A 45,739-nucleotide genomic window follows, 5' to 3' on the forward strand; every position below is an offset into this window, starting at 1 on the left:
TAGCCCTGGCGCTGCAGCAGCGCGATCAGGCTTTCGCGCCCGATCGACATGCCCGGTTGCAGCGCGCGGACGCTTTCGCGGATGCGGAACGGGGTCTGCACGCGTTGCAGCACGGCGTTGATCGTGGTGACCAGCAGCTGCGGCGCGCGCGGCTTGGCTTGAAGCCGGTAAAGCGCCGCCAGCCGCCGCGCGCTGACCGACAGGGCCGGGCTGGCGCGGTCATAGGGCAGGCAGTCCCACGCGGGGAAGGCCAGCACATCCAGTTCCGGCGCGAAGAAGGCGGCGCTGTCGACAATCGCCTGCATCGCGGCTTCGTCCGGCGCGATGAACGCCGCCCGCCCGCCGCGCGCTCCCGCATGGGCGGCGCGGGCCAGATCGGCCAGCACCAGCGGCTGCGCGCCGCGCGCGACGGAGGACAGGGTCAGCGGGGCTTTCGCCGCCAGGATTTTCGACAGGTCAGGCATCACACACGCAACGGCAAGCGCCCCGCGTGCCGAATCAGGGCAAGCGGGGGGCGGGAAAGGAAGCGCAGGCCTTAGCGCCTGGCGGCGGCCCTGTCAGCGCGGGATGTCGACGTAGTCGAGCTTGCGGAACGCATCCATCAGCGCGCCGCGATACTCCTCGGGCACGTCCAGCGTGCCCAGCGCCCAGCCCAGGATGTCGACGTCTTCCTCGTCCAGCAGGCGTTCGAACCAGTCGATCTGGCTTTCGTCCCAAGCGGCGTGGAACTTGTCGAAAAAGCAGCCGATCATGTAGTCCGCCTCGCGCGTGCCGCGATGCCAGGCGCGGAACTTCAAGCGGCGGAGGCGGTTTTCATGCGGGCTGTCGGGCTGGTCCATGGCATCGCCGCTAGGCTGCGGCGATGCCTCTGGCAAGCTCAATGCTTCTCGCGCAGCGCGGCCAGGATGTCAGCCGGCTGGCGGCCAACCAGGTCCTTGGCGCATTCGCGGATCACCGCTCGCTCGGTCATCTTGTGATAGTGCTTGCGCGCTTCGCCCAGGCTGCGCGGACTGGCGATCACCACCAGCTGTTCGATCTTGTGGCCCAGCACCTGCGCGTTCAGCCATTCGACCGCCGCGCCGACATGGGCATCCTCGGCCACCAGATGATCGGCATGGTTGCCGTGCGAGGAATGGTGGCTGACCCCGGAATGGTTCCGGCTGTCGAGCGTCGGTGCGGGCAGCGCGGCCAGTTCCGGCCCGGCTTCGTCCCCGGCATTGCGGTAAAGTTCGAACTTCTGGCCGTCGATCAGGGCAATCACGGCTCCGTGTGGCAACAGCATCGTGCACTCCTTTTCCCAATTGAGCGGAGTGAGCGCCCGGTTGCCGCGAAAATCCATGCGCTCGGTCAAATCGTGCGGCGGATTGCCCCCTTTTACCGACCGGACGCATCGGGCATGAGGCATGGTATGCGTCCCGACCGGCTCAACCCCCTGTTCGCCGCCGCCGACAGCCTGAAAGGCGTCGGCGCCGGGCTGGCGCGCCCGCTGGAAAAGCTGGGGCTGACCCGGATCAGGGACTTCGCCTATCACCTGCCCGACCGGTTCGTGCAGCGCCGCGCGGTGGAAAACCTGGACGAGGCGAGCGTGGGCGAAAACGTGGTCGTGGCGCTGACCCCGGTTGAGCATCGCGCCTCGTCCGGGCGCGGGCCGTTCCGGGTGGTGGCGACTGACAGCGCGGGCAATGTCTGCACGCTGACCTATTTCGGGCGCGCGTCCTACACCGCGAAGAAGCAGCTGCCGCTGGGCGAGCCGCGCTGGGTGGCCGGCCGGCTCGACCAGTATGGCCAGATGCTCCAGATCGTGCACCCGGATCACGTGACTGACAGCAGCGGCGCGGCGCTGGGACAACTGGTTGAGCCAATCTATCCGCTGTCCGAAGGGCTGACCCAGGGCCGCATGGGCGCGCTGGTCCACCAGGCGCTGGAGCATGTCGAGCCTTTGCCCGAATGGATCGAGCCGGCCTTGCTGGACCGGATGCAGTGGCCCGCCTGGCGCGATGCGCTGCTGCTGGCGCACCAGGGCGAACACCCCGCCGCGCGCGACCGGCTGGCCTATGACGAGCTGCTCGCCAACAGCCTGGCCTTGCTGCTGGTCAAGCAGAGCAACCGCAGCCGGGTGGGTACGCCGCTGGTCGGCGATGGATCGCGCCGCGCGCGTCTGCAACTGCCGTTCCCGCTGACCGGCGCGCAGCGCCGCGCGATTGCCGAGATCGAGGGCGACCTGACGCAAAGCGCGCCGATGCTGCGGCTGCTGCAGGGCGATGTCGGATCCGGCAAGACGGTGGTGGCGCTGGAAGCGATGCTGATCGCGGTGGAAGCGGGCGCGCAGGCCGCGCTGCTCGCCCCGACCGAGATCCTCGCCCGGCAGCACTACGAAACGCTGAAGCGCATGGCCGCCGGCACCGGGGTCGAAATCGCCCTGCTGACCGGCCGCGACAAGGGCCGCGCGCGCGAGGCTGTGCTGATGGGGCTGCTCGATGGCAGCATCGACATGGTGATCGGCACCCACGCGATCTTTCAGGATACGGTGACTTACAAGCACCTGGCCTTGGTGGTGATCGACGAACAGCACCGCTTCGGAGTGGGTCAGCGCCTGCTGCTGACCCAGAAGGGCCGCCGCACGCCGCATTGCCTGGCGATGACCGCCACCCCGATCCCGCGTACGCTGACCTTGGCGCAGTATGGCGAAATGGACGTCAGCAAGCTGGACGAGATGCCGCCGGGCCGCCAACCGATCGACACTCGCGTGGTCGCGGTGGAGCGGGTCGAGGATGTGATCGGCGCGATTGCCCGGCACATCGAAACCGGGCAGCAGGTCTATTGGGTCTGCCCGATGGTGCGCGAACAGGAATCCGCGGATCTGGCTGCGGCCGAAGCGCGCTTTGCCGAACTGCGCGAACGCTTTGGTGACCGGGTGGTGCTGGTCCACGGGCAATTGCGGCCTGAGGTCAAGGACGCGGCGATGGAACGCTTTGCGCGCGGCGAGGCGGCGCTTCTGGTGGCGACCACGGTGATCGAAGTCGGCGTGGATGTGCCCAATGCCACCCTGATGGTGATCGAGCAGGCCGAACGCTTCGGCTTGGCGCAATTGCACCAGCTGCGCGGCCGGGTGGGGCGGGGGGCGGCCAAGAGCACCTGCCTGCTGCTGCGCGGGGCCATGCTGTCGGAAACCGCGCGCGAGCGGCTGGCCCTGATGCGCGAAACGCAGGACGGCTTCCGCCTGGCCGAGGAGGACCTGCGCCTGCGCGGCGGGGGGGAACTGCTGGGCACGCGGCAATCGGGCGATACGCCGTTCCGCGTGGCGCAGCTGGACCAGCTCCAGCGCCTGTTGCCGGTCGCCCATGATGACGCGCGCCTGCTGGTGGAGCGCGACGGCGGGCTGACCGGCGAACGCGGCGAGGCCGCGCGGCTGCTGCTCTATCTGTTCGAACGCGACTGGGGCGTGCAGCTGCTGCGCGGCGGCTGAACGCTCAGGCTGGCGCGTCCTTCCAGGCGTAGAGCAGCCGCCCCGGACCCAGCCTGGTCAGCAATGGCAGCAGATCGGCCTGCGATACGGCAAAGCAACCCTGGCTGCGTCCGATCCGGCCCTGCGCCTGCGCCATGGCGGGCGAGACATAGTCCGCCGCGTGGATCACGATGTTGCGGGCCAGCGCGGCGTTGTTTTCCGCATCCAGCCCGATCAGCCGGCGCGAGCGGCCGTGCTTGCCGATATAGGCGTCGCTGGTCAGGTAGGCCCCCCGGCTCGACGCTTCGCTGCCGTGGCGGTTGGAAAACCGCTCGGGCCAGCCGACATTGGCCGGGTCCGAGCCGCGACCGTGCGAGACCAGCATGGTGTCGATCACCCGCCCGCCGGCCACATCGACCAGTTGCATGCGGGGCAGGCGGGAATGGGCGGCAAAGTTAACGATGCCGATCACGTCTCGGTTGGCGATGCGGGCGGCGTGATGGTCAAGCGCAGCCAGGGCCTGCGGCAGCAGGGCCGGAGCCTCGCCGCAGTTCGGCGCCGCGAAAACGCGCGGTGCGGCGACGAGGCCGGCAGTGCTTGCAACCATCGCGCCGAGCATCTGGCGCCGGTTGATTGTCATAAAGGGGCAAATCCCGAAGTTCTTTGCTGGTGATTTGGGAAAGCGGTGGCAGATTACAACGGATCAACGGGAGGATCGGATGAAACGTGGCCTGCTTGCGCTGAGTGTCTGGCTGCTGGCCAGTGCGCAGGTGCCGCCGCCTGCGCCGGCGTGGAACGCTGCGGCGCTGGCGCGATTGCGGCACTGGGTGGATGCAGCCCCCGAGGACGCCTTGCCGCGCCCGGATACCGCTGCGCTCGACTGGGCGGCGGCCAGCGGCAATGCCGCCGCGATCGACCAGGCCGCCGATACGCTGGCCTTGCGGCTGGCGCGGATGCACCTGCTCGGCACCGGGGCGCGGACCGGGTGGAAGATCGTGGATAGCGATACGGCGATCGATCTGCCCGCCGTGCTGCGTCAGGCACTGGCCGCCGGCACGCTCGAACCGTTCCTGGCGGGACTGCGCCCGCAGCACCCCGATTACACCGCGCTGCGCGCCGCCTATGCGGTAGAGCGCGATCCGGCGCGGCGGGCGGATCTGGCCCGCAACATGGAACGCTGGCGCTGGATGCCGCACCGGCTGGCGGACGACTATGTGCTGGTCAACGCCGCCAGCTTCGAAGCGCGGCTGTGGCGCGGCGGGCGGCAGGCCGGGGTCTGGCCGGTGATCGTCGGCAAGACCCGCACACCCACGCCGGTGTTTGCGGCCACCATTACCGGCGTCACGCTCAACCCGTGGTGGGATGTGCCGGGCAGTATCGTGCGCGAAAGCGTTGGCGCGCTGATGCGGCGCAGCCCCGCCACGGCGCGGGCGCGCGGCTATGTGTGGAGCGGGGGGCGGATCCGCCAGCGCCCCGGGCCGGGCAATTCACTGGGGCAGATGAAGCTGGTGATGCCGAATCCTTACGGCGTTTACCTGCACGACACGCCAAACCGCGACCTGTTCGGCCGCGAGGTGCGCGCGTTCAGCCACGGCTGTGTGCGGGTGGGCGACGCGCTAGGGCTGGCCGCGGCGGTGCTGGACGGGGTGCGGACCCGGGCACAGATCGACGCGCTGGTGGCGGCGGGCGACACGGTCAGCATCGATGCGGCGCGGTCGATGCCGGTCTACATCACCTATTTCACCGCCGGGCTGCGCGGCGATGGCAGCTTCGCGCATTTCCCGGACATCTATCGCCGCGACGCCAAGGTTCTGGCCCTCGCCCCTGGTGGGGGCGAGGCCTGCGCCATCTGACAATGCTGCGTGAAAAGAGTGAATTGGTCGGGGAAAGAGGATTCGAACCTCCGGCCCCTGCCTCCCGAAGACAGTGCTCTACCAGGCTGAGCTATTCCCCGACCGATCCAGAACCCCCGAAAGGGCTCAAGGCAGGAGCGCGCCTATAGAGAGCGATTCCCGGGGTGGCAAGCGGGCAATCGCATGTTTATCGTTTGAACATGCCTATCCCCGCGAATCCGAACCCTTCCGCCGCCGATCACTGGGAATGGCAGTACCTTCACCTGATGCGCCGCATCTGGGAGCAGGGGGACGAACGGATCGACCGCACCGGGATCGGCACGCGCTCGGTGTTCGGGACCGAGCTGCGGTTTGACCTGTCGGGCGGGGCGATGCCGCTGCTGTCGACCAAACGGGTCTACTGGAAGACCGCGAGCCGCGAATTCCTGTGGTTCCTGACCGGCGATACCAACATCCGCGAGCTGTGCCGCCAGGGCGTGGAAATCTGGACCGACTGGCCGCTCGACCGGTATCGCCGCGAAACCGGCGACCAGATCGAACGGGCGGACTTCTCGAAGCGAATCGCCGAGGATGCCGAATTTGCCGCGCGCTGGGGCGATCTGGGCCCGGTCTATGGCAAGCAATGGGTCAACTGGCCGGTGTTCGAACCGGCGGGCGAAGGACTGTTCCGCCAGCGCGCGCAGGGCATCAACCAGGTCGCCGAGGTGGTGAAGTCGCTGCGCGAAAACCCCGGCAGTCGCCGCCACATCGTCGAAGGGTGGAACGTGGCCGAGCTTGACCGCATGGCCCTGCCGCCCTGCCACAAGAGCTATCAGTTTCACGTCAGCGCCGGAAACCGCCTGTCCTGCGTGCTTTACCAGCGCAGCTGCGACGTGGCGCTGGGGCTGCCGTTCAACCTGTGGGGCGCGGCGCTGTTCACGCGGATGCTGGCACAGCAGTGCGACATGGAACCGGGCGAACTGGTGTGGATGGGGGGCGATACGCACCTTTACCTCAACCATGCTGACCTGGTCGAAGCCCAGCTGGCGCGGGTGCCCAAGGGCAGCGCAACAATGCGGATTATGCGGCGGCCCGAATCGATCTTTGATTACCGGATCGAGGACTTCGAAGTGCCGGACTATGCGCCGCAGGGACATCTTGCGGCGCCGGTCGCGGTTTAGTTGACGATGTAACCAGTTTGAAATAATATGTCGCTCGACTAAAATTTGCTTCCACGGACGCATGGGGCGTCCGGCAAGCGGGAGAGCGCGATCATGGGCCAGGGGCCTGATGCTGGCGGCGATCGGCGCGGCAATCTGCCGCCGCTGTCGCTGCATGTTCCCGAACCGCCGTTCCGGCCGGGCGATCCGGTGGACTATTCGTTCCTCGACATTCCGCCCGCCGGCGCTGCGCCGCGCCCGGACGAGAGCTGCGATCCGCATGAGACCGCGCCGCTGTGCACCGGCATGATCCGTGTGCTGGATGAAGATTACCGCGCGGTCGGGCCGTGGGATCCGCGGCTCGATCCCGAAACGCTGCGGCGAATGCTGCGCGTCATGGCGCTGACCCGCGCGTTCGACGACCGGATGTATCGCGGCCAGCGCCAGGGCAAGACCAGCTTCTACATGAAGTGCACCGGCGAGGAGGCCACCAGCGTCGCGTCCGCCTTTGCACTCGATAACGATGACATGGTGTTTCCCAGCTATCGCCAGCAGGGCATCCTGATCGCGCGCGGCTATCCGATCCAGGAAATGATCAACCAGATCTATTCCAACCGGGCGGACAAGCTGAAGGGCCGCCAGTTGCCGATCATGTATTCCAGCCGCGAACACAACTTCTTCACGATCAGTGGCAACCTGGCGACGCAGTATCCGCAGGCGGTTGGCTGGGCCATGGCCAGCGCGATTCGCGGCGATACCCGCATCGCCAGCGCCTGGATCGGCGAGGGTTCCAGCGCGGAGGGCGATGCCCACGCCGCCTTCACCTTTGCAACGGTGTTCAATGCGCCGGTGGTGCTCAACATCGTCAACAACCAGTGGGCGATTTCCAGCTTTTCGGGCTTCGCCGGGGCCGAGCGGGCAACCTTCGCCAGCCGCGCCACGGGCTATGGCATCGCCGGGCTGCGGGTCGACGGCAACGATGCGCTGGCGGTCTATGCCGCCGCGCGCTGGGCCGCCAACCGCGCCCGGGCGAACAAGGGCCCGACCCTGATCGAACACTTCACCTACCGCGCCGAAGGGCATTCGACCTCGGACGATCCCAGCCAGTACCGCAGCGCGCAGGAGCGCGAGGAATGGCCGCTGGGCGATCCGATCATGCGGCTGAAGCGCCACCTGGTCGCCATGGGTGAATGGTCGGTCGAAGCGCACCGGGCGATGGACGCGGAGCTGGTCGAACAGGTCAAGGCGGCGACCAAGGAAGCCGAAAAGAACGGCGTGCTGGGCCACGGGCTGCACCACCCGTTCCACACGATGTTCGAGGACGTGTTCGAGGAGCTGCCCTGGAACCTGCGCGAGCAGGCCGACCAGGCGATGCGCGAACGCCGGATCAAGTGGCCGGACTGGAAGGAAGCATGAGCGAGCAGCTGGAAGAAGGCCCGGTGACCCTGGCCGAAGCGCCCGTCCGCCGCCTCAACATGATCGAGGCGATCAACGAAGCGCTCGACATCATGATGGAGCGCGACGACACCGTGGTCGCGTTTGGCGAGGACGTCGGCTATTTCGGCGGAGTGTTCCGCGCCACGGCGGGCCTGCAGAAGAAATACGGCAAGGCGCGCGTGTTCGACACGCCGATCAACGAATGCGCGATCATCGGCGCGGCGGTGGGCATGGCCGCCTATGGCCTGCGCCCGGTGCCGGAAATCCAGTTCGCCGACTATATCTATCCGGGCTACGACCAGCTCGTCTCGGAAGCGGCGCGGCTGCGCTATCGTTCGGCCGGGGAATTCACCGCGCCGATCACCGTGCGCTCGCCGTTCGGCGGCGGGATCTTCGGCGGGCAGACCCACAGCCAGAGCCCGGAAGCGCTGTTCACTCACGTTGCCGGGCTGAAAGTGGTGATCCCCAGCACGCCGCATGACGCCAAGGGGCTGTTGATCGCCGCGATCGAGGACAACGATCCGGTGATCTTCTTCGAACCCAAGCGGATCTACAACGGCCCGTTCGGCGGCTATTATGACAAGCCGGTCGAACCCTGGGCCAGGCATCCGGCCTCGGAAGTGCCCGAGGGCTATTACTCGATTCCCTTGGGCAAGGCGAAAGTGGTGCGCGAGGGCGAGGCGCTGACCGTGCTGGCCTATGGCACGATGATTCACGTCGCCAGCGCCGTTTGCGCCGAAAAGGGCGTGGACGCCGAAATCATCGACCTGCGCACGCTGGTCCCGCTGGATATCGAGACTGTGCAGAGGTCGGTGGAAAAGACCGGCAAATGCCTGATCGTCCACGAAGCGACCCGCACCGGTGGCTACGGCGCGGAGCTGAGCGCGCTGGTGCAGGAACACTGCTTCTATCACCTCGAACGGCCGATCGAACGCGTCACCGGGTTCGACACGCCCTATCCCCATAGCCTCGAATGGGCCTATTTCCCCGGCCCGGTCCGCATTGGCGAGGCGATCGACCGCTTGCTGAAAGACTAGGAAATGACCTCGTCATTGCGAGCGTAGCGAAGCAATCCAGGGGCGCGTTACGCCGTCCTGGATTGCTTCGTCGCTACGCTCCTCGCAATGACGAACATGAGGAAACGACATGGGCCGTTACACATTCAACCTCCCCGACATTGGCGAAGGCATTGCCGAGGCCGAGATCGTCGCCTGGCACGTCAAGGTGGGCGACCGGGTCGAGGAAGACGACAAGCTGGCCGACGTCATGACCGACAAGGCCACGGTCGAAATGGAAAGCCCGGTGGCCGGGACCGTGATCGAAGTGGCCGGCGCGGAAGGTGACATGATCGCGATCGGTTCCGCCCTGGTGGTGATCGAGACTGAGGGGGAAGGGGAGGCAGAACCGGCCGCGACGCCGGCAGCGCCGGTTGCCCCCGCGCCGCCGCCTGCGCCCGAACCGCAGCCCGCGCCGGCTCCCAAGCCCGCTCAGCCTGAGCCTGTGGTCGTCCAAGCGCCCGCTCCGCAGGCCAAGGTTCTCGCCAGCCCGGCGGTGCGCGCCCGGGCGAAGGATCTCGGTATCGACCTCGCCCAGGTTCGTGCTGCCGAAGACGGCCGCGTGCGTCACGCCGATCTGGATGCGTTCCTGGCCTATAACGGGGCGTACCGCGCGCCGGGCGGCAGCCGCGCGGACGAAGTGATCAAGGTAATGGGTCTGCGCCGCCGCATTGCCGAGAACATGGCCGCGTCCAAGCGCCACATCCCGCACTTCTCCTATGTCGAGGAATGCGACGTCACCGCGCTGGAAGCGATGCGTGGGCAATTGAACGAAGGCCGCGCTGATCGCCCGCGCCTGACCATGCTGCCGCTGCTGATCGCCGCGATCTGCAAGACCCTGCCGCAGTTCCCGATGCTGAATGCGCGCTATGACGATGAAGCCAACGTGGTCACCCGCTACGGCGCGGTCCATCTCGGCATGGCGACGCAGACGCCCGGCGGGCTGATGGTCCCGGTGATTCGCGACGCGCAGGACCGCAACGTCTGGCAACTGGCGAACGAGATCGCCCGGCTGGCCGAAGCCGCGCGCAATGGCACCGCGAAAAGCGAGGAATTGTCCGGCTCGACCCTGACGATCACGTCACTGGGGCCGCTGGGCGGGGTGGCGACCACTCCGGTGATCAACCGCCCCGAAGTGGCGATCATCGGCCCCAACCGGATCGTCGAACGCCCGATGTTCGTGCCCGATGGCATGGGCGGCGAGCGGATCGAAAAGCGCAAGCTGATGAACGTGTCGATCAGCTGCGATCACCGCGTGGTCGATGGCTGGGATGCGGCCAGCTTCGTCCAGGCGCTGAAGCGCCTGATCGAAACGCCGGTGCTGCTGCTGGATAACTGAACCTAGCGCACGATCCCGCTGTAGGTGATCGAACCCGCGCCGCGTGCGGCATGGCCGGGATCGACGCGCCAGCGCACGTGGGTGACGTCTTCGGGCGTGGCCAGCCGCTGGCCCACGCGCAGCGCGCCCAGCTTGCCCCAGATGCGCCCGCCGTCCACGCTCACTTCCTCGTCGCCATTGGCGCTGCCCTGGAACGCGACCGAGCGGGGCAGGGGATTGGTGACAACGAATCCGCCCTGGCCGCCCATCCGGGTCCAGTTGACCACATAGACCAGCCGGTCCCCCCGGCTGAGTCGCGCCGCCGGCTCCAGCATCCGGCCCGATTGCGGCGCGCCCCGTTCCACGAATACGGCGCTGTCGAGCGCGACCAGCGGATTGGCCACGGCGGGCGCAGCAAACGGTGTGCAGCAGGCAAGAATCGCAAGCGTGCGGCGGATGGTCACAGGTATCGGCCCCCTTGTTCGTCCGCGCGGCCGCGGACTGTGCGCGGCAAGGTGTCGCAAATCCCGGCAAAAGAATGGTTAATGCTGACTTGCGGGCCTTTGGGAATTCGCCCCGGCCGCCCCGGCAAGTGCGGTCGGAAGCGCACTGATGCGGCGCTTGTGAAAACCTTTTTGGCATCTGTGCGAAGGGGTGTTGACACCCCGCGCGCGCTGCCCTAGTGGCGCGTCTCCCAAGTGGCTGCGCGGGTGTAGCTCAGTTGGTTAGAGTGTCGGCCTGTCACGCCGAAGGTCGCGGGTTCGAGCCCCGTCACTCGCGCCACTTGGGAATTTTTCCAACAATTTGAAACACAACCACGTGGCGCTGCCGCGCGGGTGTGGTGTTGTCCCGGCGCCGCCGCACCGGGACCAGCCTCAGAATGCCTTGCTGAACGTCACGTCCTCGCTGCCTGCCGGGATCGACACCATCATCCCGTCCTGCGCCAGCTTGAGCGGGCCGCGGTAAGCCTTGGTCGCATCGCCCAGGAACAGCGGTTCAATCAGCCGCGCGGGCGGGGCGGGGACCAGGTGGTAGAGCACCAGCGCCTTCGCCCCGGCTTCATTGGCGGCGCGCGCGGCGTCTTCGGGGCTGGCGTGATAGCCTTGAATGTCGCCCATGATCTTTGCCGCGTCGCCGCGCCCGCGTTCAGCCAGCTTGGCCCCCAGCGCGGCGATCATGCGCTTGTTCAGCGCTTCGTGCAGCAACAGGTCGGTGTCTTTGGCCGCCTTGACCAGCGCCGGGGCATAGACCGTATCGCCCGAAAGGGTGACCGACCGGCCCTTGTAGTCCACGCGGTAACCGAAGGCAGGCTTGATCGGATCGTGAATCACCCGGATCGCGGTGATCCTGACGCCGCCCTGGTCGTAAACCGTCTGGCTGTCGGTCCCGTCGGGCAGGGCAATCACCTGGGCCGTGCCGCCAAACCCGCCGGGGCGCGCCACTTGCGGGCCGTGGTGGGCAATGCGGAAGCCCTTGTCGATGTCATACAGCTGGGTTTCGGCGGCGATCACCTTGTCGGTGCCATCGGGGCCATAGACCGGCAGCGGCGCGCCGCGCGATCCGCCGATCCACGCCTGGAGCAGCAGTTCGCCCAGTCCGTCGATGTGGTCGGAATGAAGGTGGGTCAGGAACCCGGCCTGGATCCGCTCCATCGGAAAGCCCATCCGCATCAGCTTGCGAATCGAACCCGATCCGGCGTCGAACACGAAGGCCTGCTTGCCCGCCAGCACGCCGATGCACGGTCCGGCGCGCGCCGCATCGGGCATGGGCGAACCGCTGCCGCAAACGTAGACGTTGATGCCGTCAGGCAGGCTGGCGGATTGGTCAACACCCACCGAAGTGTCCAGCGCGCGCTGGAACGCACGTTCAGCCAGCCAGCCGCGCCCCAGCAGCAAAACCGCGCCAATCGCCAGCACCAGTCCGGCCAGCCCCCACAGCAGCTTGCGCTTCATTCAGTTCTCTCCCGCCTTGTTCTTGCGGCGGAAGCTAACCCGGCTTGGGCGTCAGCGCCAGCGTCCCGTTTCCATCCAGATCAGGAAGCGGCGCAGCGGCAGCAGCCAGACCACGCCCAGCACAATATAGACCGGCAATTGCCCCAGCGCGGGCCAATCGGCGATCAGCGGAGCGAGGTAGCGGGCGATCAGCCCGCCATAGACCAGCAGTGCCGCCAGCAGCGCCAGCACGCCCAGCGGGATCCGCACGGTTGGTTCAGTTCGCATCACAGCGGTCCATACAGGCGGGTCGGAGTGACCACAGCGTTGAGCATCATGTCATGGCGTTCCAGCGGCAATTCATCAACCAGCTGGCAATCCCAGGCCAGGCCAATGCGCAAAGTGGCGGGATGATCGGCCAGCCAGCGGTCGTAATGCCCGCCGCCATAACCAATCCGAGCGCCTTCGGCGGTAAAGCCCAGCAGCGGCACGAAAGCCACCTGCGGCTCCAGCAGCGGCGCATCTGCGGCGGGCTGCATCGCCTTGAACGGATCGCGCTCCAGCAGGTCCTCGATGAACGGGTTGGTCCATTCGCGAAAGGCCATCGGCGCCGCGCGGTCCGCGAACCAGGGCAGGGCAATGTGGTGGCCCTGCTCGAAGAACCAGCGGCCATAGTGGCAGGCCGGCGCTTCGCCCGGCATTTCGTGATAGATCGAGATCACCGAGCCCGGCGGGACCAGGCTGACCAGCGCGCCCGGCGGGCGGCGGAACAGCAGGCCCAGCTGCGCGCCGGGAATCGCGGCGACATGGTCGCGTCGGCGCCGAGCCAGATCGCGGCGCAGGCCAGGCTTGTCGGTCATGCGCGCGGCTCCGCGATAAAAGGGAAAAGATCGGGTGACGGGACCACCATGGGCCGTTGCCGGGAAATCCTCTGACGCGTTCACGTCAGGTGGGGACCATATGTGCCGGACCTCTATGCGAAATAGCGGCCCGACCAGGGACAGCCCCCATGGATTTGCTTATAGCCTCAGGGATTTTCATGCGGTTCGTACCGGGCAGTACCCGTCACCGCCTTATCTAGTCGTCTGCGGCTCAGCTCTCAAGGGTGGTGGCGATTTTTTCCAGCCGGGTGGCCAATGCTTCCAGCGCCGGGGCGTGGGCATCGGGGTTGGCCGCCTGCGCTTTGGCACGCGTTTCGTGCAATTCGTCGGCCAGCAACAGCGCGGCGAACAACAGCTGGCGAACCTCGCCCTGGGCGCTGCTGCCCATATCGTCGACTTTGCCCGCGATGATCGCGCCCAGCGCGCGGACGTGGTCTTCCTCGCCCTCGGCGCAGGCCACGGTATAATCGCGTCCGCCGATCCTCAGGGCTACGTTGCTCATCGCGCGGTTACCCCTGTGCCGTTTCGATCAGCAGGTCGAGCTGCTGCAAACCGTCGTTCACCGCTTCGCGCAGCTTGTGGTGGCGCGCTTGCAGCCGCGCCAGGTCGGCCGCGCTGCGGCGGTGGCCAGCCGCATTGCCCGCCGCCGCTTCAAGCCGGGCCAGCGCCGCCTCGATCCGGGCCAGGGCCTGGGTGGTTCGATCCCCGTTCATGACCCTTCGGCTAGCGCAAAGTCCGCGCCGCGCAAAGGGCGGGGCGGGGCTTTTCCCACGATCAGGGTCATTTGTGGCAAAGTCTGTGCCCCCACGCGCTTGACGGGGGGGCATGCCTCCGCAAAGGAACCCCTGCGCCGAATCGCCGCCGCATTTCGGCCTTTTCACGGAGCCTGCCAGACCATGAGCCTTGATCCCGCCCGCCTCGCGCCCATGGCCAATGCCATCCGCGCACTTTCGATGGATGCGGTTCAGGCGGCCAACAGCGGGCATCCCGGCATGCCGATGGGCATGGCCGATGTGGCGACCGTGCTGTTCAGCCAGTTCCTGAAATTCGATCCCGCCGCGCCGAAATGGCCGGATCGTGACCGCTTCGTGCTGTCGGCCGGGCATGGCTCGATGCTGATCTACTCGCTGCTGCACCTCACCGGCTATGACAAGCCGACGATGGATGACATCCGCAATTTCCGCCAGCTGCACTCGGTCTGCGCCGGTCACCCCGAAAATGCCGAGCTGCCGGGTGTGGAATGCACCACGGGTCCGCTGGGGCAGGGGCTGGCGATGGCGGTGGGCATGGCGATTGCCGAACGCCACCTCAACGCGCGCTTCGGCAACGATCTGGTCGATCACAAGACCTGGGTGATCGCTGGCGATGGCTGCCTGATGGAAGGGATCAACCACGAAGCCGTGGGCCTGGCCGGCACGTTCAAACTGGGCGGCCTCAACGTGCTGTGGGACGATAACAATATCACGATCGACGGCGATACTTCGCTTTCGACCTGCGAGGATGTCCTGGCCCGCTACCAGGCCAGCGGCTGGCACACCACCAGCTGCGACGGGCATGACTTTGCCGACATCGCCCGCGCCCTGGCCGAAGCCGAAGCCGATCCGCGCCCCTCGCTGGTCGCCTGCAAGACCGTGATCGGCAAGGGCGCGCCCAACAAGCAGGGCAGCCACAACGTCCACGGCAGCCCGCTGGGCGCCGATGAAGTGGCCGCCACGCGCGCCGCGCTCGGCTGGACCGCCGCGCCGTTCGAAGTGCCGGCCGAGATCCTGGCCGACTGGCGCTCGCTGGGCGCCAGGGGCGACGCCGCTCGCGCCGCATGGGAAGCGCGCCTCGCCGCGTCGTCTGCCAAGGCCGAATTCGAAGCCGGGCAGCAGGGCCTGGCCGGCCGCGCGATTCCGGCGATCGAAGCCTATATCGACGAGCTGCTGGCCAATCCGCAGAAGGTCGCGACCCGCAAGGCGTCGGAAATGGCGCTTGGCCCGCTGACCGAGCAGCTGCCCCAGCTGGTTGGCGGCAGCGCGGACCTTACGGGCTCGAACCTGACCAAGACCAAGGCGACGACCACCTTCAGCGCCGCTGACTATGCCGGACGCCACATCCATTATGGCATCCGCGAATTCGGCATGGCCGCCGCGATGAACGGCATGGCGCTGCACGGCGGCGTGGTGCCCTATGGCGGGACCTTCCTGGTGTTCGCCGACTATTGCCGCAACGCGATCCGCATGTCGGCGCTGCAGCATGCGCAGGTGGTCTATGTCCTGACCCACGATTCGATCGGCCTTGGCGAAGACGGGCCGACCCACCAGCCGGTCGAACATGTGATGACCCTGCGTGCGATCCCGAACCTGCTGGTGTTCCGCCCGGCCGACGTGATCGAAACCGCGGAATGCTGGGCGCTGGCGCTTGAAGCTGAAGGCATGCCCTCGGCCCTCGCGCTGTCGCGCCAGAACCTGCCGCAGCTGCGCACCCAGGGCGGGATGCTCAGCGCCAAGGGCGGCTACCGCCTCAAGGCGGCGGACGGCGCGCGTCAGGTTGTGCTGGTGGCAACCGGCTCGGAAGTCGAAGTGGCCATGGCCACCGCCGCCGCGCTGGAAGCGGACGGGATCGGCGCCGATGTCGTCTCGATGCCCTGCACCGAATTGTTCGATGCACAGGACGCGGCCTACCGCTCCGATGTGCTGCCGGCGGGCGTGCTCAAGGTCTCGATCGAGGCGGGCATCACGCTGGGCTGGCAGAAGTATGTCGGCGATGGCCTGACCATCGGCATCGACAGCTTCGGCGCTTCGGCCCCGGCTGACCAGCTTTACAAGTATTTCGGCCTCACCGCAGAGGCGATTGTTCCCCAAATCAAGGCCAAGCTGGGCCTCTAAGCAGGAGATTTGCACATGGCGATCAAGGTTGCGATCAACGGTTTCGGACGTATCGGACGCAATGTCGCCCGCGCCATCCTGGAGCGGACCGACCATGACATCGAACTGGTCTCGATCAACGATCTGGCTTCGCCCCAGGCGAACGCCATGCTGTTCCAGCGTGACAGCGTCCACGGTCCGTTCAGCGGCTCGGTCGAAGTCGATGGCAACGACCTGGTGATCAACGGCAAGCGCATCCACGTGACTGCCGAGCGCGATCCCGCCAACCTGCCGCACGGCGCGCAGGGCATCGACATCGTGCTGGAATGCACCGGCTTCTTCACTGACCGCGCGTCGTGCGAAAAGCACCTCGCCGCCGGCGCCAAGAAGGTCCTGATCTCGGCCCCGGGCAAGAACGTCGACCTGACGGTCGTGTTCGGCGTCAACCATGACAAGCTCGAAGCGGCGCACACCATCGTCTCGAACGCTTCGTGCACCACCAACTGCCTGGCGCCGTTCGCCAAGGTGCTGAACGATGCCATCGGCATCGAACGCGGCCTGATGACCACGGTTCACGCCTATACCAACGACCAGAAGATTCTTGACCAGATCCACGAAGATCCGCGCCGCGCCCGCGCTGCTGCGATGTCGATGATCCCGACCACCACCGGCGCCGCCCGCGCCGTGGGTGAAGTGCTGCCGGAACTGAAGGGCAAGCTGGACGGCTCGGCCATCCGCGTGCCGACCCCGAACGTCTCGGTCGTCGACCTGACCTTCCAGCCCAAGCGCGACACGACCAAGGAAGAAGTCAACGCGCTGCTCAAGGCCGCGTCGGAAGGCGCGCTCAAGGGCGTGCTGGGCTTCTCGGACGAACCGCTGGTCTCGATCGACTACAACCACTGCCCGAACAGCAGCACCATCGACAGCCTCGAAACCGCGGTAATCGACGGCAAGCTGGTGCGCGTGCTGAGCTGGTACGACAACGAATGGGGCTTCTCCAACCGCATGGTCGACACGGCCGGCGCGATGGGCAAGCTGCTGTAAGGACGGGAAAGATGACGAAGTTCCGCACGCTCGATGATCTCGGAGACCTGACCGGCAAGGTCGCGCTGGTGCGCGTCGACCTGAACCTGCCGATGCAGGACGGGGCAGTGACCGACGATACGCGCGTGCGGGCTTCGGCCCCGACGATTCTCGAACTCAGTCAGAAGGGCGCGAAAGTGCTGCTGCTGGCCCACTTCGGCCGGCCCAAGGGCGAACGCGTTTCGACCATGTCGGTGTCGATGACGCTCGATGCGGTCCAGGCCGTGCTGGGCAAGGAAGTGATGTTCGTCCCCGAAGTGGCGGGCGACGTGGTCAAGCAGGCCGTGGGCATCCTCCAGCCGGGCGACATCGCCATGCTGGAAAACACCCGCTTCTGGAAGGGTGAGGAAAAGAACGACGCGGAACTCGCCAAGGCGATTGCCGCCAATGGCGATATCTACGTCAACGATGCCTTCTCTGCTGCGCACCGCGCGCACGCCAGCACCGAGGGCCTGGCGCACCTGTTGCCGGCCTATGCTGGCCGCTCGATGCAGGCCGAGCTTGAAGCGCTCGACAGGGCGCTTGGCACCCCGGTGAAGCCGGTGGCGGCCGTGGTTGGCGGGGCCAAGGTTTCCTCGAAGCTGGACGTGCTGACCCATCTGGTCACCCAGGTCGATCACCTGATCATCGGTGGCGGCATGGCCAACACGTTCTTGGCTGCGCGCGGCGTGAATGTCGGAAAGTCGTTGTGCGAGCATGACTTGGCGCCGACTGCCGAGAAAATCCTTGAAACGGCGGAGCAGTCCGGCTGCACCGTGCACCTGCCCTACGATGTCGTGGTGGCCAAGGAATTCGCGGCCAATCCCGCGTCTTTGCGCACCTGCAACGTCCATGAAGTGGCGGCGGACGAAATGATCCTCGACGTTGGCCCCCAGGCGGTCGAAGCGCTGGCCGACGTGCTCAAGACCTGCCGCACGCTGGTCTGGAACGGCCCGCTCGGCGCCTTCGAAACCCAGCCGTTCGATCATGCCACGGTCGCGCTCGCGCGCAGCGCCGCCGCCCTGACGGCGGAAGGCGCGCTGATCTCGGTCGCGGGCGGGGGCGATACGGTCGCCGCGCTCAACCATGCTGGTGTGGCGGACGATTTCTCTTATATTTCAACTGCTGGCGGCGCTTTCCTCGAATGGATGGAAGGCAAGGAACTGCCCGGCGTGAAGGCTCTCGAACTCTGATTGGCTAGCAAGGTTGCCATTGGCGGCCTTGCTCGTTATCGGCCTCGATCACATACGTATGCAATGACAGGGACGGACACCATGAACACTGCTGAAATGACCGCCAAGATGGCTGCCGGCAACGGCTTTATCGCCGCGCTCGACCAGTCGGGCGGCTCGACCCCCAAGGCGCTGGCCGGTTACGGGATCGAAGCGGGCGCCTGGTCGAACGACGAGGAAATGTTCGGCCTGATCCACGAAATGCGCGCCCGGATCATCCGTTCGAAGGCGTTCGACGGCAGCAAGGTGATCGGCGCGATCCTGTTCGAGCGCACCATGGAGGGCACGGTCGATGGCGTGCCCACCCCGCAGGCGCTGATCGCCAAGGGCGTGGTGCCTTTCATCAAGATCGACAAGGGCCTGGAAGACGAAGTCAACGGCGTGCAGCTGATGAAGCCGATGCCGGAACTTGACGCGCTGCTGGTCCGTTCGAAGACGCTGGGCGTCTATGGCACCAAGGAACGTTCGGTGATCAATTCGGCCAATGCCGAAGGCATCGCGGCGGTCGTCGCGCAGCAGTTCGAAGTGGGCCGCCAGGTCCTCTCGCACGGCATGATGCCGATGCTGGAGCCGGAAATTAACATCAAGAGCGAAACCCGCGCCGAATGCGACCAGATCATGCTGGCCGAAATCCTCAAGAACCTGGAAAGCATGGACCAGCAGGTCATGCTGAAGCTGTCGCTGCCGGTGGTGCCGGGCACCTTCGATCCGCTGACCAGCCACCCCAAGGTGCTGCGCGTGGTTGCGCTGTCGGGCGGTTACAAGCGCCCCGAAGCCTGCGTGGAACTCAGCAAGAACAAGGGCATCATCGCCAGCTTCAGCCGCGCGCTGCTGGAAGACCTGCGCGCGCAGATGAGCGACGATGAATTCGACGCCTCGCTCGCCGAAGCGATCGACGCGATTTACAAGGGTTCGACCCAGAAGATCTGATCGTCCCCGCGCGATCGTCACTCAAAGGGGCGGTGCCGCAAGGCGCCGCCCCTTTTGCTTGGCCTGGCGCCAGAACGCTTGGCGCGGGCGGGCCGGGGCGATAGGGAGGCTGTCATGTCCGATTGCCAACTCTACCTGATTTCGCCGCTCGACGTTGGCGGCGCTTTCCCCGACCGGCTGGCCCGCGCGCTCGATGCCGGGCCGGTCGCCGCGTTCCAGCTGCGCGTCAAGGACGTCAGCGAGCACGAGGCGGCGCGCCTGGCCGAACCGCTGCAAAAGCTGTGCGCCGCGCGCGACGTGGCGTTCATCGTCAACGATTCGATCAGCCTTGCGAAGCGCCTCGGCGCGGACGGGGTCCATCTGGGCCAGGAGGATGGCGAGGTTGAGGACGCGCGCAAGCGCCTGGGTCGCGACGCGCAGATCGGCGTGACCTGCCACAACAGCCGCCACCTGGCGATGGAAGCGGGCGAGGCGGGGGCGGACTATGTCGCCTTTGGCGCCTTCTTCCCGACCACGACCAAGCAAACCGAACATCGCGCCGAACCGGACCTGCTGACCTGGTGGCAGGACCTCATGGAAATCCCCTGCGTCGCGATTGGCGGGATCACGCGGGAGAATTGCGCGCCGCTGGTCAGGGCCGGGGCGGACTTCCTCGCGGTCTCGGGCGCGGTGTGGAATGGTGACGAGGCGGCGGCAGTGCGCGCCTTGCACACCGCGATCGCCGGGGCATAAGCCGCCCGGCCCTGGTTCACCTGGCCGCGGCATTGTGCGAACAAGTTGCGATCGACCGGGTGAATCAGGGGAGTAACCGATGGGCCGGACCGAACTGACCCTGCGCGGAATCGTGCTGGGCGCCGTGCTGACCGTGCTGTTCACGGCAGCCAACGTCTATCTCGGCCTCAAGATCGGGCTGACCTTCGCCACCTCAATCCCGGCGGCGGTAATTTCGATGGCGGTGCTCAAGGCCTTTTCCGGCACCACCATCCAGGAAAACAACATCGTCCAGACCATCGCCAGTTCGGCGGGGACGCTTTCGGCGATCATCTTTGTCCTGCCGGGGCTGGTGATGATCGGCTGGTGGCAGGGCTTTCCCTACTGGCAGTCGGTCGCGGTGATCGCGGTCGGCGGCATCCTGGGCGTGATGTATTCGGTCCCGCTGCGCCGCGCGCTGGTGACGGGATCGGACCTGCCCTATCCCGAAGGCGTTGCGGCAGCCGAAGTGCTGAAAGTCGGCGCAGGCGTCGGCGGGGCGGAGGAGAACCGCAAGGGCCTCGCCGCGATCGTCCTTGGCACCATGCTGTCGGCTGGCTACACCCTGCTCGCCAAGATGAAGCTGGTGGCCGAGGAGGCCGGCACCGCCGTCAAGCTGGGCAGCGGCGCGACCGCCTTTTCAACCAGTTTCTCGCTGGCGCTGATCGGTGTCGGGCACCTGGTCGGCATGGCAGTGGGCGCGGCGATGCTGGTTGGCCTTGCCGTCGGCTGGCTGGTGCTGCTGCCGCAGTTTACGGTTGGCGGTCCGCCGGCCGGAACCGAACTCGCTGATTTCGTCTCCGCCACGTTCCGCAGCCAGGTTCGCTTTGTCGGCGCGGGCACGATCGGCGTTGCCGCGATCTGGACGCTGCTGAAAATGATCGGGCCAATCTCGCGCGGCATTGCCGGGGCGCTGCGCGCGGCGCAGGTGCGCAAGCAAGGGCAAGGTGATAGCCTGGACATCACCGAACGCGACCTGCCGATTGGGGTGATCGGTGGCTCGATCCTGCTGGCGATGGTCCCCATCGGGCTGCTGCTGCTGGGCTTTGCCCGCGGCGGCCCGATCGAGGCGCACCTTGGCACCACCATCGCCCTGTCGATTGGCTACGTGCTGCTGGCGGGCGTGGTGATCGCTTCGGTCTGCGGTTACATGGCTGGGCTGATCGGGGCATCGAACAGCCCGATTTCCGGAGTTGGCATCCTGGCCAGCCTGGGCATCGCGCTGGTCCTGGCCATGCTGTTCGGCCAGGGCGGCGATCCCGCTGCGACCAGGGCGCTGGTCGCCTTTGCGTTGTTCGTCACGGCCATCGTGTTTGGCGTGGCGACCATTTCCAACGACAACCTCCAGGACCTCAAGACCGGGCAACTGGTCGGCGCGACGCCGTGGAAGCAGCAGGTCGCGCTGGTGCTGGGGGTGGTGTTCGGCGCGCTGGTGATCCCGCCGGTGCTGGGCCTGCTCAACGCCACGTTCGGCTTCCAGGGCGCGCCCGGCGCGGGTGAGAACGCGCTGGCCGCGCCGCAGGCCGCGCTGATCACCGCGATCGCGCAGGGCGTGCTGGGCGGCAACCTTGACTGGAACCTGATCGGCCTTGGCGCGGCCATCGGTGCGGGCGTGATCGCCATTGATGAGGCGCTGCGCCGCTCGGGCCGGGGCAGCCTGCCGCCGCTGGCGGTGGGCATGGGCATCTACCTGCCGATGGGGCTGACCCTGCTGATCCCGCTCGGCGCGATCTGCGGCCACCTGTACGACAAGTGGGCTGCGCGCCAAGCCGACCCGGCCTTTGCCGAACGCATGGGCGTGCTGGCGGCGACCGGGTTGATCGTGGGCGAAAGCCTGTTCGGCGTGGCCTTTGCCGGGATTGCGGCCGCCACCGGCAATGCCGAGGCGCTGGCCGTGGTCGAGGAGAACGCCTGGGCCGCGCCGCTAGGCATGGCGGTGTTCGCGCTGGCGGTGGGCGGGCTCTATGCCCGCACACGGCGAGCGGCGGCCTCGACCTAAGGGCGGTCTACTTGTTGTTGACCACCCGGCGCACGCAGCGCAGCCGTCCGGGCTGCCCATCCGCGCCGATTTCGCGCAGGAAATTGGCGGACAGGCGGGTGAAATTGTGTCCCTGGCGGGGGCCGCTGGTGAACACCACCCGATCGCCGGTCAGCAGATAGGTGCCGCGCACGCCTTCAGCGGTATAGCTGGACGAATTGATCACGGTGAAATCGCGGTGCGGTTGGCGCAGCCCGGCCGGTCCCGTGGCATCGCCGGGCAATTCGCAGACATAGGTGCCCTGCTGCAAGGTATCGATCGGCCCTCCCGGGGTGGCCAGGGCAGGTCCGGCGGCCAGCACGGCCAGGGCGATGAAGCGCTTTGTCATGGTGGTCCCCTTGCAGGGTGCGCGCTTAGCAGGAACTGAACGCGCGCGCCACAGCGCTTGCCGGATCGGCGCTGAGGCGCTAAGGGCCCGCCTTTCCGATTACGGTCGGCTCTTTCTCAACCTCGAAGGCATCCCCATGGCGAAGATCAGCGGCGTGGACATCCGTCCCGGCAACATCCTGGAATACGAAAAGGGCATCTGGAAGGTCGCCAAGACCCAGCACACCCAGCCGGGCAAGGGCGGCGCCTTCATGCAGGTCGAGATGAAGAACCTGATCGACGGCCGCAAGACCAACGTCCGCTTCCGCAGCGCCGACACGGTCGAAAAGGTCCGGCTCGACACAAAGGACTTCCAGTTCCTTTACGTCGAAGGCGACGACCTGGTGTTCATGGACGTCGAAACCTACGACCAGATCACGCTGCCCAAGGACCTGCTGGGCGGGGCCGACGCCTTCCTGCAGGACGGCATGACCGTGCTGCTCGAAATGTATGACGAACGCCCGATTTCGGTGCAGCTGCCTGAACAGGTCGAAGCCACCATCGTCGAAGCCGACGCCGTGGTGAAGGGGCAGACCGCCTCGTCCAGCTACAAGCCCGCGATCCTCGACAATGGCGTGCGCGTGATGGTGCCGCCGCACATTGAAAGCGGTACGCGCATCGTCGTCGACGTGTACGAACGCACTTACGTCCGCAAGGCTGATTGAGGACCTGACATGGCAGTCCTGTCCGGCTTGATCCGTGTGATGGAAAAGGCCGCCCGCAAGGCGGGTGGCCGCCTGCGCCGCGACTTTGGCGAGGTCGAGCACCTCCAGGTCAGCCGCAAGGGGCCGGCCGACTTCGTGTCGAAGGCCGACCAGCACGCCGAACGCACCCTGTGGGACGAGCTGCGCGCCGCGCGGCCGGACTGGGGCTTTCTGATGGAGGAAGCCGGGGAGATCGAAGGGGCGCCGGGCAAGCCGCGCTTCATTGTCGATCCGCTCGACGGGACCAGCAACTTCCTTCACGGCATCCCGCACTTCGCGATTTCGATCGCGGTGCAGGAACCCAAGCTGGATGGTTCGGGCTGGGGCGAAGTGACCGCCGCGCTGGTTTACCAGCCGGTCACCGACGAAAGCTTCTGGGCCGAAAAGACCCGCGGCGCCTGGCTGCATGACCGCCGCCTGCGCGTGTCCTCGCGACGCCATCTCGATGAAAGCCTGATCGCCACCGGCATCCCCTTTGCCGGGCGCGGCGACAGCGTGGAATGGACACGGATCTATGGGGCTCTGGCCCCCAGCGTGGCGGGCATCCGCCGCTTCGGCGCGGCCTCGCTCGATCTCGCCTGGGTTGCCGCGGGCCGCTACGAAGGCTTCTGGGAAAGCGGCCTGGCGCCGTGGGATACGGCCGCCGGCTGCCTGCTGGTGCGCGAAGCGGGCGGGTTCGTGACCGACTGGCGCGGCATTTCGCAGCCGGTCTGCGATGCCCAGGTGCTGGCCGGCAACGATGCGCTGCATTCGCGCCTGCACAAGGCGCTGGTCGGCGCGCTCAAGAAGTAACCGCCGCCAATCGGCGGGCGCGTTAGCCGAATCTTAGGCATGCCCGGCAATACTTGGCGCACCACCGCCGCATTGCCGAGGCTTGCCGATGTCCGCCCTGCTGCTTGCCCAGACGCTTGCCACGATTGCGCTTCCGGCCGCGCCGTTGCTGGACCTGCCCGATCATGGCTACGAGTTGCCGGCCGCGCCGCCGCGCGTGCCGCCGGCTGAGCGCAGCCGCGACGAGGCGCTGCCCCGGCTCGATCCCGGGCGTTTCCCGGTCGGTTTCGTCCCGCCCTCGAAAAGCTGGGGCGAGGAGGGCGGTCCGGTGCTCGAAGTCGCCGCCCTCGGGGCCGGGCGCAAGGGCACGCCCAAGGTGGTGCACATGTCGCTTGGCTGGGATTTCTGAACCCGGTGCTTGAACACGGCGGACGGGCGGTCTAAGCGGCTCTTCCGCGCGGGATTGCCCCTGTGGTGGAATGGTAGACGCGACCGACTCAAAATCGGTTGGAGAGATCCGTGCCAGTTCGAGTCTGGCCAGGGGCACCAAGCCGATTGCGGCGCGGCGACAAGCGGCCTAGCCTGCCGCGCATGACCAAGCCCCTGATCCGCATCGCCGCCGCGCTTGCCGCGCTGACCGCCGCCCCCGCCATGGCCCGCGATGGGCTGGCCGACCAGATCCAGGGCGACCTGCCCGGCCTGATGACGATCTACCGCGACCTGCACCAGAACCCGGAGCTGAGCTTTCAGGAAGTGCGCTCGGCCAGGATCATGGCCGATGCCGCGCGGAAAGCCGGGTTTGATGTGACCGAAGGCGTCGGCAAGACCGGCGTGGTCGCGGTGCTGCGCAACGGCGCCGGACCGACGGTGCTGATCCGCGCCGACATGGACGGCCTGCCGGTGGTCGAGCAGACCGGCCTGGCTTTTGCCTCCAAGGCGCGCGGGACTTCCACCGCCGGGGTGGAAAGCGGGATCATGCATGCCTGCGGGCACGATACCCACATGACCGCCTGGATCGAGGTGGCCCGCCTGATGGCCGCGCACAAGGACCGCTGGCAGGGTACCCTGGTGATGATCGGCCAACCGGCCGAGGAGATAAATCAGGGCGCTTTGGCAATGCTTAAGGACGGATTGTTCACGCGCTTTCCCAAGCCTGATCATGCCCTGGCCTTCCATGACACGGCGGACCTCGCCTCGGGCGTGATCGGGGTGCGCCCCGGCTTTGCCCTGGCCAATGTCGACAGCGTCGACGTGACGGTAAAGGGGCTGGGCGGGCACGGCGCCTATCCGCAGACCACCCGCGATCCGATCGTGCTGGCCAGCGCCATCGTCATGCGGCTGCAAACCCTGGTCAGCCGCGAATCGAGCCCGTTCGATCCTTCGGTGGTGACGGTCGGCGCGTTCCACGGCGGGGCAAAGCACAACATCATTCCCGATGAAGTGAAGCTGCAGCTGACCGTCCGGTCCTATTCCGACGAATCGCGCAAGCTGCTGCTCGACGGGATCAAGCGGATCGCGATGGGCGAGGCGCTCGCCTCGGGCATGCCGCAGGACCGGATGCCGGAAGTCACCGTCGATCCGGTTCCCGCCAAGGCGACCTGGAACACGCCGGCCTTTACCGAACGGATGGGCACGTTCTTCCGTGCCCGGTTCGGCGCGGCGCGCGTCGCCGATGTGCCCCCGGCGATGGCGGGCGAGGATTTCGGCGAATTCGCCCGCGCCGATGGCAATCGCATCAATTCGCTGATTTTCTGGGTTGGCGGCCGCCCGGCCGAGGTGATCGAGAGCGCCAAGCGCGATGGCAAGCTGCTCCACGGCCTCCACAGCCCGTTCTGGGCGCCCGAGGCGGACAAGGTGATCGCCAGCGCCAGTGAAGCGCTGACTGCGGCGGCGATGGAACTGATGCCGCGCAAGTGACTTTCCGTTTTTGCGAATAATTCGCAGGAATTTGATCGATTTTGCCGATTATCGCTCGCGGAATTTCCGCATGGCCTTGGCTGCAGGCGGGGCGCATCTAAGCATGGTCGGATTCACCCCAACCAGGAGAGATACAATGGGACTCAAGGGCTCCAAGACCGAAGAAAACCTGAAGGCTGCTTTCGCTGGTGAAAGCCAGGCCAACCGCCGTTACCTGTACTTCGCACAGAAGGCCGATATCGAAGGCCACAACGACGTTGCAGCCGTGTTCCGCTCGACCGCGGAAGGCGAAACCGGCCACGCTCACGGCCACCTCGAATACCTCGAAGAATGCGGCGATCCGGCCACCGGCGAACCGATCGGTGACACTGTCGCGAACCTGAAGGCGTCGATCGCCGGCGAAACCCACGAATACACCGACATGTATCCGGGCATGGCCAAGACCGCGCGCGACGAAGGCTTCGACGAAATCGCCGACTGGTTCGAAACCCTGGCCAAGGCTGAAAAGAGCCACGCCGGCAAGTTCCAGAAGACGCTCGACGCCCTGCTCGCCGACGCGTAACCGATTGAGGGCGACTGTTGCGATTTAGCCGTAACAGTCGCCCTTAATGTATTGAAAATTCAGATAATCAAGGGAATCAGCAATGGAAGGCAGCCTGGAAGCACCCGTGCGCCACCCGATCCCGTGGCAGGATGAATCGTGGTACGACGAAGCCGCGCTCGAAGCCGAGCTGCGCCGCGTCTATGACATCTGCCATGGCTGCCGCCGCTGCTTCAACCTGTGCGACAGCTTCCCGATCCTGTTCGACGCGATTGACGAGGCGCCGAACGAGGAAGTGGACGATCTGACCCCGGCCCAGCTGGCCAAGGTCGTGGACGCCTGCACCCTGTGCGACATGTGCTTTATGACGAAGTGCCCCTATGTCCCGCCGCACAGCTTCGATCTCGATTTCCCGCACCTGATGCTGCGCCACCGCGCGGTCCAGCACCGCAAGGGGCAGACCTCGTTCGCCGACCAGCAGCTTTCGGAAATGGACCGCAACGGACGGCTCGGTTCGATGGCGGCGGGGCTGGCCAACTGGGCGACCAAGGAAGGCAACGGCCTGACCCGGCCGCTGATGGAAAAGGTCGCCGGGATTGACCGGCGCGCGCATCTGCCGCCGTTCATGGACGTACCGCTGACCAACCAGGCCAACGGTATCATCCCCGCGCCGAACCCCGATGGCCCCGCTTTCGGCAAGAAAGTGGCAATTTACGCCGGTTGTCACGATAATTTCAACGACGGCACTCCGGGCCTCGCACTTGTAAAGGTTTTGACTCACAATGGCGTGCGCGTGCGGATCGAACATCCCGATTGCTGCGCCATGCCCAAGTTCGAAAATGGCGACTTGCCCGCCGTGGCGAGCGCGGCGCAGCGGATTTCCGCGCATTTCGCCCCGCTGGTCGAACAGGGCTGGGACGTGGTCCCGCTGACCACCAGCTGCGCGCTGATGCTGAAGTTCGAATGGCCGCTGATCGAGCAGGGCAATGCCGCGGTCGACCTGCTGAGCAAGCACACCTTCGACGTGGCGGAATATGTGGTCGCGCTGAACAAGGAGACTGGGCTGGCCCCGATCCCGGACCTGCCGGCCTCGATCGCGGTCCATTTCGCCTGCCACGCCCGCGCCCAGAACATGGGGCCAAAGGCGATGGAAATGCTCCGCCTGATCCCCCAGGCCAAGCCCGCGCTGACCGAGCGTTGCTCCGGACACGGCGGCAAGTGGGGGATTTTCAAGGAGAATTTCGACCGCGCGGTCAAGGTTGGCAAGCCTGCCGCGCGCAACCTGGTCAAGGGCGATCCGGACCTGATCGTCAGCGAATGCCCGCTGGCTGGCCCGCACCTCAAGCAGGTGATCGCGGCCAATGGCGGGCAGCCGCCCGAACGCATCGGCCACCCGATCGAGATTCTCGCCAAGGCTTACGGCCTGTAAATAAATTCACTCAATCAAACAGACTTGTAAGGATTGTTGCAAATGCCTCGCGACCAGCGCAGCATCACCGCTGCCGACATCCTGCCGCTTGACCAGTACGAGCTGATCCGTGCCGACAAGAAGCAGGAAGCCATCGAACGCAAGAAGCTGACCCGCTTGGCGGTGGGGCCGCACGCGACCGTCCTGTTCGAGAACTGGGATTCGATGTGGCTGCAGATCCAGGAAATGCTGCGCATCGAAAAGGGTGGGGACGAACAGCTGACGGACGAGCTGGCCGCCTATGACCCGATGGTCCCCAAGGGCAGCGAATTGACCGCGACCGTGCTGTTCGAAATCGGCGATGCCGACCGGCGCGACGCGTTCCTGCGCACGATCGGCGGGGTGGAAAACCACGTCGCGATCCAGCTGGGGGAACATGTGATCCGCGCCCGCCCGGAAGGCGACACCGAACGCACCCGCGAAAGCGACAACAAGGCCAGCGCGGTGCATTTCTTCCACTTCGATTTCACCCCGGCGGCGATCGCGGCGTGGAAAAGCGGCGAAGGCACCGCGATGGTGCTGATCGATCATCCGAATTATGGTCATGCCGCCGTGATTGGCGCGGATAGCCGGGCCTTCCTGGCGCGGGAATGCTTCTGAGCCCTATTGTTCGTCGGCCTCTGAGCCGCCGGTACGCTCGCGCGCCGCGGCCTTGATCTCCTCGATCTGCCTGGCGTCAGGGCGGTACATGTAACCCGCCTTGCCTTTTTCCTTGGCGCGAGCCGCATCGCCCTGCGGACCGGTCAGGTCGGTCGCAACCTGGCCTTTCACGGTCACGCTGGCGCCCGGTACGCTGGGCAGGTTCTTGGGCAGCGCGGGGCCATTGTTCGGCACGAAGACGGTTTTCTGGGGCGAAGCCGGGGCTCCGCCGGAATCCATCGCCACTTCGCCGCCGCTTTCGCCGCCAGCATCGCTGCCCCAGCCGCCCATCTGGGTCTTGACCTTCATGCTGCTGGCCACTTTGCGCGTGCCCAGGCGTTCGGCCTCGCTGGCCAGCAGCTGGTTGCGCGCCTCGCGGGCCTCGACTTCGGCCTCCATTTGCGCCGCTTCGCCATTGGCGAACAGCGCAACCAGCCCGGTGACCACGATGGTCACTCCGGCGAACTGCTTCAGCAGCTTTGGTGAAAGCGGCAATTGGGGGGCGGGCCTGCGCATGGCCGGTTACTTAGCCCGGCAAGGTTAACCAGCGCGTTTTGCGCTATGGTTAGCGGGTGGTTGACGACCGCCGGGACAAAAGGGGTGTCCCGACGGCCGTCAATTTCTCCTCCCCAGGAGTTGGGTGGCTCAGGCGTAGCAGCCGAGGCGATGGTAAAGCGCGCTGATCCGCGCGAGTTCGTCGGGCTCCTCGGTGGCGCGGGCATGGCTGGCCAGCGCGGCACGGAGCAAGGTGAAATCCTGGTTCGACAGCAGCGCGCGGGCCCGGCCCGGCTGGCGCATTTCGGTCTGGGTGGCCGTTTCCATGGGCGTTTCCTTTCACTCGCTTCGATTCGGAGCCGGTGCTCCGTCTGGAACCCGGTATATCTGTCATCGGCTCGATCTCGTATGAAAAATTACAACAAATCTTGTCCATATGCGGCAAAAATGGCCATCAGACTTGTCAAAATGTAAATATTGTGACATGTTGCCGGAATGAGCGAACCCAGCATCCTGGCCGGCCCGGCGATCCGCCGCTTGCGGCGGCGCGAGCAGATGACCCAATCCGCCATGGCGGCACGGCTGGGCATTTCGCCCAGCTATCTCAACCTGATCGAGCGCAACCAGCGTCCCTTGTCGGCCCGGCTGGTGGTGCTGTTGGCCGAACAGTTCGATTTCGATCCGCGCAGCCTGCGCCAGGACGAGGCGGTGGGCGGGGTCGATGGGCTGCGCCGCCGCCTGGCCGATGAACGCTTTGCCGATCTGGCCATCGACCGCGACGAAATTGCCGAATGGCTGGCCGCCGCGCCCCAGGCCGCGCTGGCCTTTGCCCGGCTGTTCGATGCCAGCGGCAAAGACGTGGCCGCGGTGCAGAACGATCCGATGGACCTGGTGCGCCGCGAGGTTGAGCGCTGGCGCAACCATTTTGCCGACCTGGACGCTGCCGCCGAAGCCCTGGCCGACGAATTGCGGCTGTCGAGCGGGGAAATCGGGTCGGCGCTGGCCGAACGGCTGCGCCAGAACCACCAGCTGTCCGTGCGGGTGCTGCCCGCTGACGTCATGCCGGATGCACTGCGCCGGCTGGACCTGCACGCGCGGCAGTTGCAGCTGTCCGAACTGCTCGACACGCCCAGCCGCAATTTCCAGATCGCGGTGCAGCTGGCCCTGCTGGAGCAGCGCGATGCGATCGCCGCCATTGCCAATGGGGCGCAATTTGCCGACCGCGCGGCCTGGCGGCTGTTCCGCCGCCACCTGGCGCATTACTTCGCCGCCGCCCTGCTGATGCCCTATGGCCGGTTCATGCGCGCCTGCGAGGCGACCGGCTATGACCTGGCGGTGCTACAACGCCGCTTTGGCGTGACGTTCGAACAGCTGGCCCACCGGCTGACCACGCTGCAACGCGTCGGCCAGCGCGGGCTGCCATTCTTCATGGCGCGGATCGACCGGGCCGGGCAGTTTTCCAAACGCTTTGCCGGGGCCAGCGGCTCGCCGCTGATCGAGGATGTGGCGAGCTGCCCGCTGTGGATTGCTCATCAAGCCTTCGAGTATTACGGTAGAATTGTTCACCAAATCACGGAATACAAGGATAAATCAGGAAACGATTCCCTGTGGCTCACCCTGGCCCGCACGGTCGAGGGGAGCGCGGCCCTGGGCGAGCAGGCGCCGCATTATGTCGTCATCCTGGGGCTGGAAGCGCGGCTGGCGGGGCAATTGGCCCAGTGCCGCGGCATGGTGCTGGACCGGACCAGGGCGGTGCGAACCGGCCCTGGCTGCGCGCTGTGCCACCGGGCCGATTGCCTGCAACGCTCGCTGCCGCCGCGCGGCGCGGCGCTGCAATTCGACGAGCGCACCCGCGGCCTGACGCCGTTCGACTTCGGAGGCTGACGGAGCGTAGCGATTGCAGGCATTTAACCATATCCTGTAAAATTTACCGACATTTCACCTCTGCCGGTTAGGGCAGGCCTTCGCATCGTCAAGGAAGGCCGCCGCGCAGCACCATGATCCGGCTGTTCAAACATTACATCCCGCACGCGGTGATCCTGCTGGGGCTGATCGACTTTGCCCTGCTGATCTTCGCAGGGGATTTCGCCTGGCGGCTGCGCCTGGCGCAGATCGGGTCGCTGCCGGGATCGACGCTGGACCGGATCGGCCAGCTGGCGGGCTATGCGGCGATCATTCTCACCGCGATGATCGCGGTGGGGGTCTATGGGTCTGATGCGCTGCGCTCGATGCGCTTTGCCACGGCGCGGCTGCTGGTGGCGGTGTCGCTGGGGATCATCGGCCTGTCGTTTGTCGACTTCGTGATCGGTGGACAGAACTTCTGGCGCTCGACCCTGGCCTACGCGATGATCGCCTCGGTCGTGCTGCTGGTGCTGAACCGGCTGATCGTGGGCGGGGTGCTGGGCGCCTCGGCCTTTCGCCGCCGGGTGCTGGTGCTGGGCGCGGGGCTGCGCGCCGACCGGCTGCGCAAGCTGTCGGAACGCCCGGAAAGCGGCTTTGTCATCGTCGGCTACATCGCGATGACCGAAAGCGTGCCGGTGGTGGAAGAAGCGATCAACCGCGCCGCGATCCACAACCTGACCCGCTATGTCGAGAACCTGGGGGTCAGCGAAGTGGTGCTGGCGCTGGAGGAACGGCGCAACGCGCTGCCGCTGCCCGACCTGCTGCGGATCAAGACCACCGGGGTCCACGTCAACGATTTCTCCAGCTTCATCGAACGCGAGACGGGGCGGGTCGATCTCGACACGGTCAATCCCAGCTGGCTGATCTTTTCCGACGGGTTTTCATCGGGCCGGGCGATTTCCAGCGTGGCCAAGCGCCTGTTCGACATTTTTGCCAGCGCGCTGCTGCTGAGCATCGCCGCGCCGGTGATCCTGCTGTTCGCGCTGCTCATCAAGCTGGAGAGCAAGGGCCCGGCGTTCTACCGCCAGGTCCGCGTCGGGCTGTACAACCAGCCGTTTGACGTCATCAAGCTGCGCTCGATGCGCCAGGATGCCGAAGCGGCCGGCGCGCAGTGGGCGCAGAAGGACGACCCGCGTGTCACCCGACTGGGCAAGTTCATCCGCAAAGTGCGAATTGACGAGCTGCCGCAGTGCTGGAGCGTGCTGAAAGGCGAGATGAGCTTTGTCGGCCCGCGCCCGGAGCGCCCGGAATTCGTCGCCGATCTCGAACAGAAGCTGCCTTATTACGCCGAACGCCACATGGTGAAGCCGGGGATCACCGGCTGGGCGCAGATCAACTATCCCTATGGTGCCTCGATCGAGGATTCGCGCCACAAGCTCGAATACGACCTCTACTATGCCAAGAATTATACGCCGTTCCTGGACCTGCTGATCCTGCTGCAGACCCTGCGCGTGGTGCTGTGGCACGAGGGGGCGCGCTGAGGTGAGCGCGGCTTCCGCCTGGCTGCCGGGGCTGGCGGCGCTGGTCTGGGGGACCGGCGCCTTTGCCTGTGCGGTGGTCGCGGTCTGGCTGGCCACTCGCCGGGAATGCTATGGCAAGCTGTGCCCCAGCCTGATCCTGGCGCTGGTCGCCACGGGCGTCTGGGCGCTGGTCGGCACCTTGGCCGGGCCGACCTCGCTGGCCGAAGCTCTGGCCGAATCGGTCCGCAACCTGGCCTGGCTGGTCGCGCTTTACGGGCTGTTCGCGCTGGATGGGCGGCTGCGCTCGGTTCATCCGGTCCGGCCGATGCTGGGCGCGCTGGCCTTCGTCTCGCTGGTCCAGGGCACTTCGCAAGTCTTGCTGGTGGTGCTGCACCCCCGGCGTGAACTGGTCGAAGTTTCGTTCCACACGCTGGTGCTGCTGCGGCTGCTGATTGCCACGGGCGGGCTGGTGCTGGTCCACAACCTCCACGTCGGCGCATCGCGCCAGGCCCGGCTGCTGGTGCGCTGGCCGGCGGCGGCGCTGCTGGTGCAGTGGGGCTTCGACCTCAACTACTTCACCATTTCCTACCTGGCCGGGGCCGGCCCGGTGACGCTTTCGGCGCTGCGCGGCCTGCCCGCGCTGCTGGCCGCGCTGCTGCTGGCGATGGGCGCGCGGCGGGGGAGTGAGGAACTGCACCTGCGCCCTTCGCGCGCGGTCACGTTCCAGTCGATCTCGCTGATGCTGATCGGTGGCTATCTGCTGGCGATGGTCGGGATCGCGCAGTGGCTGTCGTTCTGGGGCGGGGACTTTGCCGCATCGCTCCAGATGGGCTTTGTCGTGCTCGCATCGCTGCTCGCGCTGGTGATCCTGCCATCGCCGCGCATCCGGGGCTGGCTGCGGGTCACCGTGGCCAAGCACCTGTTCCAGCATCGTTATGACTACCGCGTCGAATGGCTGCGCTTTACCCGCACCATCGCGCAGGGCCGGACCAGTCCGGTATCGCTGCAGGAACGCATGATCCGCGCGGTGGCTGATATTACCGACAGTCCGGCCGGGATGCTGCTGAGCGAAGGCGAGGGCGGCCGCTTCGAACTCGCCGCGCGCTGGCAGTGGCCGACTGCCGATGTGCCCGCCGAAGCCCTGCCGCGCGAGGCTGTGGGCCTGTTCGAGCAGCGCAGCTACATTGCCGATCTTGACGAGCTGCGCGGGGGCGACAAGCCCGACGAGGCGGAGGCGGCAGACCTGATGCCGGACTGGGTCATGGCCGAGCCGCGCGCCTGGGCGATCGTGCCTCTGCTCCATTTCGAGCATCTGGTCGGCGTGGTCGTGCTGGCCCGCCCGCCGCACGTGCGCCGGCTGGACTGGGAGGATTTCGACCTGCTGCGCGTGGCCGGACAGCAGCTCGCCAGCTACCTGGCCGAACAGGCCGGGCAGGCGGCGCTGGCCGAAGCTGGGCGGTTCGACGATTTCAACCGCCGGATGGCTTTCGTGATGCACGACATCAAGAACCTGGCCAGCCAGCTCAGCCTGCTGTCGCGCAATGCCGAGTTGCACGCCGAAAATCCCGAATTCCGCGCCGACATGCTGATCACGCTGCGCAATTCCACCGACAAGCTCAACGCGCTGATTGCCCGCCTGTCGCGCTATGGCCACACCCAGATGGAAGCGCTGGAACCGGTCCAGGCCGATCAGGTCGCCGCCGCCGTGGTGGCACAGTTCCGCGCCCGCCACCGGGTCGAACTGGTCGAGGCCGAACCCTGCCGCATCGCCGCGCGGCGCGACACGCTGGAACAGGTGCTGACCCACCTGATCCAGAACGCGATCGACGCCAGCCCGGCTGATGCACCCGTGTTCGTGCGGACCGCCGCCAGCCGCCTGCACGGCGAGATCGAGGTGCTGGACAGCGGCACCGGGATGAGCCCCGAATTCGTCCGCAGCCGCCTGTTCAAGCCGTTCGACAGTTCCAAGCCGGGCGGCTTCGGGATTGGCGCCTACGAAGCGCGCGAACTGGTCAAGGCGATGGGCGGGCGGCTCGACGTGGAAAGCCGCGAAGGGCTCGGCTCGCGCTTCATCATCCGCCTGCCCTTGGCGGATACCGCCGAAATGATCGAACACCTCAACGCCGCAGGCAAGAAAGTCGCATGATGTCGGATAGCAAGCCCAAACTCCTGATTGTCGAGGACGACGCGGGGCTGCAGGCACAGCTGAAGTGGGCCTACCCCGATTTCGACGTGGTGATCGCGGGCGACCGCGCCAGCGCGCTGGCCGCGCTGCGCAGCGAGGAACCGGCCGTGGTCACGCTCGACCTGGGCCTGCCGCCCGATCCCGATGGAACCAGCGAAGGCTTTGCCGTGCTGGACGAAATCATGGCGCTGAAACCCGATACCAAGGTGATCGTCGCCTCCGGCCACGGCGCGCGGGAAAGCGCGCTGTCGGCCATCGCCAAGGGGGCCTACGATTTCTACCAGAAGCCAGTCGATATCGAGGCGCTGGGGCTGATTGTCCGCCGCGCCTTCCAGCTCCACGCGATCGAAGCGGAAAATCGCCAGCTGGCCACCCGCTCGGGCGAGGACAACCGCGTGCTGGGCCGGATGATCACCGCCGCGCCGGAAATGGTCAAGGTTGCCCGCACGATCGAGCGGGTCGCCAATACCAATGTCTCGGTCATGCTGCTGGGCGCCAGCGGCACCGGCAAGGAACTGCTGGCGCGCGGGCTGCACGAGGCGAGCGGCCGGGCAAAGGGCGCCTTCGTCGCGATCAACTGCGCCGCGATTCCCGAAAACCTGCTCGAAAGCGAGCTGTTCGGGCACGAGAAGGGGGCCTTCACCGGCGCGGTCAAGACCACCGAGGGCAAGATCGAGATGGCCAGCGGCGGCACGCTGTTCCTGGATGAAGTGGGCGACATCCCGCTGCCCTTGCAGGTCAAGTTGCTGCGCTTCCTGCAGGAACGGGTGATCGAACGGATCGGCTCGCGCAAGTCGATCGAGGTCGATACCCGGATCGTCTGCGCCACCCACCAGAACCTGGAAGCAATGATCGCCGATGGGCGGTTCCGCGAGGACCTGTATTACCGCCTGGCTGAAATCGTCGTGCGGATTCCCAGCCTGGCTGATCGGCCCGGCGATGCCGCCCTGCTGGCCAAGGCGTTCCTGGCCCGTTTTGCCAAGGACATGAACCCGGCGGTCAAGGGCTTTGCCCCCGATGCGCTGGCCGCGATCGATGCCTGGCACTGGCCCGGCAACGTGCGCGAGCTGGAAAACCGGGTGAAGCGGGCGGTGATCATGACCGATGGCAAGTTGGTCGGCGCGGCCGATCTCGACCTGGCCGAACCGGGCGAGGGTGACGACCAGCTGCTCAACCTGAAAAGCGCGCGCGAGGCGACCGACCGGCGGGTGATCCGCCATGCGCTGGCCCGCAGCGAAGGCAATATCTCGAGCACCGCCAAGCTGTTGGGGATCAGCCGCCCGACGCTGTACGACCTGCTCAAGCAATACGAGCTGCATGCCTGATCTTCGCCGCCTGCTGCCGGCGCTGGTGCTGGCTGCCGCGCTGGCCGGCGGGGCGCCGCTGCTCGCCAGGGTGGAACCCGGCGCGATGGATCCGGCCAAGGCGGCCCTGCAGCGCGGCGACGGGATCGCAGGCGAAGTGGCGCTGCGCAAGGTCCTGGCCGCCGGGGCGACCCGCACCGACGTGGCCGCGCGGATGGGCGAGGCGCTGATCCTGCAAGGCGACCTGGTCAAGGCGCGCGACTGGCTGGGGCCGGGGCAGTTCGCCCCGGGCGAGGAAGGCCACGGCTGGCGGATGCTGGGCATGCTCGAACGGCTGGACGGCAACCTGCCGGCGGCTGGGCAGGCCTATGACAAGGCGCTGGGCTATGCGCCGAAGGATCCCTTGCTGTGGGTCGACATTGGCCGCCTGCGCTATGTTGGCGGCGAACAGGTGCAGGCGCTCGATGCGGCCGAGCGCGCGCTGGCCGCCGCGCCGGACAATCCCCGCGCGCTGGAATTCCGCGCGCAATTGCTGCGCGACCAGCGCGGGTGGGATGCCGCCCTGCCGCTCTACGAACAGGCGTTGGAACAGGCGCCAAACGATCTGTCGCTGCTGGGCGGCTATGCCGCGACGCTGGGCGAGGCCGGGCGCGGGGCCGAAATGCTGGCGGTGACCCGCAAGATGATCGGGATTGCGCCAAAGCACCCGCTGGCCTGGTATCTGCAAGCCGTGCTGGCCGCGCGCGCGGGCAAGGTCGATCTGGCGCGGCGCTTGCTCGACCGCACCGGCACGCGGTTGCAGGATGTGCCGGCGGGCCTGCTGCTGCGCGGCGTGCTGGAACTGGAAGCGGGCAATGCCAACCTGGCGGCGGGGCTGCTGGAACGGCTGTACGAGCGCCAGGGCGCCAACCAGCGGCTGCAGCTGCTTTATGCCCGGGCACTGTACGAATCGAATGATTTCAACAAGCTGCACGAACGGTTCGATCCGCTGGCCAGCCGCCCCGATGCGCCGGCTTATCTGCTTGAACTGATCGGCCGCGCTTACGAGGAGCAGGGTGACCGGCTGGCCGCCGCGCCGTTCCTGGACCGGGCAGCGGCGGCGACTATCCCGGCCATCATGCCGATCCCCGAACGTGATCCGATTGGCGTGCTGGCACTTCGCTGGACCGATGCGCCCGGCGTGCCGGCCACGGCGGTGCCCTATGCCCGCAGCCTGCTGGCCGCCGGCAACGTCGCCGGAGCGCAAGGCGTGGCCGCGCGGTTCCGCCAGCTGCACCCCGGTTCTGCTGAAGCGCTGGCGCTGTTCGGCGATGTTGCCATGGCCGCCGGGCAGGCCGGGGCGGCGATCGATGCCTACAAGCTGTCGGCGGCGGTGCGCTTTCCCGATACGCTGCTGCTGCGGCTGGGCGAAGCCTTCGACAAGGCGGGCCGGGGGGCGGATGCGGTGCCGGTGGCGGCGCGCTATCTGGCGGCTTTTCCGGGCAGCCGGATGGCCGCGCGGATGGTGGCGGGGCACCGCGCCTTTGCGGATGACTGGGGCGCGGCACGCACCTTGCTGGAAAACCTGCGGCGGCGCGGCGGCGGGCGCGACGTGCGGCTGCTGGCCGACCTGTCGCTGGCGCAGCTGAGGACTGGCGATACGGCGGCGGCCCTGGCCACGGCGCAGCAGGCCCACGCGCTGCAACCGGCCAGCGGCGTCGCGACGCAGGCGCTGGGCATGGCGCTGGCCTTTGCCGGGCAGGAAGCGCCCCGCGCCGCCGCGCTGCTCGACAAGGCGCAGGTGCTGAATGGTCCCAACCCCTTGCTGGCCGAGGCGCGGCGCAAGCTGAACGGCTGATCCTGCGCGCTTTCGGACAGGCTGGTCGGCGCATTCCCGGCAAGAGCCTTGCCAGCGCGGCCAAGGCGATTTAATCGACTGATTAAATCAACAATTGGCGAGGTGCGTGATGGCGGGTGTGCTGCAAGGCGTGACGGTGATCGAACTGGCTGGGATCGGTCCCGGCCCATTCTGCGGGATGATGCTGGCTGACCACGGCGCGCGGGTGATCCGGGTGGAACGCCCGGGCCACAAGGGCCGCTTCGGCGATGCCGGCAACCGCGACATCCTGAACCGCAACCGCGAATTCATCGAGCTGGACCTCAAGGATCCGGGCGCGATCGAACAGCTCAAGGAACTGGCCAAGAGCGCCGACGCGCTGATCGAGGGCTACCGTCCGGGCGTGCTGGAACGGCTGGGGCTGGGGCCGGACGTGCTGCTGGCGGTCAATCCCAAGCTGGTGATCGGCCGGATGACCGGCTGGGGCCAGGACGGGCCGATGGCGCCGCTGGCGGGCCACGACATCAACTATATCGCGCTGTCGGGCGCGCTCCATTCCTATGGCCGCAAGGGCGAAAAGCCCAGCTTCCCGGTCAATGCCGTGGGCGATTTCGGCGGCGGCGGGATGATGCTGGCGTTCGGCGTGGTTTCGGCAATCCTGCACGCGCGCAGCGGCGGCGTGGGCCAGGTGGTGGACTGCGCGATGGTCGATGGCGCAGCGATCCTTTCGGCGATGACCTATACTTTCCTGGCCAATGGCCAGTGGCGCGACGAACGCGGGGTCAACCTGCTGGATAGCGGCACCCACTTCTACGACACTTATGAGACCAGCGACGGCAAGTGGATCTCGCTCGGCTCGATCGAGCCGCAGTTCTACGCGCTGCTGCTGGAAAAGACCGGGCTGAAGGACGATCCCGATTTCGCCCAGCAAATGAATCCGGCCAAGTGGGACCAGTTGAAGGAACGGATGACCGCCCTGATCCTGACGAAGACCCGCGATGAGTGGTGCGCGATCATGGACGGGACCGACATCTGCTTTGCCCCGGTGCTGAGCCTGCGCGAAGCGCCCAAGCATCCGCACAACGTGGCGCGCGGCACCTTTACCGAGGATGGCGGCATGTTGCAGCCGTCGCCCGCGCCGCGCTTTTCCGCGACCCCGGCGCCGTCGGTCAAGCTGGCGGGGCGTTGACAAAGCGCCGCCTGTCGTCATTGCGGGGGACTTCCCGCAATGACGACAAGGCGTGACGTGAACCTGCTGTCCCGGATCGATCCGATGGTGCGCCTGCTGGCGCTGGCCATCGCGCTGGCGCTGCTGCTGCCGGTGCGCGGTGCTGCGCGCGAAGTGGCGCAATTCATCTCCAACGCGGCGGTGTTCCTGCTGTTCTTCCTTAACGGGCTGCGCCTGCCCCGGCACGAAGTGGCCGCCGGCATGGGCAACCACCGCGTGCTGTGGCCGCTGACCGCCTGGGTGTTCGGCGGCATGGCCCTCGCGGGCTGGGGCATGTGGCAACTGGGGCAGGGCTGGATGCCGCCGATGATCGCGCTGGGCTTCCTCTATCTCGGCTGCCTGCCGTCCACCGTGCAGTCAGCCACGGCCTACAGCTCGCTGGCTGGGGGCAACGTTGCCAGTTCGGTGGTGGCGGCGGCGCTGCTCAACATCCTGGGGGTGTTCGTTACCGCGCCGCTGTTCTCGTTCCTGGCCGGGGGCAAGGAAGCCGCCTTCCACGCCGATGGACTGGTCAAGGTGGTGACGATCCTGCTGCTGCCTTTCGTGATCGGGCAGGTGCTGCAGGGCAAGCTGGGCGGCTGGGTGAAGGATCACCGTCCGCTGATTACCTGGTTCGACCGGGCGTCGATCGCGATTGCGGTCTATGTCGCCTTTTCAGGCGCGGTGGAGCAGCGGTTCTGGGCGCGGATCGATGCGCCGGGCTGGGTCTGGCTGGCGGGCGGCACGGCAGTGCTGCTGGCGTTTGGTCACGTGGGCGCCTGGCTGGTCGGCGGCCTGGCCGGGGTGGACCGGCCTGACCGCATTTCCATGCTGTTTGCCGGCGCGCAGAAAAGCATCGCGATGGGCGCGCCGCTGGCCACGGTGCTGTTTCCCCCGGCGGCGGCGGGGATCGTGCTGCTGCCGATCCTGCTTTACCACCTGTGCCAGCTGATCATGGCCGCGCCGCTGGCCGCGCGGCTCAATCGGCCCTGACCGCGTTTTCCAGTTCGCCGTCGGGGAAGCGGCGCTTGTGGCGGATCGACCACCACAGCGACAGCCCGATCAGCACCGCGCCGATCAGCCCGGTGACGGTTTCGGGAATGTGGACCTTGGCCGAAATCAGCATGATCCCGCCCAGCGCGATGATCGCCCAGAAGGCGCCGTGTTCGAGATAGCGGTATTCCGCCAGGGTGCCCTTCTGCACCAGGTGGATGGTCATCGAACGCACGAACATCGCCCCGATCGACAGGCCGAGCGCGATGATGATCATGTTGTTCGACAGCGCGAAAGCGCCGATCACCCCGTCGAAGCTGAACGAAGCGTCGAGGATGTTGAGGTAAAGGAACCCGCCCAGGCCCGAACGCACCACCGCGCCCTGCGCCGCCAGGGCTTGCTCGCGCATTTCCAGCACCGTGCCCAGCGCCTCGACCGCGATGAAAGTGACGATCCCGAGCGTGCCCGAAACCATGAAGGTCAGCGCCTCGTCCGCTGGCAGCAGCCGCGAGATCAGGTAGATCACGACCAGCAGGATGGCGATTTCCGCCGCCTTGATGTTGGAAAAGCGCGCCAGCTTGGCCTCGATCCAGCCGATCCAGTGGACGTCCTTTTCACCGTCGAAGAAGAACGACAGGCCGACCATGGCCAGGAACGCCCCGCCGAAGCCCGCGATCCCGACATGGGCGGAGGACACGATCTCCTCGTAGCGCTTGGGATCGTTGAGCGAGAGGTCGACCGCTTCCATCGGCCCCATGCCCGCCGCGATGGCGACGATGGCCAGCGGAAAGACGATGCGCATGCCGAACACCGCGATCAGCATGCCCCAGGTCAGGAACCGGCGCTGCCAGATGTCGTCCATGTCCTCGAGCACCGAGGCGTTGACCACGGCGTTGTCGAACGACAGCGACACTTCGAGGATCGAGAGGACCACGACGATCCACAGCAGCCCGAGCATGCCCCCGACCGAGCCGGTCTGGAACCAGCCGTACCAGGCCGCCAGGGCCAGGCAGACCAGAGTGAACAGGATCGATCCCTTGTAATAGCGCAGCAAAGTGGTGCTTCCTTGATGAATGTGCAGCGAAGCCGGCGCTCTTACCGGGGCTGATAGGTTTGTTCCACCCCCGGAAAGGCGCGCGCGCGCACTTCGGCGGCATAACGCTCTGCCGCGCCGGAAATCGTCTCGGCAATGGCTTCATAGCGTTTCACGAAGCGGGGGACGCGCTCGAACATGCCCAGCATGTCCTCGGTCACCAGCACCTGTCCATCGCACTGCGCCGATGCGCCGATGCCAATGGTCGGGCACTTGACCGCCTGGGTCACTGCAATCGCGATCGGTTCGACCACGCCTTCGACCACAATGGCAAAGGCCCCGGCCGCGTCGAGCGCCTGGGCATCGGCCACGATCTTCTGGGCTTCGGCTTCGCTGCGGCCGCGCGCGTTGTAGCCGCCCAGCACGTTGACCGCCTGTGGGGTCAGCCCGACATGGCCCATCACCGGGATGCCGCGCGCGGTCAGGAAGGCGACCGTTTCAGCCATCGCCGCCCCGCCTTCGAGCTTGACCGCGGCGCAGCCGGTTTCCTTGAGCAGCCGCGCAGCGCTTTCGAACGCCTGCTGCGGCGATGCTTCGTAGGCGCCGAACGGCATATCGACCACCACGGCGGCGTGATAGGAGCCGCGCACCACCGCCGCGCCGTGGGCGGCCATCATGTCAAGCGTGACCGGCACGCTGGAGGGCAGGCCATAGATCACCTGACCAAGCGAATCCCCGACCAGCAGCAGGTCGCAGTGCGCATCGAGCAATTGCGCCTGCCGCGCGGTATAGGCGGTCAGCATGACGACCGGCTGGGCGGTCACGCCGTCCACCTTGCGCTGGCGGATTGCGGGGATGGTCAGCCGCTTCATCGGCGCGGGCGTGGGGTTGGCGCGGCTGGTGGCGGTGTCGAGTTGGAAGGTCGTGGACATGGGGCGGCTTGTAGCGGGTGGAGCGGGCAGGGGGAAGGTGCGTGTGCAGACACGTGTTTTCCCGCTTCCGGGACCGACATCCTGGGGAAGGCGAGCCACTTAAGCCTTGCCATCGCGCGCTTGGCCGCTAGCTTCGCCCGCCATGTAAGATTTCGGCCGCCCGGGGGGCAAGGCCGACAATAATTTAGGGGAACCGCATGTTCGGTCGCGTCAAACCATTGGACGCCATTCTGGCAACTGCCGAAAAGAAATCTCTCCATCGCTCGCTCGGGGCCTTCCAGCTGACCATGCTGGGGGTGGGCGCCATCATCGGCACCGGGATCTTCGTGCTGACCGCCGAAGCCGCGCAAAAGGCCGGGCCGGGCATGATGATCTCGTTCATCATCGCCGGGTTCGTCTGCGCCGTGGCGGCGCTGTGCTATGCCGAAATGGCTTCGATGGTCCCGGTTTCGGGGTCGGCCTATACCTACAGCTACGCCGTGATGGGCGAACTGCTGGCCTGGATGGTCGGCTGGGCGCTGGTGCTGGAATATGCGGTTGCGGCCGGGGCCGTGGCGGTCGGCTGGTCGGGCTATTTCGTGGGCCTGCTGCGCGAATACCTGGGGGTTTCGCTGCCAGATTCGATCGTCAACGCCGATGCCCTGATCGCGCAGATCAAGCTGGCCTTCGGCGCGGCCAACAGTGAAGCGATCCAGACCGCGATTGCCACCGGCGGCTACATCAATCTGCCGGCCTTCGTGATCGCGCTGCTGGTGACCTGGCTGCTGGTGATCGGGACCAAGGAAAGCGCGATGGTCAACGCCGTGCTGGTGATGGTCAAGATCACCGCGCTGACGCTGTTCGTGGTGCTGGCCGTGCCAGTGATGAACAGCCAGAACTTCGAACCCTTTGCTCCGCTGGGCTTCGGCGGGATTTCGGCGGCGGCGGCCTCGATCTTCTTCGCCTATGTCGGCTTCGACGCGGTCTCCACCGCGGCCGAAGAAACCAAGAACCCGCAGCGCAACATGCCGATCGGCCTGATCGGCAGCCTGGCGATCTGCACGATCTTCTATCTGCTGGTCGCCTCGGGCGTGATCGGCAGCGTGGGCGCGCAGCCGCTGATGGATGCGGCGGGCAACGCCTTTGCCCCGGGCAGCACCGAGCTGGCCGCGGCCTGCGCCACCAATGGCGGGCAGGCGGTGGTCTGTTCCAAGGAAGCGCTGGCCTGGACGCTGCGTGAAATCGGCTGGCAGCAGGTCGGCAACCTGGTTGGCCTGGCGGCCGGCCTGGCGCTGCCCTCGGTGATCCTGATGATGATGTTCGGCCAGACCCGCATCTTCTTCGTGATGAGCCGCGACGGCCTGCTGCCTGAGAAGCTCAGCAAGGTGCACCCCAAGTATCACACCCCGCACGTGGTGACCGTGATTACCGGGATCGTCGTGGCGTTCTTCGCCGCGCTGTTCCCGGTGGGGGCGCTGGCCGACATCTCGAATTCGGGCACGCTGTTCGCTTTCGCCATGGTGGCGATCGCGGTGCTGGTGCTGCGTCAGCGCGAGCCGTCGCGCGCGCGGCCGTTCCGCACCCCGGCGGTGTGGCTGGTCGCTCCGCTGGCGGCCGTGGGCTGCGTCTATCTGTTCTGGAGCCTGTCGGGCTATACCAAGCTGCTGTTCGTCGGCTGGGCCGTGGTCGGGCTGGTGGTCTACTTCACCTACAGCCGCAGCCGCAGCCACGTTGGCCGTGGGCTGGTGGAAGTGCACGAGGAAGACGCCGATGTGCCGCCGCAGCCGGTGCCGCCGCTGCCCGGCGGGATCGACGTCAACGACTGATCCGGCCGCACTGGCCAGGGCAGGGGCCGCTCCTTCGGGGGCGGCCCTTTGCTTTTGGGGAATTGCGAATCGGCTGGAATAAGAACATAAGTGGAACAAAGGTTGTTCCGCATGACTGTTCCCACCCCCCTATCCGCCTTTGCCCGCCGCCTCCCTCTGCCGCCCGCGCGCGGGCTGCCTGGCGCCGCCGCCGCCGCGCGCTGGCGTCCCGGCCTGGCGGACGGCGCCTTGCATGGCGAAGTGTTCGCCGCCTCGCGCGAAGCCAGCGGCGCGGCGCTGGCGCTTGCCCTGGCGCTCGACCGGCTCCACGCCGCGCGGCCCGATCCCGCTGCCGACCGGCCGGACGAACGCCGCTGGCTGTGGGTGCAGGATGATGCCGCCCTGCGGCTGACCGGGCGGCCCTATCGCCCCGGGCTGCCGGCACAATTGCGCCATCGGCTGGTCCATGTCGCCGCCGGCAAGCCGGAAGATGCGCTGTTCGCGCTGGAAGAGGGACTGCGCTGCCGCGATCTGGCTTTCGTCATCGGCGAGATCGCGGGCAATCCCCGGGCGCTTGATTTCACCGCTTCGCGCCGCCTGTCGCTGGCCTCGGAAAAGCACGGGGTGCCGCTGTGGCTGGTGCGGATCGACGCCCGGCGCGATCTGGGCTCGGCCCGGATGCGCTGGGATGTGCGCGCGGCCCCGTCCGCGCCGCCGCGCTGGAATGCCCAGGCCCCGGGCGCGCCCGCCTGGCAGGCCGAACTGTTCCGCGCCCGCGCCCATCCTCCGGGGCAATGGCTGCTGGATCTGGCGCAGGGACGGTTGGCCCTGCGTGACGGTGCGGAAGACGCAGGCGGCGACGCCCGCCTGGCCTGAGCTGCCGCCATGCCGCCCCCCGCGCCGCCCCCTCTGCCGCGCCGCATCCTGTCGATCTGGCTGGCGCAGCTGGCGATCGATCGCTGGCGGCTGGCCCAGTCCCTGCGTGCGGGCGAGGGCGCGGATGCCGCGCCGCTGGTCCTGATCGCCGAAACCGCCCATGGCCCACGCATCACCGCCGCCAACCGCGCCGGGCATGACGCTGGGGCCGCGCCGGGGATGATGCTGGCCGATGCCCGCGCCATTTGCCCGGCGCTGGCCACGGCCCCGGCCGATCCGGCGGGCGACCTGGCCCTGCTGGAAAGCCTGGCGCTGTGGGCGCAGCGCTGGGGGCCGTGGTCGGCGCTTGATCCGCCCGATGGGCTGGTGGTCGACGTGACCGGGGTGGCCCACCTGCACGGCGGTGAGCGCGGGCTGCTGGACGATGCCGCCCGGCGGCTGGCCGCGCGCGGGCTGGCTGCCCGGCTGGCGATCGCCCCCACCGCCGGGGCGGCCTGGGCGCTGGCGCATTACGGCGAAAATGGCGCGATCCTCTGTTCCTCCACTGCGTCATTGCGAGGAGGCGAAGCCGACGAAGCAATCCAGGGCAACGCGTGGGACTCTGGATCGCTTCGCTCCGCTCGCGATGACGAGGTCGGGGCATGGGGCACCCCCCTCGATCACTTGCCGGTGGCCGCGCTGCGGCTCGATCCCGCGACCTTGCTGGTGCTGCGCCGGCTGGGCCTGAAGCGGATCGGCGATCTGGCCGGAGTGGCGCGCGATGCGCTGGCGCGGCGGTTCCGCAATGTCCGCACGCCGGGCGCCAATCCTCTGATCCGGCTCGACCAGCTGCGCGGCCGGGTGCCCGAACCATTGCTGCCGGTGGTGGCGGTGGACCTGCCGCTGGTCCAGCGCCGCCTGCTCGAACCGATCCGCCACCGCGCGCTGCTCGACCGGGTGGTGACTGACCTGTGCGGCGATCTGGCCCGGCTGCTGGAAGGCCGCGCGCTGGGCGCGCGGCGGCTGGAGCTGGGCTTGTGGAAGGTGGACGGCGAAGTGCTGGTCCGCACGCTGGAACTGGCCGCCGCCAGCCGCGATCCCGCGCACATTGCCCGCCTGTTCGCGCACCGGCTGGATAATGTCGACGCCGGCTTCGGGATCGAACTGGCCCGCCTGCGCGCGCCCTGGACCGAGCCCGTGGCGCTCAGCCAGCGCGATCTTGATGCCGCGGCCGAAGCGCATGGCACCAGCCTGTCGGCCTGTATCGACCGGCTGACTGCGCGGCTGGGGCCGCAGGCGGTGCGCCGCCCCATGCCGCGCGCCAGTCACTTGCCCGAACGCGCGCAGGCCTGGGAGTCCCTGTCGGGTGCGCCATCGACATCCGTCGATGGCTTGCGGCACCGGCCCGCTCCCCCACCCGGCCACCCAACGGAATGGTATGCTCTGG

At 67.1% G+C, this 45,739-nt stretch carries 44 protein-coding genes and 3 tRNA genes (1 of these 47 cut by a window edge); 31 read left to right on the forward strand and 16 right to left on the reverse strand.

What is annotated here, in order from left to right; all coding sequences use genetic code 11:
- From mfd to ACE3N9_RS12160, 3 genes are all read right to left on the reverse strand, one after another.
- On the reverse strand, nucleotides 1–464 hold the 5' portion of the coding sequence (gene mfd / locus ACE3N9_RS12150) for a transcription-repair coupling factor (RefSeq protein WP_374283997.1). It extends 3,025 nt beyond the left edge of the window; only the first 464 of its 3,489 coding nucleotides appear in the window; the start codon lies at nucleotides 462–464; its stop codon lies beyond the left edge, outside the window.
- A 93-nt stretch (nucleotides 465–557) separates the two neighbouring features.
- The gene (locus tag ACE3N9_RS12155; protein WP_374283998.1) at nucleotides 558–839 is read right to left on the reverse strand and encodes a succinate dehydrogenase assembly factor 2; all 282 of its coding nucleotides are present in this window, start codon (nucleotides 837–839) and stop codon (nucleotides 558–560) included.
- Nucleotides 840–877: 38 nt separating this feature from the next.
- Nucleotides 878–1,282 carry a host attachment protein gene (locus tag ACE3N9_RS12160; RefSeq protein WP_374283999.1) on the reverse strand — a complete coding sequence of 135 codons (405 nt, stop codon included), beginning with the start codon at nucleotides 1,280–1,282 and terminating at the stop codon, nucleotides 878–880.
- A 126-nt stretch (nucleotides 1,283–1,408) separates the two neighbouring features.
- Between ACE3N9_RS12160 and recG the strand changes: the two genes are divergently transcribed.
- The gene (gene recG / locus ACE3N9_RS12165) at nucleotides 1,409–3,466 is read left to right on the forward strand and encodes an ATP-dependent DNA helicase RecG (RefSeq protein WP_374284045.1); all 2,058 of its coding nucleotides are present in this window, start codon (nucleotides 1,409–1,411) and stop codon (nucleotides 3,464–3,466) included.
- Nucleotides 3,467–3,470: 4 nt separating this feature from the next.
- Here recG and ACE3N9_RS12170 read toward each other — a convergent pair whose 3' ends face one another.
- On the reverse strand, nucleotides 3,471–4,085 hold the full coding sequence (locus ACE3N9_RS12170) for a murein L,D-transpeptidase catalytic domain family protein (RefSeq protein WP_374284000.1): 615 nt from the start codon (nucleotides 4,083–4,085) through the stop codon (nucleotides 3,471–3,473).
- A 79-nt stretch (nucleotides 4,086–4,164) separates the two neighbouring features.
- Between ACE3N9_RS12170 and ACE3N9_RS12175 the strand changes: the two genes are divergently transcribed.
- Nucleotides 4,165–5,298, forward strand: coding sequence for a L,D-transpeptidase family protein (locus ACE3N9_RS12175; protein ID WP_374284001.1), 1,134 nt, complete (start codon nucleotides 4,165–4,167; stop codon nucleotides 5,296–5,298).
- Between the two features lie 24 nt (nucleotides 5,299–5,322).
- Here the strand turns inward: ACE3N9_RS12175 and ACE3N9_RS12180 are convergent.
- Nucleotides 5,323–5,399 (reverse strand) — tRNA-Pro (locus tag ACE3N9_RS12180).
- Between the two features lie 99 nt (nucleotides 5,400–5,498).
- Between ACE3N9_RS12180 and thyA the strand changes: the two genes are divergently transcribed.
- The 4 genes from thyA (at nucleotide 5,499) to ACE3N9_RS12200 (ending at nucleotide 10,268) form a co-directional block, all read left to right on the forward strand.
- Nucleotides 5,499–6,458: a thymidylate synthase gene (thyA, locus tag ACE3N9_RS12185; RefSeq protein ID WP_374284002.1), complete on the forward strand. Its 960-nt coding sequence runs from the start codon at nucleotides 5,499–5,501 to the stop codon at nucleotides 6,456–6,458.
- A gap of 93 nt (nucleotides 6,459–6,551) precedes the next feature.
- Nucleotides 6,552–7,853, forward strand: a complete 1,302-nt coding sequence (locus tag ACE3N9_RS12190) for a 3-methyl-2-oxobutanoate dehydrogenase (2-methylpropanoyl-transferring) subunit alpha (RefSeq protein ID WP_374284003.1) — start codon at nucleotides 6,552–6,554, stop codon at nucleotides 7,851–7,853.
- Nucleotides 7,850–8,911, forward strand: coding sequence for an alpha-ketoacid dehydrogenase subunit beta (locus ACE3N9_RS12195; RefSeq protein ID WP_374284004.1), 1,062 nt, complete (start codon nucleotides 7,850–7,852; stop codon nucleotides 8,909–8,911). Before ACE3N9_RS12190 ends, ACE3N9_RS12195 begins: the two co-directional genes overlap by 4 nt.
- Before the next feature lie 109 nt (nucleotides 8,912–9,020).
- Complete coding sequence (locus ACE3N9_RS12200) at nucleotides 9,021–10,268, forward strand: dihydrolipoamide acetyltransferase family protein (RefSeq protein WP_374284005.1); 1,248 nt, start codon at nucleotides 9,021–9,023, stop codon at nucleotides 10,266–10,268.
- Between the two features lie 2 nt (nucleotides 10,269–10,270).
- Here the strand turns inward: ACE3N9_RS12200 and ACE3N9_RS12205 are convergent, their stop codons facing one another.
- Entirely contained in the window at nucleotides 10,271–10,651 is a 381-nt protein-coding gene (locus tag ACE3N9_RS12205) for a hypothetical protein (RefSeq protein ID WP_374284006.1), read from the reverse strand.
- Between the two features lie 302 nt (nucleotides 10,652–10,953).
- On the opposite strand from ACE3N9_RS12205, the gene ACE3N9_RS12210 reads away from it, so the two are divergent.
- Nucleotides 10,954–11,030 (forward strand) — tRNA-Asp (locus ACE3N9_RS12210).
- A 92-nt stretch (nucleotides 11,031–11,122) separates the two neighbouring features.
- On the opposite strand, the gene ACE3N9_RS12215 is transcribed toward ACE3N9_RS12210, so the two are convergent.
- From ACE3N9_RS12215 to ACE3N9_RS12235, 5 genes are all read right to left on the reverse strand, one after another.
- A complete protein-coding gene (locus ACE3N9_RS12215; RefSeq protein WP_374284007.1) occupies nucleotides 11,123–12,199 on the reverse strand; it encodes an MBL fold metallo-hydrolase in 1,077 nt (358 codons plus the stop codon).
- Nucleotides 12,200–12,250: 51 nt separating this feature from the next.
- Nucleotides 12,251–12,466 (reverse strand): DUF2842 domain-containing protein, encoded by a 216-nt coding sequence (locus tag ACE3N9_RS12220; protein WP_374284008.1) that lies wholly within the window; start codon nucleotides 12,464–12,466, stop codon nucleotides 12,251–12,253.
- The gene (locus tag ACE3N9_RS12225; RefSeq protein ID WP_374284009.1) at nucleotides 12,466–13,038 is read right to left on the reverse strand and encodes a 5-formyltetrahydrofolate cyclo-ligase; all 573 of its coding nucleotides are present in this window, start codon (nucleotides 13,036–13,038) and stop codon (nucleotides 12,466–12,468) included. The genes ACE3N9_RS12220 and ACE3N9_RS12225 overlap by 1 nt, the downstream gene beginning before the upstream one ends.
- Nucleotides 13,039–13,270: 232 nt before the next feature.
- Nucleotides 13,271–13,561, reverse strand: a complete 291-nt coding sequence (locus tag ACE3N9_RS12230) for a cell division protein ZapA (RefSeq protein ID WP_374284010.1) — start codon at nucleotides 13,559–13,561, stop codon at nucleotides 13,271–13,273.
- 7 nt (nucleotides 13,562–13,568) lie between these two features.
- Nucleotides 13,569–13,772 carry a hypothetical protein gene (locus ACE3N9_RS12235; protein WP_374284011.1) on the reverse strand — a complete coding sequence of 68 codons (204 nt, stop codon included), beginning with the start codon at nucleotides 13,770–13,772 and terminating at the stop codon, nucleotides 13,569–13,571.
- Between the two features lie 183 nt (nucleotides 13,773–13,955).
- Between ACE3N9_RS12235 and tkt the strand changes: the two genes are divergently transcribed.
- The 6 genes from tkt to ACE3N9_RS12265 all read left to right on the forward strand — a co-directional run bounded on the left by tkt (nucleotide 13,956) and on the right by ACE3N9_RS12265 (nucleotide 21,881).
- On the forward strand, nucleotides 13,956–15,929 hold the full coding sequence (gene tkt, locus ACE3N9_RS12240; RefSeq protein WP_374284012.1) for a transketolase: 1,974 nt from the start codon (nucleotides 13,956–13,958) through the stop codon (nucleotides 15,927–15,929).
- Between the two features lie 15 nt (nucleotides 15,930–15,944).
- Entirely contained in the window at nucleotides 15,945–16,952 is a 1,008-nt protein-coding gene (gene gap, locus ACE3N9_RS12245) for a type I glyceraldehyde-3-phosphate dehydrogenase (protein WP_374284014.1), read from the forward strand.
- Between the two features lie 11 nt (nucleotides 16,953–16,963).
- A complete protein-coding gene (pgk, locus tag ACE3N9_RS12250; protein WP_374284015.1) occupies nucleotides 16,964–18,163 on the forward strand; it encodes a phosphoglycerate kinase in 1,200 nt (399 codons plus the stop codon).
- A gap of 81 nt (nucleotides 18,164–18,244) precedes the next feature.
- On the forward strand, nucleotides 18,245–19,132 hold the full coding sequence (locus ACE3N9_RS12255) for a fructose bisphosphate aldolase (RefSeq protein ID WP_374284016.1): 888 nt from the start codon (nucleotides 18,245–18,247) through the stop codon (nucleotides 19,130–19,132).
- A gap of 114 nt (nucleotides 19,133–19,246) precedes the next feature.
- Nucleotides 19,247–19,864, forward strand: a complete 618-nt coding sequence (thiE, locus tag ACE3N9_RS12260) for a thiamine phosphate synthase (RefSeq protein ID WP_374284017.1) — start codon at nucleotides 19,247–19,249, stop codon at nucleotides 19,862–19,864.
- Nucleotides 19,865–19,943: 79 nt separating this feature from the next.
- Nucleotides 19,944–21,881, forward strand: a complete 1,938-nt coding sequence (locus ACE3N9_RS12265; protein WP_374284018.1) for an OPT family oligopeptide transporter — start codon at nucleotides 19,944–19,946, stop codon at nucleotides 21,879–21,881.
- Between the two features lie 7 nt (nucleotides 21,882–21,888).
- Here ACE3N9_RS12265 and ACE3N9_RS12270 read toward each other — a convergent pair whose 3' ends face one another.
- Nucleotides 21,889–22,248, reverse strand: coding sequence for a hypothetical protein (locus tag ACE3N9_RS12270; RefSeq protein WP_374284019.1), 360 nt, complete (start codon nucleotides 22,246–22,248; stop codon nucleotides 21,889–21,891).
- Between the two features lie 136 nt (nucleotides 22,249–22,384).
- Here ACE3N9_RS12270 and efp point away from each other — a divergent pair, with 136 nt between their 5' ends.
- From efp to ACE3N9_RS12310, 8 genes are all read left to right on the forward strand, one after another.
- Complete coding sequence (gene efp, locus ACE3N9_RS12275) at nucleotides 22,385–22,951, forward strand: elongation factor P (protein ID WP_374284020.1); 567 nt, start codon at nucleotides 22,385–22,387, stop codon at nucleotides 22,949–22,951.
- Between the two features lie 9 nt (nucleotides 22,952–22,960).
- Nucleotides 22,961–23,782 carry an inositol monophosphatase gene (locus ACE3N9_RS12280; protein WP_374284021.1) on the forward strand — a complete coding sequence of 274 codons (822 nt, stop codon included), beginning with the start codon at nucleotides 22,961–22,963 and terminating at the stop codon, nucleotides 23,780–23,782.
- A gap of 88 nt (nucleotides 23,783–23,870) precedes the next feature.
- Nucleotides 23,871–24,170 (forward strand): hypothetical protein, encoded by a 300-nt coding sequence (locus ACE3N9_RS12285; RefSeq protein WP_374284022.1) that lies wholly within the window; start codon nucleotides 23,871–23,873, stop codon nucleotides 24,168–24,170.
- A gap of 56 nt (nucleotides 24,171–24,226) precedes the next feature.
- Nucleotides 24,227–24,310 (forward strand) — tRNA-Leu (locus ACE3N9_RS12290).
- 42 nt (nucleotides 24,311–24,352) lie between these two features.
- Nucleotides 24,353–25,678: an amidohydrolase gene (locus ACE3N9_RS12295; protein WP_374284023.1), complete on the forward strand. Its 1,326-nt coding sequence runs from the start codon at nucleotides 24,353–24,355 to the stop codon at nucleotides 25,676–25,678.
- 136 nt (nucleotides 25,679–25,814) lie between these two features.
- Nucleotides 25,815–26,240, forward strand: coding sequence for a rubrerythrin family protein (locus tag ACE3N9_RS12300; protein ID WP_374284024.1), 426 nt, complete (start codon nucleotides 25,815–25,817; stop codon nucleotides 26,238–26,240).
- A gap of 82 nt (nucleotides 26,241–26,322) precedes the next feature.
- A complete protein-coding gene (locus ACE3N9_RS12305; RefSeq protein WP_374284025.1) occupies nucleotides 26,323–27,648 on the forward strand; it encodes a heterodisulfide reductase-related iron-sulfur binding cluster in 1,326 nt (441 codons plus the stop codon).
- A gap of 42 nt (nucleotides 27,649–27,690) precedes the next feature.
- On the forward strand, nucleotides 27,691–28,287 hold the full coding sequence (locus ACE3N9_RS12310; RefSeq protein ID WP_374284027.1) for a DUF3501 family protein: 597 nt from the start codon (nucleotides 27,691–27,693) through the stop codon (nucleotides 28,285–28,287).
- Between the two features lie 3 nt (nucleotides 28,288–28,290).
- Here ACE3N9_RS12310 and ACE3N9_RS12315 read toward each other — a convergent pair whose 3' ends face one another.
- Both ACE3N9_RS12315 and ACE3N9_RS12320 read right to left on the reverse strand, forming a co-directional pair.
- Nucleotides 28,291–28,842: a hypothetical protein gene (locus ACE3N9_RS12315; RefSeq protein ID WP_374284028.1), complete on the reverse strand. Its 552-nt coding sequence runs from the start codon at nucleotides 28,840–28,842 to the stop codon at nucleotides 28,291–28,293.
- A gap of 129 nt (nucleotides 28,843–28,971) precedes the next feature.
- On the reverse strand, nucleotides 28,972–29,148 hold the full coding sequence (locus ACE3N9_RS12320) for a hypothetical protein (protein ID WP_374284029.1): 177 nt from the start codon (nucleotides 29,146–29,148) through the stop codon (nucleotides 28,972–28,974).
- Nucleotides 29,149–29,316: 168 nt separating this feature from the next.
- On the opposite strand from ACE3N9_RS12320, the gene ACE3N9_RS12325 reads away from it, so the two are divergent.
- From ACE3N9_RS12325 to ACE3N9_RS12355, 7 genes are all read left to right on the forward strand, one after another.
- Nucleotides 29,317–30,705, forward strand: a complete 1,389-nt coding sequence (locus ACE3N9_RS12325; RefSeq protein WP_374284030.1) for a short-chain fatty acyl-CoA regulator family protein — start codon at nucleotides 29,317–29,319, stop codon at nucleotides 30,703–30,705.
- Nucleotides 30,706–30,818: 113 nt separating this feature from the next.
- Complete coding sequence (locus ACE3N9_RS12330; protein ID WP_374284031.1) at nucleotides 30,819–32,204, forward strand: TIGR03013 family XrtA/PEP-CTERM system glycosyltransferase; 1,386 nt, start codon at nucleotides 30,819–30,821, stop codon at nucleotides 32,202–32,204.
- Nucleotide 32,205: 1 nt separating this feature from the next.
- Nucleotides 32,206–34,329, forward strand: coding sequence for an XrtA/PEP-CTERM system histidine kinase PrsK (gene prsK, locus ACE3N9_RS12335; RefSeq protein ID WP_374284032.1), 2,124 nt, complete (start codon nucleotides 32,206–32,208; stop codon nucleotides 34,327–34,329).
- On the forward strand, nucleotides 34,329–35,693 hold the full coding sequence (gene prsR, locus ACE3N9_RS12340; RefSeq protein WP_374284046.1) for a PEP-CTERM-box response regulator transcription factor: 1,365 nt from the start codon (nucleotides 34,329–34,331) through the stop codon (nucleotides 35,691–35,693). The genes prsK and prsR overlap by 1 nt, the downstream gene beginning before the upstream one ends.
- The gene (locus ACE3N9_RS12345; RefSeq protein ID WP_374284033.1) at nucleotides 35,686–37,509 is read left to right on the forward strand and encodes a tetratricopeptide repeat protein; all 1,824 of its coding nucleotides are present in this window, start codon (nucleotides 35,686–35,688) and stop codon (nucleotides 37,507–37,509) included. Before prsR ends, ACE3N9_RS12345 begins: the two co-directional genes overlap by 8 nt.
- Nucleotides 37,510–37,618: 109 nt before the next feature.
- Nucleotides 37,619–38,677 (forward strand): CaiB/BaiF CoA transferase family protein, encoded by a 1,059-nt coding sequence (locus tag ACE3N9_RS12350; protein WP_374284034.1) that lies wholly within the window; start codon nucleotides 37,619–37,621, stop codon nucleotides 38,675–38,677.
- 57 nt (nucleotides 38,678–38,734) lie between these two features.
- A complete protein-coding gene (locus ACE3N9_RS12355) occupies nucleotides 38,735–39,688 on the forward strand; it encodes a bile acid:sodium symporter family protein (protein WP_374284035.1) in 954 nt (317 codons plus the stop codon).
- On the opposite strand, the gene ACE3N9_RS12360 is transcribed toward ACE3N9_RS12355, so the two are convergent.
- Nucleotides 39,675–40,742, reverse strand: a complete 1,068-nt coding sequence (locus ACE3N9_RS12360; protein WP_374284036.1) for a DUF475 domain-containing protein — start codon at nucleotides 40,740–40,742, stop codon at nucleotides 39,675–39,677. The two genes, ACE3N9_RS12355 and ACE3N9_RS12360, sit on opposite strands and share 14 nt — an antisense overlap.
- 41 nt (nucleotides 40,743–40,783) lie before the next feature.
- A complete protein-coding gene (gene panB, locus ACE3N9_RS12365) occupies nucleotides 40,784–41,653 on the reverse strand; it encodes a 3-methyl-2-oxobutanoate hydroxymethyltransferase (protein WP_374284037.1) in 870 nt (289 codons plus the stop codon).
- Nucleotides 41,654–41,850: 197 nt separating this feature from the next.
- On the opposite strand from panB, the gene ACE3N9_RS12370 reads away from it, so the two are divergent.
- The 3 genes from ACE3N9_RS12370 to ACE3N9_RS12380 all read left to right on the forward strand — a co-directional run.
- Nucleotides 41,851–43,458, forward strand: coding sequence for an amino acid permease (locus tag ACE3N9_RS12370; protein ID WP_374284038.1), 1,608 nt, complete (start codon nucleotides 41,851–41,853; stop codon nucleotides 43,456–43,458).
- Between the two features lie 111 nt (nucleotides 43,459–43,569).
- On the forward strand, nucleotides 43,570–44,313 hold the full coding sequence (locus ACE3N9_RS12375) for a hypothetical protein (protein ID WP_374284039.1): 744 nt from the start codon (nucleotides 43,570–43,572) through the stop codon (nucleotides 44,311–44,313).
- Between the two features lie 9 nt (nucleotides 44,314–44,322).
- The coding region (locus tag ACE3N9_RS12380; protein WP_374284040.1) for a DNA polymerase Y family protein at nucleotides 44,323–45,739 on the forward strand (1,417 nt) is incomplete at its 3' end.

This window comes from Novosphingobium sp., from assembly GCF_041905565.1.
GTDB lineage: Bacteria > Pseudomonadota > Alphaproteobacteria > Sphingomonadales > Sphingomonadaceae > Novosphingobium.

What these genes read in the sequence shown, in the direction of transcription:
- ACE3N9_RS12225 (WP_374284009.1), bottom strand. Translation starts at nt 13,038, where the DNA reads ATGACCGACAAGCCTGGCCTGCGCCGCGATCTGGCTCGGCGCCGACGC.
- ACE3N9_RS12325 (WP_374284030.1), top strand. Translation starts at nt 29,317, where the DNA reads ATGAGCGAACCCAGCATCCTGGCCGGCCCGGCGATCCGCCGCTTGCGG.
- ACE3N9_RS12170 (WP_374284000.1), bottom strand. Translation starts at nt 4,085, where the DNA reads ATGACAATCAACCGGCGCCAGATGCTCGGCGCGATGGTTGCAAGCACT.
- ACE3N9_RS12235 (WP_374284011.1), bottom strand. Translation starts at nt 13,772, where the DNA reads ATGAACGGGGATCGAACCACCCAGGCCCTGGCCCGGATCGAGGCGGCG.
- ACE3N9_RS12195 (WP_374284004.1), top strand. Translation starts at nt 7,850, where the DNA reads ATGAGCGAGCAGCTGGAAGAAGGCCCGGTGACCCTGGCCGAAGCGCCC.
- pgk (WP_374284015.1), top strand. Translation starts at nt 16,964, where the DNA reads ATGACGAAGTTCCGCACGCTCGATGATCTCGGAGACCTGACCGGCAAG.
- ACE3N9_RS12315 (WP_374284028.1), bottom strand. Translation starts at nt 28,842, where the DNA reads ATGCGCAGGCCCGCCCCCCAATTGCCGCTTTCACCAAAGCTGCTGAAG.
- ACE3N9_RS12200 (WP_374284005.1), top strand. Translation starts at nt 9,021, where the DNA reads ATGGGCCGTTACACATTCAACCTCCCCGACATTGGCGAAGGCATTGCC.
- ACE3N9_RS12220 (WP_374284008.1), bottom strand. Translation starts at nt 12,466, where the DNA reads ATGCGAACTGAACCAACCGTGCGGATCCCGCTGGGCGTGCTGGCGCTG.
- ACE3N9_RS12370 (WP_374284038.1), top strand. Translation starts at nt 41,851, where the DNA reads ATGTTCGGTCGCGTCAAACCATTGGACGCCATTCTGGCAACTGCCGAA.
- thyA (WP_374284002.1), top strand. Translation starts at nt 5,499, where the DNA reads ATGCCTATCCCCGCGAATCCGAACCCTTCCGCCGCCGATCACTGGGAA.
- ACE3N9_RS12285 (WP_374284022.1), top strand. Translation starts at nt 23,871, where the DNA reads ATGTCCGCCCTGCTGCTTGCCCAGACGCTTGCCACGATTGCGCTTCCG.
- ACE3N9_RS12230 (WP_374284010.1), bottom strand. Translation starts at nt 13,561, where the DNA reads ATGAGCAACGTAGCCCTGAGGATCGGCGGACGCGATTATACCGTGGCC.
- ACE3N9_RS12320 (WP_374284029.1), bottom strand. Translation starts at nt 29,148, where the DNA reads ATGGAAACGGCCACCCAGACCGAAATGCGCCAGCCGGGCCGGGCCCGC.
- ACE3N9_RS12280 (WP_374284021.1), top strand. Translation starts at nt 22,961, where the DNA reads ATGGCAGTCCTGTCCGGCTTGATCCGTGTGATGGAAAAGGCCGCCCGC.
- ACE3N9_RS12270 (WP_374284019.1), bottom strand. Translation starts at nt 22,248, where the DNA reads ATGACAAAGCGCTTCATCGCCCTGGCCGTGCTGGCCGCCGGACCTGCC.
- ACE3N9_RS12255 (WP_374284016.1), top strand. Translation starts at nt 18,245, where the DNA reads ATGAACACTGCTGAAATGACCGCCAAGATGGCTGCCGGCAACGGCTTT.
- thiE (WP_374284017.1), top strand. Translation starts at nt 19,247, where the DNA reads ATGTCCGATTGCCAACTCTACCTGATTTCGCCGCTCGACGTTGGCGGC.
- ACE3N9_RS12375 (WP_374284039.1), top strand. Translation starts at nt 43,570, where the DNA reads ATGACTGTTCCCACCCCCCTATCCGCCTTTGCCCGCCGCCTCCCTCTG.
- ACE3N9_RS12310 (WP_374284027.1), top strand. Translation starts at nt 27,691, where the DNA reads ATGCCTCGCGACCAGCGCAGCATCACCGCTGCCGACATCCTGCCGCTT.
- ACE3N9_RS12300 (WP_374284024.1), top strand. Translation starts at nt 25,815, where the DNA reads ATGGGACTCAAGGGCTCCAAGACCGAAGAAAACCTGAAGGCTGCTTTC.
- ACE3N9_RS12160 (WP_374283999.1), bottom strand. Translation starts at nt 1,282, where the DNA reads ATGCTGTTGCCACACGGAGCCGTGATTGCCCTGATCGACGGCCAGAAG.
- ACE3N9_RS12265 (WP_374284018.1), top strand. Translation starts at nt 19,944, where the DNA reads ATGGGCCGGACCGAACTGACCCTGCGCGGAATCGTGCTGGGCGCCGTG.
- recG (WP_374284045.1), top strand. Translation starts at nt 1,409, where the DNA reads ATGCGTCCCGACCGGCTCAACCCCCTGTTCGCCGCCGCCGACAGCCTG.
- ACE3N9_RS12190 (WP_374284003.1), top strand. Translation starts at nt 6,552, where the DNA reads ATGGGCCAGGGGCCTGATGCTGGCGGCGATCGGCGCGGCAATCTGCCG.
- ACE3N9_RS12345 (WP_374284033.1), top strand. Translation starts at nt 35,686, where the DNA reads ATGCCTGATCTTCGCCGCCTGCTGCCGGCGCTGGTGCTGGCTGCCGCG.
- ACE3N9_RS12155 (WP_374283998.1), bottom strand. Translation starts at nt 839, where the DNA reads ATGGACCAGCCCGACAGCCCGCATGAAAACCGCCTCCGCCGCTTGAAG.
- ACE3N9_RS12215 (WP_374284007.1), bottom strand. Translation starts at nt 12,199, where the DNA reads ATGAAGCGCAAGCTGCTGTGGGGGCTGGCCGGACTGGTGCTGGCGATT.
- ACE3N9_RS12330 (WP_374284031.1), top strand. Translation starts at nt 30,819, where the DNA reads ATGATCCGGCTGTTCAAACATTACATCCCGCACGCGGTGATCCTGCTG.
- ACE3N9_RS12305 (WP_374284025.1), top strand. Translation starts at nt 26,323, where the DNA reads ATGGAAGGCAGCCTGGAAGCACCCGTGCGCCACCCGATCCCGTGGCAG.
- gap (WP_374284014.1), top strand. Translation starts at nt 15,945, where the DNA reads ATGGCGATCAAGGTTGCGATCAACGGTTTCGGACGTATCGGACGCAAT.
- tkt (WP_374284012.1), top strand. Translation starts at nt 13,956, where the DNA reads ATGAGCCTTGATCCCGCCCGCCTCGCGCCCATGGCCAATGCCATCCGC.
- ACE3N9_RS12350 (WP_374284034.1), top strand. Translation starts at nt 37,619, where the DNA reads ATGGCGGGTGTGCTGCAAGGCGTGACGGTGATCGAACTGGCTGGGATC.
- panB (WP_374284037.1), bottom strand. Translation starts at nt 41,653, where the DNA reads ATGTCCACGACCTTCCAACTCGACACCGCCACCAGCCGCGCCAACCCC.
- prsR (WP_374284046.1), top strand. Translation starts at nt 34,329, where the DNA reads ATGTCGGATAGCAAGCCCAAACTCCTGATTGTCGAGGACGACGCGGGG.
- efp (WP_374284020.1), top strand. Translation starts at nt 22,385, where the DNA reads ATGGCGAAGATCAGCGGCGTGGACATCCGTCCCGGCAACATCCTGGAA.
- ACE3N9_RS12295 (WP_374284023.1), top strand. Translation starts at nt 24,353, where the DNA reads ATGACCAAGCCCCTGATCCGCATCGCCGCCGCGCTTGCCGCGCTGACC.
- ACE3N9_RS12175 (WP_374284001.1), top strand. Translation starts at nt 4,165, where the DNA reads ATGAAACGTGGCCTGCTTGCGCTGAGTGTCTGGCTGCTGGCCAGTGCG.